This is a genomic window from Vibrio sp. PBL-C16 (genome assembly GCF_034321865.1).
In the GTDB taxonomy this organism is placed as follows: domain Bacteria; phylum Pseudomonadota; class Gammaproteobacteria; order Enterobacterales; family Vibrionaceae; genus Vibrio; species Vibrio alginolyticus.
In genome coordinates this window covers 403,281-460,951 of the sequence record NZ_JAXLNY010000001.1, presented here as the reverse complement: position 1 = coordinate 460,951, position 57,671 = coordinate 403,281, and the positions used below count along the sequence as shown (strand labels likewise).

Annotated in this window: 50 protein-coding genes and 3 pseudogenes (1 of these 53 only partly in view); 17 read left to right on the top strand and 36 right to left on the bottom strand. The window is 44.4% G+C overall.

The features are described from left to right. A protein-coding gene (locus tag UQW94_RS01985) for a DUF11 domain-containing protein (RefSeq protein WP_167416012.1) crosses the window boundary here: on the top strand, positions 1 to 324 show its 3' end. The gene continues 1,272 nt to the left of window position 1, outside the view; only the last 324 of its 1,596 coding nucleotides appear in the window; the start codon falls outside the window, past its left edge; the stop codon is at positions 322 to 324. A 64-nt stretch (positions 325 to 388) separates the two neighbouring features. Here UQW94_RS01985 and UQW94_RS01980 read toward each other — a convergent pair whose 3' ends face one another. The 3 genes from UQW94_RS01980 to rnk all read right to left on the bottom strand — a co-directional run bounded on the left by UQW94_RS01980 (position 389) and on the right by rnk (position 4,253). After that, positions 389 to 2,173 carry an Ig-like domain-containing protein gene (locus UQW94_RS01980; RefSeq protein ID WP_213898300.1) on the bottom strand — a complete coding sequence of 595 codons (1,785 nt, stop codon included), beginning with the start codon at positions 2,171 to 2,173 and terminating at the stop codon, positions 389 to 391. Positions 2,174 to 2,652: 479 nt separating this feature from the next. Then, complete coding sequence (locus tag UQW94_RS01975) at positions 2,653 to 3,606, bottom strand: diguanylate cyclase domain-containing protein (protein WP_322142177.1); 954 nt, start codon at positions 3,604 to 3,606, stop codon at positions 2,653 to 2,655. A 239-nt stretch (positions 3,607 to 3,845) separates the two neighbouring features. Next, the gene (rnk, locus tag UQW94_RS01970) at positions 3,846 to 4,253 is read right to left on the bottom strand and encodes a nucleoside diphosphate kinase regulator (RefSeq protein ID WP_005376048.1); all 408 of its coding nucleotides are present in this window, start codon (positions 4,251 to 4,253) and stop codon (positions 3,846 to 3,848) included. A gap of 527 nt (positions 4,254 to 4,780) precedes the next feature. Between rnk and nirB the strand changes: the two genes are divergently transcribed. The 4 genes from nirB to cobA all read left to right on the top strand — a co-directional run bounded on the left by nirB (position 4,781) and on the right by cobA (position 9,661). Next, positions 4,781 to 7,345 (top strand): nitrite reductase large subunit NirB, encoded by a 2,565-nt coding sequence (nirB, locus tag UQW94_RS01965; protein ID WP_322141949.1) that lies wholly within the window; start codon positions 4,781 to 4,783, stop codon positions 7,343 to 7,345. Between the two features lie 13 nt (positions 7,346 to 7,358). Next, positions 7,359 to 7,682 carry a nitrite reductase small subunit NirD gene (gene nirD / locus UQW94_RS01960; RefSeq protein WP_213866322.1) on the top strand — a complete coding sequence of 108 codons (324 nt, stop codon included), beginning with the start codon at positions 7,359 to 7,361 and terminating at the stop codon, positions 7,680 to 7,682. Between the two features lie 195 nt (positions 7,683 to 7,877). Next, positions 7,878 to 8,729 (top strand): formate/nitrite transporter family protein, encoded by an 852-nt coding sequence (locus tag UQW94_RS01955; protein WP_033907034.1) that lies wholly within the window; start codon positions 7,878 to 7,880, stop codon positions 8,727 to 8,729. A 173-nt stretch (positions 8,730 to 8,902) separates the two neighbouring features. After that, the gene (gene cobA / locus UQW94_RS01950; RefSeq protein ID WP_025767740.1) at positions 8,903 to 9,661 is read left to right on the top strand and encodes a uroporphyrinogen-III C-methyltransferase; all 759 of its coding nucleotides are present in this window, start codon (positions 8,903 to 8,905) and stop codon (positions 9,659 to 9,661) included. Positions 9,662 to 9,677: 16 nt separating this feature from the next. On the opposite strand, the gene UQW94_RS01945 is transcribed toward cobA, so the two are convergent. Further along, positions 9,678 to 10,118 carry a DUF4174 domain-containing protein gene (locus UQW94_RS01945; protein ID WP_005387976.1) on the bottom strand — a complete coding sequence of 147 codons (441 nt, stop codon included), beginning with the start codon at positions 10,116 to 10,118 and terminating at the stop codon, positions 9,678 to 9,680. A 119-nt stretch (positions 10,119 to 10,237) separates the two neighbouring features. Here UQW94_RS01945 and UQW94_RS01940 point away from each other — a divergent pair, with 119 nt between their 5' ends. Next, on the top strand, positions 10,238 to 10,726 hold the full coding sequence (locus UQW94_RS01940) for an NYN domain-containing protein (protein WP_005387978.1): 489 nt from the start codon (positions 10,238 to 10,240) through the stop codon (positions 10,724 to 10,726). An 87-nt stretch (positions 10,727 to 10,813) separates the two neighbouring features. Here UQW94_RS01940 and UQW94_RS01935 read toward each other — a convergent pair whose 3' ends face one another. Then, positions 10,814 to 12,145 (bottom strand): anaerobic C4-dicarboxylate transporter, encoded by a 1,332-nt coding sequence (locus UQW94_RS01935; RefSeq protein WP_104976072.1) that lies wholly within the window; start codon positions 12,143 to 12,145, stop codon positions 10,814 to 10,816. 419 nt (positions 12,146 to 12,564) lie between these two features. Here UQW94_RS01935 and UQW94_RS01930 point away from each other — a divergent pair, with 419 nt between their 5' ends. Continuing rightward, on the top strand, positions 12,565 to 13,302 hold the full coding sequence (locus tag UQW94_RS01930; RefSeq protein WP_042520969.1) for a siderophore ferric iron reductase: 738 nt from the start codon (positions 12,565 to 12,567) through the stop codon (positions 13,300 to 13,302). 89 nt (positions 13,303 to 13,391) lie between these two features. Further along, a complete protein-coding gene (locus tag UQW94_RS01925; RefSeq protein WP_322141948.1) occupies positions 13,392 to 15,563 on the top strand; it encodes a TonB-dependent receptor in 2,172 nt (723 codons plus the stop codon). Positions 15,564 to 15,612: 49 nt separating this feature from the next. Here UQW94_RS01925 and UQW94_RS01920 read toward each other — a convergent pair whose 3' ends face one another. Next, the gene (locus UQW94_RS01920) at positions 15,613 to 15,804 is read right to left on the bottom strand and encodes a DUF2986 domain-containing protein (protein WP_005376066.1); all 192 of its coding nucleotides are present in this window, start codon (positions 15,802 to 15,804) and stop codon (positions 15,613 to 15,615) included. Positions 15,805 to 15,940: 136 nt separating this feature from the next. Between UQW94_RS01920 and UQW94_RS01915 the strand changes: the two genes are divergently transcribed. Together UQW94_RS01915 and UQW94_RS01910 are read left to right on the top strand one after the other, a co-directional pair. Further along, positions 15,941 to 16,450: a GNAT family N-acetyltransferase gene (locus tag UQW94_RS01915; RefSeq protein WP_213877367.1), complete on the top strand. Its 510-nt coding sequence runs from the start codon at positions 15,941 to 15,943 to the stop codon at positions 16,448 to 16,450. 14 nt (positions 16,451 to 16,464) lie between these two features. Continuing rightward, a complete protein-coding gene (locus UQW94_RS01910; RefSeq protein ID WP_005387988.1) occupies positions 16,465 to 16,854 on the top strand; it encodes a nitrous oxide-stimulated promoter family protein in 390 nt (129 codons plus the stop codon). Positions 16,855 to 16,912: 58 nt separating this feature from the next. Here UQW94_RS01910 and UQW94_RS01905 read toward each other — a convergent pair whose 3' ends face one another. Further along, positions 16,913 to 18,073, bottom strand: coding sequence for an MFS transporter (locus UQW94_RS01905; RefSeq protein ID WP_213965186.1), 1,161 nt, complete (start codon positions 18,071 to 18,073; stop codon positions 16,913 to 16,915). Positions 18,074 to 18,249: 176 nt separating this feature from the next. Continuing rightward, positions 18,250 to 18,684, bottom strand: a complete 435-nt coding sequence (gene trxC, locus UQW94_RS01900) for a thioredoxin TrxC (protein ID WP_005376074.1) — start codon at positions 18,682 to 18,684, stop codon at positions 18,250 to 18,252. 162 nt (positions 18,685 to 18,846) lie between these two features. On the opposite strand from trxC, the gene UQW94_RS01895 reads away from it, so the two are divergent. Beyond that, positions 18,847 to 19,941: a ketoacyl-ACP synthase III gene (locus UQW94_RS01895; RefSeq protein WP_104980711.1), complete on the top strand. Its 1,095-nt coding sequence runs from the start codon at positions 18,847 to 18,849 to the stop codon at positions 19,939 to 19,941. A gap of 85 nt (positions 19,942 to 20,026) precedes the next feature. On the opposite strand, the gene UQW94_RS01890 is transcribed toward UQW94_RS01895, so the two are convergent. From UQW94_RS01890 to UQW94_RS01845, 10 genes are all read right to left on the bottom strand, one after another. Continuing rightward, complete coding sequence (locus tag UQW94_RS01890; RefSeq protein ID WP_158173096.1) at positions 20,027 to 21,352, bottom strand: DUF1501 domain-containing protein; 1,326 nt, start codon at positions 21,350 to 21,352, stop codon at positions 20,027 to 20,029. Between the two features lie 9 nt (positions 21,353 to 21,361). Beyond that, on the bottom strand, positions 21,362 to 22,930 hold the full coding sequence (locus UQW94_RS01885; protein WP_005387997.1) for a DUF1800 domain-containing protein: 1,569 nt from the start codon (positions 22,928 to 22,930) through the stop codon (positions 21,362 to 21,364). Between the two features lie 407 nt (positions 22,931 to 23,337). After that, positions 23,338 to 24,600 (bottom strand): hydroxymethylglutaryl-CoA reductase, encoded by a 1,263-nt coding sequence (locus UQW94_RS01880; RefSeq protein ID WP_322141947.1) that lies wholly within the window; start codon positions 24,598 to 24,600, stop codon positions 23,338 to 23,340. A gap of 352 nt (positions 24,601 to 24,952) precedes the next feature. Further along, the gene (gene manA, locus UQW94_RS01875) at positions 24,953 to 26,170 is read right to left on the bottom strand and encodes a mannose-6-phosphate isomerase, class I (RefSeq protein WP_322141946.1); all 1,218 of its coding nucleotides are present in this window, start codon (positions 26,168 to 26,170) and stop codon (positions 24,953 to 24,955) included. 124 nt (positions 26,171 to 26,294) lie between these two features. Continuing rightward, the gene (locus UQW94_RS01870) at positions 26,295 to 27,635 is read right to left on the bottom strand and encodes an MFS transporter (protein WP_005376086.1); all 1,341 of its coding nucleotides are present in this window, start codon (positions 27,633 to 27,635) and stop codon (positions 26,295 to 26,297) included. A 6-nt stretch (positions 27,636 to 27,641) separates the two neighbouring features. Further along, positions 27,642 to 29,144: a signal transduction histidine-protein kinase/phosphatase UhpB gene (uhpB, locus tag UQW94_RS01865; protein WP_322141945.1), complete on the bottom strand. Its 1,503-nt coding sequence runs from the start codon at positions 29,142 to 29,144 to the stop codon at positions 27,642 to 27,644. Further along, positions 29,144 to 29,752 (bottom strand): transcriptional regulator UhpA, encoded by a 609-nt coding sequence (uhpA, locus tag UQW94_RS01860; protein ID WP_005388005.1) that lies wholly within the window; start codon positions 29,750 to 29,752, stop codon positions 29,144 to 29,146. The genes uhpB and uhpA overlap by 1 nt, the downstream gene beginning before the upstream one ends. A 138-nt stretch (positions 29,753 to 29,890) precedes the next feature. Next, complete coding sequence (uhpT, locus tag UQW94_RS01855; protein WP_021707729.1) at positions 29,891 to 31,285, bottom strand: hexose-6-phosphate:phosphate antiporter; 1,395 nt, start codon at positions 31,283 to 31,285, stop codon at positions 29,891 to 29,893. 406 nt (positions 31,286 to 31,691) lie between these two features. After that, positions 31,692 to 32,522, bottom strand: coding sequence for a formate dehydrogenase accessory sulfurtransferase FdhD (gene fdhD, locus UQW94_RS01850; protein ID WP_064369243.1), 831 nt, complete (start codon positions 32,520 to 32,522; stop codon positions 31,692 to 31,694). A gap of 53 nt (positions 32,523 to 32,575) precedes the next feature. Further along, positions 32,576 to 33,460 (bottom strand): LysR family transcriptional regulator, encoded by an 885-nt coding sequence (locus UQW94_RS01845; protein WP_005376096.1) that lies wholly within the window; start codon positions 33,458 to 33,460, stop codon positions 32,576 to 32,578. A 666-nt stretch (positions 33,461 to 34,126) separates the two neighbouring features. On the opposite strand from UQW94_RS01845, the gene UQW94_RS01840 reads away from it, so the two are divergent. Further along, positions 34,127 to 36,451, top strand: coding sequence for an FdhF/YdeP family oxidoreductase (locus UQW94_RS01840; RefSeq protein ID WP_322141944.1), 2,325 nt, complete (start codon positions 34,127 to 34,129; stop codon positions 36,449 to 36,451). A gap of 195 nt (positions 36,452 to 36,646) precedes the next feature. Continuing rightward, entirely contained in the window at positions 36,647 to 37,123 is a 477-nt protein-coding gene (locus UQW94_RS01835; protein ID WP_005376099.1) for a DM13 domain-containing protein, read from the top strand. 198 nt (positions 37,124 to 37,321) lie between these two features. Here UQW94_RS01835 and UQW94_RS01830 read toward each other — a convergent pair whose 3' ends face one another. Next, positions 37,322 to 37,771, bottom strand: coding sequence for a YkgB family protein (locus UQW94_RS01830; RefSeq protein WP_031781163.1), 450 nt, complete (start codon positions 37,769 to 37,771; stop codon positions 37,322 to 37,324). A 148-nt stretch (positions 37,772 to 37,919) separates the two neighbouring features. On the opposite strand from UQW94_RS01830, the gene UQW94_RS01825 reads away from it, so the two are divergent. The 4 genes from UQW94_RS01825 to UQW94_RS23485 all read left to right on the top strand — a co-directional run bounded on the left by UQW94_RS01825 (position 37,920) and on the right by UQW94_RS23485 (position 39,729). After that, a complete protein-coding gene (locus UQW94_RS01825) occupies positions 37,920 to 38,720 on the top strand; it encodes a PhzF family phenazine biosynthesis protein (RefSeq protein ID WP_031781164.1) in 801 nt (266 codons plus the stop codon). 230 nt (positions 38,721 to 38,950) lie between these two features. Next, positions 38,951 to 39,244 carry a transposase gene (locus tag UQW94_RS01820; RefSeq protein ID WP_225473094.1) on the top strand — a complete coding sequence of 98 codons (294 nt, stop codon included), beginning with the start codon at positions 38,951 to 38,953 and terminating at the stop codon, positions 39,242 to 39,244. Between the two features lie 121 nt (positions 39,245 to 39,365). Next, the gene (locus tag UQW94_RS23490; RefSeq protein WP_225473093.1) at positions 39,366 to 39,518 is read left to right on the top strand and encodes an IS3 family transposase; all 153 of its coding nucleotides are present in this window, start codon (positions 39,366 to 39,368) and stop codon (positions 39,516 to 39,518) included. Positions 39,519 to 39,576: 58 nt separating this feature from the next. Further along, positions 39,577 to 39,729, top strand: coding sequence for a DDE-type integrase/transposase/recombinase (locus UQW94_RS23485; protein ID WP_390902713.1), 153 nt, complete (start codon positions 39,577 to 39,579; stop codon positions 39,727 to 39,729). A gap of 91 nt (positions 39,730 to 39,820) precedes the next feature. Here the strand turns inward: UQW94_RS23485 and UQW94_RS01815 are convergent, their stop codons facing one another. From UQW94_RS01815 to UQW94_RS01735, 17 genes and pseudogenes are all read right to left on the bottom strand, one after another. Further along, entirely contained in the window at positions 39,821 to 40,105 is a 285-nt protein-coding gene (locus UQW94_RS01815) for a hypothetical protein (RefSeq protein WP_213899875.1), read from the bottom strand. After that, positions 40,106 to 41,764, bottom strand: coding sequence for a hypothetical protein (locus UQW94_RS01810; RefSeq protein WP_322141943.1), 1,659 nt, complete (start codon positions 41,762 to 41,764; stop codon positions 40,106 to 40,108). Further along, positions 41,764 to 42,864: a VWA domain-containing protein gene (locus UQW94_RS01805; RefSeq protein WP_225473091.1), complete on the bottom strand. Its 1,101-nt coding sequence runs from the start codon at positions 42,862 to 42,864 to the stop codon at positions 41,764 to 41,766. The genes UQW94_RS01810 and UQW94_RS01805 overlap by 1 nt, the downstream gene beginning before the upstream one ends. Then, positions 42,857 to 45,250 carry a DUF5682 family protein gene (locus UQW94_RS01800; RefSeq protein ID WP_225473090.1) on the bottom strand — a complete coding sequence of 798 codons (2,394 nt, stop codon included), beginning with the start codon at positions 45,248 to 45,250 and terminating at the stop codon, positions 42,857 to 42,859. Before UQW94_RS01800 ends, UQW94_RS01805 begins: the two co-directional genes overlap by 8 nt. After that, entirely contained in the window at positions 45,237 to 46,331 is a 1,095-nt protein-coding gene (locus UQW94_RS01795; protein ID WP_322141942.1) for an AAA family ATPase, read from the bottom strand. The genes UQW94_RS01800 and UQW94_RS01795 overlap by 14 nt, the downstream gene beginning before the upstream one ends. Positions 46,332 to 46,404: 73 nt before the next feature. Further along, on the bottom strand, positions 46,405 to 50,181 hold the full coding sequence (locus UQW94_RS01790) for a DUF4132 domain-containing protein (protein WP_315957173.1): 3,777 nt from the start codon (positions 50,179 to 50,181) through the stop codon (positions 46,405 to 46,407). A 189-nt stretch (positions 50,182 to 50,370) separates the two neighbouring features. Next, entirely contained in the window at positions 50,371 to 51,702 is a 1,332-nt protein-coding gene (locus UQW94_RS01785; protein WP_225473087.1) for a glutathionylspermidine synthase family protein, read from the bottom strand. A gap of 49 nt (positions 51,703 to 51,751) precedes the next feature. Continuing rightward, positions 51,752 to 52,459: a hypothetical protein gene (locus UQW94_RS01780; RefSeq protein ID WP_225473086.1), complete on the bottom strand. Its 708-nt coding sequence runs from the start codon at positions 52,457 to 52,459 to the stop codon at positions 51,752 to 51,754. 18 nt (positions 52,460 to 52,477) lie between these two features. Continuing rightward, positions 52,478 to 52,903, bottom strand: coding sequence for a DUF350 domain-containing protein (locus UQW94_RS01775; RefSeq protein WP_225473085.1), 426 nt, complete (start codon positions 52,901 to 52,903; stop codon positions 52,478 to 52,480). Positions 52,904 to 52,909: 6 nt separating this feature from the next. After that, positions 52,910 to 53,596, bottom strand: coding sequence for a DUF2491 family protein (locus UQW94_RS01770; RefSeq protein ID WP_213899866.1), 687 nt, complete (start codon positions 53,594 to 53,596; stop codon positions 52,910 to 52,912). Next, on the bottom strand, positions 53,590 to 54,660 hold the full coding sequence (locus UQW94_RS01765) for a potassium channel protein (RefSeq protein ID WP_322141941.1): 1,071 nt from the start codon (positions 54,658 to 54,660) through the stop codon (positions 53,590 to 53,592). The genes UQW94_RS01770 and UQW94_RS01765 overlap by 7 nt, the downstream gene beginning before the upstream one ends. Before the next feature lie 4 nt (positions 54,661 to 54,664). Further along, on the bottom strand, positions 54,665 to 55,357 hold the full coding sequence (locus UQW94_RS01760; RefSeq protein WP_322141940.1) for a hypothetical protein: 693 nt from the start codon (positions 55,355 to 55,357) through the stop codon (positions 54,665 to 54,667). Between the two features lie 18 nt (positions 55,358 to 55,375). Further along, positions 55,376 to 55,774 carry a DUF2170 family protein gene (locus UQW94_RS01755; protein ID WP_225473081.1) on the bottom strand — a complete coding sequence of 133 codons (399 nt, stop codon included), beginning with the start codon at positions 55,772 to 55,774 and terminating at the stop codon, positions 55,376 to 55,378. 378 nt (positions 55,775 to 56,152) lie between these two features. Beyond that, positions 56,153 to 56,366: pseudogene (locus UQW94_RS01750) on the bottom strand (transposase); the annotation flags it as partial. Positions 56,367 to 56,449: 83 nt separating this feature from the next. Beyond that, entirely contained in the window at positions 56,450 to 56,758 is a 309-nt protein-coding gene (locus tag UQW94_RS01745; protein ID WP_225473080.1) for a hypothetical protein, read from the bottom strand. Positions 56,759 to 56,802: 44 nt separating this feature from the next. Then, positions 56,803 to 57,254 (bottom strand): annotated as a pseudogene (locus UQW94_RS01740) (DNA polymerase V subunit UmuC); the annotation flags it as partial. 12 nt (positions 57,255 to 57,266) lie between these two features. Continuing rightward, a pseudogene (locus UQW94_RS01735) lies at positions 57,267 to 57,642 on the bottom strand (LexA family protein); the annotation flags it as partial. Positions 57,643 to 57,671: the final 29 nt, after the last annotated feature.

The following is a 57,671-nucleotide window of genomic DNA, read 5'->3' as shown; positions in this document are numbered from 1 at the left end:
AACGGTATCATTGCAGAAGTGAGCTTCTCGGGAATGGTATGTAACACAACGCCTGGACTTACTTTAGTGAATGTTTCTGTTGTGGATGACTCAGGTACGCCTGAGGATACTTCTGATGACGTGAAAGTGGTAGATAATATCGAACTCGCTTCGGATCAATGTCAGTCTTATACTGGTAGTTATATCCCAACGGCATTTAGCAATGCAGAAACACAATCTTTCCGTGATACTGTGACAGCGGTTGGTTTCTTGAAAATCGATAATACTCAAGCGACGAATACAGCTTCTGCAGACTGTGACATTTGTCCTGCACCAAGCAACTAATTGACGTCTTGTGAATAAAAAGCCTGGAGTATTCTCCAGGCTTTTTCATATTGAATTGCGTGATTTAGTTCGGTTTCCCTTTACCGTTTCCACCACCATTCCCACCAGAACTCGATTGTAAGGTGATGCTAATCGTCGCGGTTGAAGAAGATTGACCGTCACTGATCGTATAAGTAAATGAATCATTATTCTTAAACTTCTTCGAAGGTATGTATTCAATGGAGCCATCGCTCAGTACACGGGCGCTGCCTTTGTTTGGCTTAGCGACCGTAATTGCAAGAGAAGTCGATTGTTCAAATGAGTCATTATTTAACTGTTGGATGCGAACGACGGATTTATCACTGATCGTTACGCTATCATTCACCGCTTCAAGTGGTGACGTTGACTCAGATAACACTGTGTAAGGTAGCTCGGTTTTGGCTGATTGTTCATTTTCAGCATCTATAACGTCAACGGCTATGCTGTAAGAGTTCGGTTGAGCATCGCTGTTTGACGTAACCATGACCGTCGTTTCTGCACTCATGCCGGAAGGAACCGTCAAGGCACTTGCGTCATAATTCCATCCGTCAGGAACGCTTAAAGCTGTTGTATAGGTCGCGTCTGCACATTCTGTATTGTTCTGGTTCGTCACTTTTAGATTATACGCTAATGTTTCTCCGGCATTAGCATCAGAACCTGAAAGTGGGGTTAGAGAGAGTAGAGGCGATGTCGCAACGCATTGCCCTGATTCACCACCAAATATGACACTGACCTGTGCGTTTTGACCATTAGCACTTTCCAAAGTAATCGACACGCCTGTTTTTGGATCGGTGAATGTTCCACCGATTGGAAGAGCGGGGTCTTCCCAGTCATTACTCCCAAATAATTGTTTGAAAGTGGAGTCAGGCTTCATGTGTAGCAAGCGGCTACTTTTAAGATCACCGTCTGTCGCTAGGCGCACAACCACACCTTCTGTCACATCTTGGCGGTATACGATGTACGAACGGTCACGTAAAAAGCTGTCGTAGCCAAGAGCTTGTCGATATTCAACGTAAAACCATTGGCGCTGGCCTGTAATTGGATCGGTACCTCTTGGGATTTTTAAAACTTTTGATGAAGTACTTTCAAAGTCTTCATAGGCATCAATAGAGTAAACACCATCACTAGAAATGATTTGAGCAGGGGAGGTCTGCCACCCTAAGTTTTCCAGTTGGAAGGCGCTAAAGTAACCCATATCGTAGTTACCCATCGTATCGTAGCTATCACCGTACTCTATGACACGGCAATCACCAGCCAACGTACCGTCTTTACAGTCGAGTGCGGAAGCGTGATGCAATCCAAAATTATGTCCTAATTCATGGGCGATAACTCGAGGCTCGAAAACCGCATTTATTGACGCTCTAGAGGGAGTTACTCCTTGACTACCAGAGCCTTCTGATGCACATCCAGTTTTGGTTGTTAAGTAGATAAAACGGTCATAGTTTGATAGTTGATATCCCGCAGTTTCAGCCATTTTGTTGGCTTCCGCAGCTACAGCATCATCATCGCAAATTTGGTTTGATATCGGCAAGGTGAATGTTCCAGCAACATCACCAGTTAGCCAAAGTTGCCCCTGGGACATTTGCGAATAGAAGTCGCTAACGGTATTAAAAACAACATGATGGGCGTCTTCTTTAGAGATCGGGATCTCTTGAGGGTTTTCTTGGAAATTGACGAGTACAACTAATGTTTTTTGTTCACCACTGGCCACTTGCTCAACATAAGCCTCTGATGAAAAAGAATATGCTGACACGAGGGTTACAAAGCCAAGAGCTAGCAAGCGTAAATTTGACGCAACAAAGCCCAATTGAGGGAGGATGACCTTCTTCAATTTATATACCTACTTAATATTTTGATATTAAATGAAATTACAAATTCATAATGTTTTAAATAAAATAAATAACGAGCTCTACCCAAATAGAACCAGTAATTATCAAGTGTGCATTATGTTTTATAAGGTTTGTTTTATATTTGTGTGTGTTTATTACTTTTAAACACGAGGCGAGATATTAGCAGAAGGGGTGGTTAAAATTCAACCATGCATTTCGGTTTTTATAAGTTCATGAATTATAATGTTTAACTACTTTTTATTGGTGGTTTTTATAAAAATAATAAGAGACAATATTGTATGCAACAAAAGTAGTTACAAAGACAGTAGTAATATTACACCGTGTAGTATGCAACACTCTTAATTGTTTGTTATTTCTTTTGTTTTATATATAAATTACTTATTAAAAATAAGACGCTATCAATTCCATAGAGAAAATTGTCAAATTAAAGAAATATTAATTTCAAAAAACAAGAGACTTATTATATCTGGATATAGGCAACGCCATTTTTGCCATTTTTCTTTATCTCATACATTGCATGATCGGCTTTTTGATAAACTTCATTAAACTGTTGTTTTCCTTTATCAAATAGACAAACACCGATGCTCATTCCAATCGTTACTTTATTTAAGTCCTGATTTATCACAGGAATGATGGAACTTAAGAGTCGATCACAAAGTTGAGATATTTCTTCTTGATTTGAATAAGAGCTTAAAACGACAAACTCATCTCCTCCTATGCGTCCGACTTGAGACTTGCTTGGCGCAAGCTCTGTTAAGCTATTGGCTATATTAATGAGGAGAGTATCACCAGTATGATGGCCTAGCTGGTCGTTAACTGCTTTAAAATTATCTATATCAACAAACACTAAGGCAGACTGCTGAGACGGTTCGGTTTGAGGTTGATGATTAAAGTTTTCCTCAATTGCTTTTCTATTTAATAGTCCGGTCAATGGATCACTCGAAGCTAACTTAGCCAGTTGCTGCTCATATCGCTTTTCTTTTGTAATATCGATATGAGTGCCCATCATGCGTAGTGGTTCGCCATCAGAACCATACTCGACGATGCGCCCTCGATCGTAGACCCAACTATCACTGCCGTCTTTATGAATCATGCGATGAACTACCTCATAAAGGTCGGTTTTGCCAGCTAGGTGATCTTCAAATGCACCCACCGCAAGATCATAATCTTCAGGGTGGAGATTGTTTTTCCACGTTTCAACCGTCGCGGTTAACTCATGGGGCTGATAACCTAGCATTTTGCCCCATTGCATATTGAATATCGTCAAAGTACCTGAAGGAATATGCTGCTCCCACAAACACAGTCCATTACTGTCGAGTGCAGCATTCAACTTTTCTTGTAGTCGCGCATTTTTCCGCTTCAGCTCTTCATTTTCTTTTTCTAAGACGGCAATTCGAGTTAGATATTCTTCCATTTTGCGCATAATTTACGTCGTTTTCGGAGCGACAATATACGAAAAATACTTTGCAATTTCTATGATTGAGCTTGGAGATATAAGTATTGAATATGCGGTAAATAATAAAGAATCGGTGATGTTACTTAAGAGCAGCAAAGTAAATGCTTGGAAAAACAAAGAGGGAAATAGGGGATAAGCGAGGGGCTCTCCTGGTGCAAAGTCTTAAATGGAGGCCTTTGCACCGGGACTACTGAGGGTTAGCGGTTTAGTGCACCACAACGCTCAGGTTGGTATGTGATATCGACAATTTCAATTGTCTTCACTTGATTATTTGGCATTGGCCATTCAAGTTTTTGACCAACAGACAAACCGATCAGTGCGCTGCCTACGGGCGCAAAAATAGAGATATCATCACTGCTTTTCAGTTCAGAAGGGTAAACCAGTGTCTTTGTCATGGTTCTATCTTCACCTGAAAATTTAAACTCTACAGTCGAGTTCATCGTGACCACGTTATCTGGCATTTGTTCTGGCTCAAGAACTGTTGCTCGGTCGAGCTCTGCTTCTAATTCCACAAGCTCCGCTGCGATGTTTGGCATTTTATCCAACAAGGCCGTGATTCGGTTCATATCTAAGCTTGAGATGTAGATAGAATTGTTTTCTGACATTTTATGACTCCCAAATAAAAGGCCGCCTCACAAAAATGGGACGGCACTCTATATGTCAATTACGGTATCAATCATATGGACGCTATTCCATATGAACTAAACCTGATTTTAGTCTTTATAGTGCGACTTAGCTAGTAAAAAATTTTTGTTGTGAAGCTTGATTTTTCTAAATCTTTCAATCACTTCAGATATTGTTCTCTGATCACCTTGAAACGGTGAAGTCAAGTGAGTGCGTCGTTTAGAAGCAAAACAGGATTTATCGTAGGTGTGCTCGGTTTCGATGGTCAGCCTAACTTCATAAAAGCAAAACGGTATAGTCCGTTGCTAGCATGGCTTCGGTTATCTCAGTTTGTTAAAATTACCAATATCCGTTAATAAATTACTTTTTATTTCGCAATAGTCAGATAAATACGTTCATCTACCCCTTTAGGGTAGTTTGAAATTGTAATTGATTTACATCATGTATTAATTTTCTTTCACAACTAACAATGAGCTCAGTGATAAGAACCTAACCCTTAGGAATTATAATGAGCAAGTTGAAGCTAGTAGTCATCGGTAACGGTATGGTAGGGCACCGTTATATTGAAGACTTAGTCGAGAAAGCTGATATGTCTAATATAGACATTACGGTTTTCTGTGAAGAACCTCGTGTCGCATACGACCGTGTGCACCTTTCCTCTTACTTTTCTCACCATACTGCAGATGAACTTTCTTTAGTAAAAGAAGGCTTCTACGAGAAACACGGTATTAACATGCTGATCGGCGAACGCGCGATTAACATCAACCGTGAAAACCGCATTGTTTACTCAAGCACTGGCCGTGAAGTTCAATACGACAAGCTGATTCTTGCTACTGGCTCGTTCCCATTTGTTCCACCTATCAAAGGTCACGAAAGCAAAGACTGTTTTGTTTACCGTACTATCGAAGATCTTAAAGCGATCGAAGCGTGTGCGAAGAAGAGCAAATCAGGCGTTGTTGTCGGTGGTGGTCTGCTAGGTCTTGAAGCAGCAGGCGCATTGAAAGCACTGGGTGTAGAAACGCATGTTGTTGAGTTCGCACCGAAGCTAATGGCTGAGCAACTTGACCTTGCTGGTGGTAACCAACTTCGACAAAAGATCGAGCGTATGGGCGTGAACGTTCACACTAGCAAAAACACGCTTGAGATTGCGCCAGAAGGCACAAACGCACGCAACGTTATGCGTTTTGCTGACGGCTCAGAGCTAGAAACAGACTTCATCGTATTCTCTGCAGGTATTCGTCCACAAGACAAACTAGCACGCCAAATGGAGCTAGAAGTGGCACCTCGTGGCGGTGTTGCTATCAACGATCATTGTCAGACTTCTGATGAGAACATCTACGCGATTGGTGAGTGTGCGTCTTGGAACGAAATGTTCTACGGCCTTGTTGCTCCTGGCTACAAGATGGCGACAGTTGCTGTTGACCACCTACTAGGTAACACAGAAAGCAAATTCGAAGGCGCTGACATGTCTGCGAAGCTGAAACTTCTAGGTGTAAAAGTAGGTTCAATCGGTGACGCGAACGGTCGTACTGAAGGCTGTAAGAGTTACGTTTACCAGAACGAAGAACAAGAAGTTTACAAACGTCTTATCGTTTCTAAAGACAACAAGAAACTACTTGGCGCGGTTATGGTTGGTGACACCTCTGACTACGGCGACCTGCTTCAACTTATGTTGAACGAAATCGACCTGCCAGAACACCCAGATGCGTTGATCCTTCCTGCTCACGCAGGCGCTGAGAAACCAGCATTAGGTGCAGATGCTCTACCAGAAAGCGCAGTCATCTGTTCTTGTTTCGACGTAACCAAAGGCAAGATCGCACAAGCGGTGGCTGATGGTCACCACACATTGGGCGACATCAAAGCCGTGACTGGCGCAGGTACAGGTTGTGGTGGTTGTATTCCTCTAGTGACCTCTGTCCTAAACGCAGAGCTTGCTAAATCTGGTATCGAAGTGAAGAACGACGTGTGTGAGCATTTTGCATACTCGCGCCAAGAGTTGTTCCACCTAATCCGCATAGAAGAGATCAAAACGTTTGATGAGCTTCTAGATAAATACGGTAAAGGTTACGGTTGTGAAGTTTGTAAACCACTGGCTGGTTCTATCTTGGCTTCTTGCTGGGGTGAGCACATTCTTAAGCCACAACTGGTTAAGCTGCACGACACGAACGATAACTTCCTAGGTAACATCCAAAGAGACGGTACTTACTCTGTTATCCCACGTATGGCGGGTGGTGAAGTGACACCTCAAGCACTGGGTGCGCTAGCGAACGTTGCTGCAGAGTACAACCTATACACCAAAGTCACCGGCGCTCAACGTATTGGTCTGTTTGGTGCTCAAAAAGACGATCTTCCAGAGATCTGGCGCAAGCTTATCGACGCTGGGTTCGAAACAGGTCAAGCGTACGCAAAAGCACTTCGTATGGCGAAGACATGTGTTGGCTCAACGTGGTGCCGCTACGGCGTCCAAGATTCTGTTGGTCTAGGTTCTTACATCGAGAACCGTTACAAAGGCATTCGTACACCTCATAAGATGAAGTTCGGTGTTTCTGGTTGTACTCGTGAGTGTGCGGAAGCACAAGGTAAAGACCTTGGCATTATCGCGACTGATGCAGGTTGGAACATGTACGTATGTGGTAACGGTGGTATGAAGCCTCGTCACGCAGACCTACTTGCAAGTGACCTAGATAAAGAAACGCTGATTAAGTACATCGACCGCTTCATGATGTTCTACATCCGTACTGCTGCGCCACTACAACGCACATCAGTTTGGATGGAAAACATGGAAGGTGGCGTTGACTACCTACGCGAAGTGATTGTTGAAGACAAACTTGGCATCAACGCTCAACTAGAAGCAGACGTAGCGAAGCTTGTAGACGAGTACGAGTGTGAGTGGACTGCGACCATCAACGACGAATCACAACTGACTCGTTTCGCGCACTTCATCAACTCTGACAAGCGCGATGAAAACGTCGTGTTTGTACAAGAGCGTGAACAGCACCGCCCAGCAACCTTCACGGAAAAACACCCTGAAGCGAAAGGCGACATCCTACACGTAGCGATCACTGAAGCATAAGGGAAGGTTGATTATGTCATTTGAAAAGATTTGCCAAATCAGCGACATCGTACCGGGCACTGGCGTTTGTGCTTTGGTTAATGGTCTGCAAGTTGCGGTATTTCGTCCAACACAAGCAGAAGAAGTGCTGGCGATCAGCAACACAGACCCGTTCTTCCAATCAAACGTGCTTTCTCGCGGTTTGATCTGTGAGCACCAAGGCGAGCTTTGGGTGGCAAGCCCACTTAAGAAGCAGCGCTTTAACCTGACAACAGGTGCGTGCATGGAAGACGAACGTTTTAGCGTGAAAGCGTACAAAACGCGTGTAACCAACGGCGAAGTAGAAATCTCTGCGTAAGCTTGGTTTTCATTCCCTCCTCTTAGGGGGAGGGAATGAACTGAAACCTAGATTTAATAGACAAAGGCTTTCCAAGCATCATCTCAGGGGAACAGGGAAGCGAGGTGTTGTAGACAGCGTTCAGGTGTCAACGGGAAGCCTTTCTCTATTCAATCTTTAACTTTTTAACTTTCAATTTTGGATAAGGACACATTCATGTCTACTGATTTTAAGCCTGCAGAATTCGTGCAAACCATGATCAATGTTGGTGAAGCGAAAACCAATACAAGCACGCGAGATCTTCTGCTTCGCGGTACGATGGCTGGCGTTATTCTTTCGCTTGCGGTGGTGGTTGCTATTACCGCGATTGTACAAACGGGTATCGGCCTTGTAGGAGCACTTGTTTTCCCCGTTGGTTTCGTAATTCTAAGTGTGATGGGGTATGACCTAGTGACCGGTGTTTTTGGTCTAGCGCCTCTGGCTAAGTTTGCTAACCGTCCGGGCATCACTTGGGGTCGTATCTTCCGTTGTTGGGGTCTTGTAGGCTTGGGTAACCTTATCGGTTCTCTGATCGTTGCTTACCTAGTGGCTATCTCTCTAACAGGTAACTTCTCTCTAGAACTGAACGCAGTAGCGAAGAAATTTGTCGCTGTTTCTACGGCGCGTAGCCTTGGTTTTGAAAACATGGGTATGGACGGATGGATCACATGTTTCGTACGCGGCATCTTCTGTAACCTAATGGTGTGTCTAGGCGTTATCGGCAACATGACGGCACGTTCGGTGTCTGGTCGCGTAGCAATGATGTGGTTCCCAATCTTCATCTTCTTTGCGCTAGTATTTGAACACACCGTAGTAAACATGTTCCTATTCCCACTAGGTATGATTCTAGGTGCGGATTTTGGTATCGCGACTTGGTTGAACTTCAACCTTATTCCAACCATTCTAGGTAATATTGTCGGTGGTCTCGTAATGACTTGTATTCCACTGTACCTAACTCACGCAAAAACAGCGCCTTCTATCAACGTAGTTGAAGAAGAAGTAAAAACAGAGCCTGCAATCGCAAAATAAACCGCTTTTATCTGGCCCTACCTATGGTAGGTAGGGCTGTTCAACTCATTTAACTTTCGATAAGTATTGTATTGATTTAACTATAAAAAGTAATAACTCCTTGGGGTGATTTTAACCTTGAGTTAATGACTTGAGTGTTACTTTTTATGTCCAAATTTTCGATAGGCGTTGATATGACAACTGTTAACTCATCTTTAAACAGCGGCTTTGTTTCTCTTGTTGGTGCAGGTCCTGGTGACCCTGATTTACTCACAGTAAAAGGCTTAAAAGCCATTCAAGCGGCTGAAGTTGTTGTGTACGACCGATTGGTATCAAAAGAGATTCTTGAGTTGGCGCATGCATCAGCAGAGATGATTTATGTTGGGAAAAAGCTCGATTTTCACTGCGTGCCTCAAGATCAAATCAACCAAATCTTGGTGCAAAAAGCGCAAGAAGGTAAACGCGTTGTACGTCTAAAAGGCGGCGATTCATTTATCTTTGGTCGTGGCGGTGAAGAGCTAGAAGAGCTAGCAGAATTCGGCATCAAATACGAAGTGGTTCCGGGTATCACAGCTGCTGCGGGTGCAACGGCTTACGCAGGTATTCCATTAACACACCGCGACCATGCACAAAGCGTTCAATTTATCACTGGTCATGTACAAAAAGATGGTCGTGAGATTGAATGGCATTCACTAGCGCAATCCAACAACACACTTGTGTTCTATATGGGTTTGAAGCAAAGCGGCCATATTATGGATAAGCTGATCACTCATGGGTTAGATCCTGAGATGTCATGCGCCATTATTGAAAACGGTACGCGCCCAGAGCAGCGCGTGTTCCAAGGAAAGTTGAACGAGCTATCGATCATGGCAGAGCAAGCCGTGAGCCCAGCATTGATTGTGGTTGGCAGCGTGACTCAACTTCACAACAAGTTGGATTGGTTCGCAAAGTAATACTGCCCAGAAGTGACTATATTTTACAGGGGCTTTGTTGCCTCTGCATTTCTTGCTTACGCATAGGCATTTGATCAATGAGGTTGTTGATAAACGACCAGTCTGTTTCTGCGCCCCAGCGGTGCTTTTCTAGACCATCTTTACCAAGCAAAATAGCGGTATGAGAACCTTTTTCGACCTCATAAAGACGAGCTAGCATTTTTAGGTCGAACTCTTCTTTAAGCCAAGCAGGAAAAGTATAACCTTGTTCTGTAATGACCAGCGTGACGACATCTCTGTCTTCCAACTCACACTCATTCATAAGTGTTTCTAGCAAGAATTGTTTGACGTATTCATCATTTTCTGGCGCAAAGTAGAGCACACTTCTATGTGGCCAGTATTTGGAGTGCGCTGGATAACCAAATGCTGTCGATGACAAGATACAAGAAAGCAGTATCACTAGTAACTTTCCGCCCATGACAGTTCCCCTAGAAACCCAAATAACTTTTTATACGTTAAGTTTAGTGGAATTGGCTCATTGTGCTTTTTCCAAAACTGGCATAGGGTAGGCAGCAAATAAATTGAGCGTAGAAATAGATGAGTTCGGAAAGCAAACAAAAAATCGCCATTTTGGTTGATGTACAGAATGTGTATTACACCTGTCGCGAAGCGTATCGAAGCAATTTTGATTACAACCAGTTTTGGTATGTTGCCACACAAGGGAAAGAGGTGGTAAGTGCTCGTGCTTATGCTATTGCGAGCAATGATCCCAAGCAACGTCAGTTCCACCATATTCTTCGTGGTGTTGGATTTGAGGTGATGCTTAAACCCTACATCCAGCGTCGTGATGGCAGCTCGAAAGGCGATTGGGATGTGGGTATTACTCTCGATGCAATTGAAATTGCTCCCGAAGTTGAGGAAGTGATTCTAGTTTCGGGAGATGGAGACTTCAGTCTGCTAGTAGAGAGAATTCAGCAGCGCTTCAATAAAACGGTGACCGTTTATGGTGTACCTAAACTTACATCTCAAACTCTGATTGATTGTGCCGACAATTTTGTCGCGATTGATGACGATTTCTTGCTGTAGTTAATAGTGCAATAAAGAAAGGCGAGTCACTCAGGCTATACGAAAACGTACAATGACTCGCCTCTAATTTATCGTTGATTTGGCTAGTTACGAAGGAATGATCATTTGCCCTAGCAAGTAACCCAAGCAACACGCACCAATCACGCCGATTAAGCCCACAGACATGAATGAGTGGTTGAAGTACCACTTACCAATCTTAGTTGTGCCCGAGGTATCGAAGTTCACAGTCGCGATATCTGAAGGGTAGTTTGGAATAAAGAAGTAGCCGTATACCGCTGGCATCAAGCCGATAAGCAGCGCAGGTTCCAAACCTAAGCCGAGACCAACAGGCAGCATCATGCGAGCCGTTGCAGCTTGAGAGTTCACCACAACCGACACAATGAATAACGCAAGCGCGAATGTCCAAGGATAGTTGGTTACCATCTCTACGATGCCAGATTTAAATTGAGGCATAGCGTACTGAAAGTAGGTATCTGACATCCATGCAATACCGAAGATAGCAATCGCCGCCACCATACCAGATTTAAATACCACCCCATTTGGTACGTCACGCGGGTCAGTTTTGGTCGCAAGCAAAATGATACCGCCGAAGCAGAGCATCATCATTTGAATCACAACTGCCATGCTGATTGGCTTCGAGCCATCTACGATGGTACGAATGTCTGGCCACATCGCGATAATGACGATAACCAAGATCGATGCAATGAACAGCAATACAGAGTTACGAGCACTTGTTGGTAGTACTTCATCAAGAGACGTTGCAGTTGTGTTGAGGATTTTTTCTCTCCACACTGGATCTTTCAAACGCTCTTGGTATTCTTCATCGTCGTCTAGCTCTTTACCACGCTTTAGGCTGTAAAGTGACATCAACAACGTACCGAATAGCGTTGCAGGTACAGTAACGAGCAGAATTGAGAGCAGAGTGATCTCGTGTTGAATGTCGGAGAGTTGCGCCAAGTAGTAAACCACTGCTGCTGAAATTGGCGAGGCTGTGATTGCGATTTGAGACGCGACAGAAGCGGCAGCCATAGGACGCTCTGGACGAATGCCATTTTTAAGTGCAACGTCGCCAATGATTGGCATGATAGAGTAAACCGCGTGACCTGTACCAAGTAGGAAGGTCATAAAGTAAGTCACGAACGGAGCAATAAGGGTGACGCGTTTTGGGTTCTTACGAAGCACACGCTCGGCAACTTGCAGCATGTATTTCAAACCGCCAGCGGCTTCAAGAATGGAAGCACATGTTACCACCGCTAAAATGATCAACATAACGGTGACAGGAGGAGAGGTTGGCGGCATCTTAAAGATGAAGACTTCAATCACCAAGCCAATTCCGGATACGACCCCAAGGCCTATACCACCATAACGTGAGCCGATATACAGCATCACGAGCAAAAATAGAAACTCAAGATACAACATGTGGATTTCCTTATTCAAAACAGAGAGCTACATAGCCAAATTACCTCTTTGTATTGTCTCGATATTCAGAAAGAAAATACTTCATGTTGTTCACAATCCGCTGGATAAGAAACAGCAATATTCAATTATTGGCAATAACTCACGCTACACAGGGAAACTGTTAACACAGTTTTATCAGGGTGTTTTTATGCTGTGTATTTTTGCGATCATGTGAGCGTTAAATGCGAAGAGGTTTAAGAGTTTGTTGCTATTCATCGCATACGTAACCAGACCTTACAGCTTCACAGAACTCGGAAATACATTCATAACTAACCCTAAGAGTGCTTCTTTGTTATGAAAACGCAAAGGATAATAGTTTGCATTGCGATTGGTGCTTGGGTATAAAGGTGTCAGAATGACTACACCAACAATAAGCCATCATGTCTGAGCAATTTTTCCCGCAACTGTTTCAAACTTCGAGTGAGATTACACCTTACCTACACGGTGATATCGGCGAGATAGGGCAAGAAGCTATCCATATCGAGAATGATATCAACCCGATCATCCAAGGCCTTTACCAGCAAATCTCGGAGGCTCATCCGGAAGCGGGAAAAGCATATTGGTTGACAAGAACGTGGGATTTACTTTGTTGGCAGCCAGTTTATGTCGCATTCATCTCTATTTACGGTTACCACACGTTGCCAAACATTCGCGAGATAGCGCAGCACCTCAAACCTTGTTTTGTTTCTGGGTACCGATTCGCCGACGAAGCGCATATACATGGCGAGCCAGAGGCGTTGATAAAAGAGGCGGGGCGTCAAATCCGAGAACTGTTCGACTTCTATCAACAAGAGATGAGTCAATGGACACGCATTCGTCCTGGCTTCACCCATCAATTGATGTCGGACGGAATCATGGCTTGTTTAATTCGTCTCCAACAGCGCTTTCCGCAAATGACTAACTCGACACTTCAGGAGCATGCGGTCTTGTGGCTAAGCGCAATGGGTTTGGATGTTGATAATAGCCGCTCACTTCATGAGACGGAATCTGATCAGCCGCTAAAGTTAGTAAGAAAAAGTTGTTGTTTAGTCTATAAGTGTGAAGGCAGAAAGCTTTGTGCAGATTGTCCTCGTTTAGAGGAAAATCGACAGCTTATGAGCAAGAAGGTTCTTAATTAACATTTATTTAACTTGTGTAACAGTGCTCGATTTGAGAGTGAGAATAAGTATCATTGCACGCTCTTGTTGACAACAAAAAGATAAATACAATGATGAAAAGGACGTTTTCTTTCAATCTCATCGTACTTGCGATGAGCAGTGGATACGCAGTTAGCTCAATAGCAGCAGAAGATCTTCAACAAACATCGACTCCGAGCGATGAGCAATTGGTTGTTGTAGGCAGTGTGATGCCGAAATCGATCTCCGATATTCCAGGAACGGTTTGGTTTGTTGGCCAAGAAGAGATTGCTCAGCAATATCGTGCGGGCAAGACACTGGGTGATATTCTTTCTGCAACCATCCCTTCTTTAGACGTCGGCACCGGTGGTCGAACTAACTATGGTCAGAACCTTCGCGGTAGAGCAATGTTGGTAATGATTGATGGTGTCTCGTTACAGTCTTCTCGCCCGATTAGTCGTCAGTTAGACGCAATAGACCCATTCAACATCGAGCGAATTGAAGTACTATCTGGTGCAACCTCCATTTATGGGGCAGGCGCTACTGGTGGTGTTATTAACATTATCACCAAGAAAGCGTACTCGGATGACTTGTCGTTTGAATCCTACGTGAGTGGCACTACAGGTTTTAATAGCAGCGATGACTTTGATTACAAACTCGCTCAGTCTATCTCGGGTGGTAATGAGCGAATTACCGCTAGAGGTTCGGTTGTGTACACCGAGACACAAGGTGCATTTGACGCAAATGGCGACATTGTCACCCCAGACATTTCACAGGGCTCTTTGCAGTATAATTCAACGCTCGATGTTATGGGATCGACCGAGATTCAAATCTCCGATGCCAGCAAGTTAAACCTTGTCGCACAATACTATGACAGCCAGCAAGATTCGCCATACGGTTTGTACATTGTTAACAATAAATTTGTTGATGTACGAGAGGGGTTCGATTCCGACCGTGAACATGGTACAGAGCGAGTTCTCTTAAGTGCGAACTACGCTCACGACAGCGTATTCGGTCATCAACTGATAGGCGAGTTATCTTACCGTAGTGAAGACCAAACCTTTACTCCTTATTACCAAAGTGCCTCTCAACAAAAAACAGAAGTTTTTGCTGGGCGCTTAGCGTTAGCTAAAAGCTGGGAGTCATTCAAACTTGTTTATGGTGTCGATGCGTACTTAGACCGTTTTGAAAGTAACCAGGCTCTGTTCGATCCAACCATTGCGAACAGCTCTGGGAACTTAATTAATCGAACCTATGCCGAAGTGGGCCGTTACCCAGATGTTGATGTGGCGTCTTACGCAATGTTTGTCCAAGGGGATTACCAAATCAATCAAGATTGGTCAGTACAAGCAGGCTACCGCTACCAATACATGGACAATAAGATTGATGATTTTGTTGCCTATAGTATACAAAAGAAGATCGCATCGGGTAATGGTGTATCAGCGGATGCGGTACCAGGTGGCAGCACTGACTACTCTGTGAGCTTATTTAATTTGGGCACCATTTATCAGCTTAACGATGAATCTCAGCTTTGGGCGAACTTCTCTCAAGGTTTCGAACTCGCTGATCCTGCAAAGTACTACGGCCAAGGTAGCTACGATGCCGCGGATGCAAATGGTCACTACGCGTTGAACAATAGCATTAATGTATCTGATTCAAAAATGTCGGGCATCAAAACGGACAGCTATGAAATTGGTTACCGATTAGATACCGATACTGTCGCACTGCAAGCGGCGGGTTACTACTCGGTTTCGGATAACTCAATCAAGTATGACAAGAAGACGCTCCTAATCACCAATGTTGATGACGAGCAACGTGTATACGGTGCCGAAGCAAACATTAACTACTGGGTAAACCGTGATATTTTGTTAGGTGCATCAGGTCACTATGTGGTTTCTGAGCTGAAAACCAACGGTAAGTGGGAAGATCTAAGCGCGGGTAAAGCAAGTACATCAAAAGCGAACGCGTGGGCGGCTTACTATCAGGATGGCTATTCAGTACGTTTACAAAGCCAGACGATGTTTGATTACGAAGATGACTCAAACAATAAACTAGATGGATACACTACGTTTGATCTTCTTGGTAACGTAACACTACCTATCGGGCAGTTAGGTTTTGGTATTCAAAACCTATTTGATGAAGACTACACAACCGCTTGGGGACAACGTGCGCAGATTCTTTATGCAGCACACTACGATGCTGCAGCGTACGACTACAAAGGAAGAGGTCGCACATTCACACTGAACTACAGTGTCGAATACTAAAGCTAACTATCTCCGAATATCAAAAAAGCCGCTGAAAGCGGCTTTTCTTTTAGGCTTGATCTGTCTGCGCTGTGTCTACAACGTTTTCCGTGTGTTCTGAAGCTTGGTTTTGTTCTTCAGCTTCCATTTTCGCGCGTTCAGCTTTGGAGATATAACGCGGCTTATTGCTCTTATGTAGCTTAGCGTTATGCTTCTTCTGCTTCGCTTTCAAGATCTGATTGATTTTCTTCTTGCGGTTCATGGTGGTGGTCCTTTAATTTAGCGAGGCAGGATAGTTACTTTTTTATCAAGTTACAACTAAATAAGCGCCGGTATCGGTCGCAAAATTCAAGTAAGTTCCTATGTCCAATCATCTATCGCGTTTTAATGGAGCCCAAATGAAAACACTGTACACCGAACGTTTGATACTGCGTCTTGTGAGTGTAGATGATGCACCATTTATACTAGAACTTTATAACCACCCAGACTTCTACCGTTTTGTCGGAGACAAACAAATTCGTACCGAATATGAAGCGGCGCGTTACATAAAAGAAAACATGCTACGCATGCAACAAATTAAAGGCGTGAGTTTACTCGTTGTAGAGAAGAAAGAAGATGGGCAACCCATCGGGATTTGTGGGTTGGTTAAACGTGACACATTACAACACTATGATCTCGGATATGGATTTTTACCTTCCGCTTATGGCTACGACTACGGAACGGAGTCTGCAACCGCAGTGCTGGAATACGCTAGAGAGGAAATGAAACTCGATAATTTGGTTGCCATCACCAACAATGACAATATTCGTAGTATAAGTTTGCTCAAAAAACTGGGCTTTGAGTTTGAACGAGTTGAGCAGCAATATGATAATGGCCGCACGTTAGAACTTTACACAATGATGTTGTGATTTTTGGATAGTGCATGAGCGATATTTTACTTGGCAAACTCGCCACTGAATTTAAGACAGTAAAAGCCATGGTAGAGGTTTACTGTCATGACCATCATGGAACAAAACGTGACTTATGCTCAGAATGTCGTGAGCTGCTTGAATACGCAGAAGTGCGCCTCGACCGCTGTCCTTATGGAGAGAATAAACCGACGTGTAATAAATGTCCGATTCACTGCTACAAACCAGAGCCGAAAGAACAAATGCGTTTGGTCATGCGTTACTCTGGCCCCAGAATGTTACTGAAACATCCCATCTTGGCGGTTCGTCATTTGCTTCATGAAAAACGAATGGTACCGGAAAAGCCTGCAGCGAACGCGTCAAACCGTCACAAGCGTTTATCTAAACAAAAATGCGAAGAATAAAAAAACGAGGGCGACATGCCCTCGTTTTCGTTGAGCTCGTTGAGGAGAAGCGGCGTGATTAGAGGCCAGCGGCCATACGCTGCTTGGTTTTGCTCGCAGCAAGTAGCATGTATACGCCAGTCGCAACCAAAGCGGCAAACACGTAGCCTAGTAAGCCGTGTTCTTGGCCCATGAATTTATCAGCGACAACTGGGCCAGCAACAGAGCCGATGCTGTAGCTAAACAGCATGACTTGTGTCGCAGAGACAATAAAGCGTTCATCAAGTCCTTCGCAACCTAAGTTGATTGCTATCGGGTACAAGGCAAAAGTAGCTGCACCTAAAAAGAATAATGCAGCAGCCAATACCACGGCTGACGAGGAAATAAAGGTCATACCGATCGAAAAAATACCCAAAATACAGAAAAACGCCATTAGCACTGTGCGGCTCATGTATTTGTTTAACGCGGTCACCATTGGTTGAACTAGCATGCCACCTAGAATCACTAGCGCCATCAATGTACCAATGTCTTGATGGCTAATTTTACGGTTAGTTAACTCAACTGGCATTAATCCGTAGATCGCGCCTAAGGTCAAACCTGAAACAACACAACCAATAATTGCTGCATGGTTTAGTTTGGCAATTTGCTTAAATGATAAAGCGGTTGATTCATGGCTGTTTGGCTGCTCACACTCAATGAACATTAGCACCAGCATCGCCATTAGGATCAACGTCGTGATCGCAATAAACGGAACGCCGCCACTTACGCCAAGCACGCCAATACCAAACTGGCCTAATGCTGAACCACCATAAAGCGATAGCATGTACAAGCTCAAACGTTTCGCACGCGATGCTTCGTCTCCAGACATTAGCCAAGACTCAACAATGACAAAAACACCAGCAACCGCGATACCCGCAATAAAGCGAGCGGCAAGCCACATCAATCCGTTAGCAAACACGGGTAGTGTGACGATAGTTAGCGAAAATACGGCCAAGCAACCAATAAACGCGTTACGGTGACCAACTTGACGTACGATACGTTCAATAAAAATCGCACCAGTTAATAAGCCGCCATAAAACACACTCGCCAACCAACTCGCGTAATCTGCTGAGATGTTGTATTCACCGAGCATGAGAGGGATCAAGCTCATTAAATAGCCCGAAGCCACCGCATAAAGAGACAGTGCGACGACTGGAACTGTAACTCGTGGTGATGCTGCAGGAACGACTGTGTTTTCCACTGTTTTGCGCCTATAAGTTAAATGAAATCTAAGGGTTATTCGGCGCGAATATGAGGCTAATAGTTAGGCAAGTAAAATGATAAATTTAAGTCGTTTCGACAAATAATATTTATTAACTAGATAGGTTGATAAGTTGCATAAAAACGCCAACCTACATACAAGGTTGGCGTGGAAGATTATTTAGTAAGTGCTTGATTTAACCATTGATCAAATTGAGTTTTAGGTAACGCACCATTGATCATATCAACACGTTGACCATTTTTGAAAACCATAATGGTAGGAATGCTGCGAATACCAAATTGCGCCGCAAGTTGTTGTTGAGCTTCGGTATCAATCTTAACAAAACGAGCCGTTCCGGCTTGCTCATGAGCAACATCAGAGAAAACAGGAGCAAAACCAACGCACGGGTTGCACCATGGGGCCCAAAAATCTACTACAACAGGCATATCACTTTGTAATAGAGCAGAAAAGTTATCTTGTGTACCTTCGATAGGCGAGCCGTCTAAAAGTGCACTTTTACATTTACCGCAAGTTGCAGATTCGGCAACGCGCTCATTAGGGACACGATTTAGACCGCCGCACGAAGGGCAGCGAGTTTTAAACGATGACATGACTTCTTCCTTTATTACGTATTGATGAAAACATGACTTACCAGTCAGCCTCATTATTTGTATACTTATTTTTTAACCTGCCGAAATAACGCAGCGCAGGTTTGTATTTGAGCCTAAGGTTCTAAGAAATTTTATTAAAATACAACAATAAATAGGTCTGCGATGACAAATTACTACGCTGAAATTACAGGTTGGGGGAAATGTGTTCCGCCAGCCGTGCTCTCTAACGATGATCTTAGCACTTTCCTCGATACTTCCGATGAGTGGATTCGTACCCGCACTGGTATCGAAAACCGCCGTATTAGTCATGTAAACACGTCAGACATGGCGACCGTTGCTGCTAAACATGCATTAGCTCGAGCAGGTGTCGATGCAGCAGACGTGGATTTAATCATTGTGGCGACTTGTTCACCAGATTCATTGATTCCAAATATCGCGTCTAAGGTACAGCAGAACCTAGGTATTCGTGCAGCCGCTGCCTTTGACTTAAATGCCGCATGTACGGGATTTGTCTATGGCCTAGAAACGGGCACACGTTTGATTCAATCAGGTAACTATCGTAACGCGATCATTATTGGTGCGGAAAGATTGTCTTTCTACATCGATTGGGCAATGCGAGATACCGCTGTTCTATTTGGTGATGGTGCGGGCGCCGTTGTGTTATCAAGAACGGAAAAAGAAACGGGTTTACTACAGTCTCAAATCGGTTGTGACGCAAAAGGCCGCGATATTCTGTCCGTACCAAAGTTTGGTACTTGTATGGATCGCTTTGCGGAAGACAACGGTTACTGGGATTTCAACTTTGTAGGACAAGAAATTTTCAAACGTGCAGTAAAAGGCATGGGGCTAGCTGCGAAAACCGTACTGAAAGCATCACAGTTAACGACGGAACAAATCGATGTTGTGATTCCGCATCAAGCGAATATTCGTATTATTCAAACCTTGTGTGACCTGTCTGGAATTCCACACGACAAAGCGTTTGTTAACATTCAAAACTATGGCAATACTTCAGCTGCGACGGTGCCAATTGCATTGTGTGAAGCGGTAGAGCAAGGTCGAGTTAACCCAGGTGATAACATGCTTCTCGCTGCGTTTGGTGCTGGTTTGACATGGGGTGCGGCAGTATTGAAATGGGGTGACCGCGTAACGCCAATTGGTGAAAGTGATGCGGTTCTGCCTGAATGTGAGCAATCCGCGCTAGAATTACTTGAGCGTGCCATTAAGCTGTGTAACGAACGCCGTCGCGACGAGGTGTAACGGACACTTTGCAAACATAAGATGAGTAAGGGAGCGCGAGGCTCCCTTATTTGATGATGTGTTCTACAGCTACCTGTAAAATATCTTACGACATAAAACCCAGGTTTGAATGAGTAAAATTACGGATGTTCGGGAACACGTATTCCAGTGCAGCGTTATCACTCACGCCCATCCACTGTGCTAGTGTTGAACCAACTTGATCAGCGGCAATTTTGGGTATGAGTCGGCCTTGAGAGTAATCATCGTTTCCGCCCAGTATTAGTTCCGGCCATGTACCGATAGGTTGTTTCCCATTTACCGCGCCTCCAATTAATAGTTGATGGCCACCCCAGCCATGATCAGTACCATTTCCGTTGCTCATCATCCGTCGACCGAAGTCAGACATAGTGAAAGAGGTGACTTGCTTGTTTAGCCCTAACCGTTCGACCGCACGATACATTGCCAAAAGGTTTGTCGCGAGATCCTCAAGTAACACTGGATGACGTGCCAGTTGCGAATCGTGTAGGTCATACCCAGAGTGTTTAACGAAAAAGACTTGTCGTTGCTGCTTCAGGACATCTTGGCTTGCTATCAATTTGTACACGGTTTGCATCTGCTTGCCGAGCGTCGATGACGTAAACAGCGGCTCGTCAGCAATGTGGTTGAGTTGCTCGCTCAGTACACTGCTCATTACCATCGACTCATCAACCATCAAATTAAAATGACCATTAAATGGATTGTCAGTTTGATGAGAGAGAAGGCGATCATAGATCCCCTTGTATAGCGGGTTATCAATCGCGGTAAGCTGAACTGCGCGATCTTTTTTCAGGACGGTTTGGCGGTGTTCCATTGCCCGTAACCAAAGCGAGTTGCCATGCACACTGTATAGCGGTGTTATTTCTGATTCAGAGTTTAATACATCCAACATTCTGCCAGCCCAACCAAGATTTTTAGACTCGCTCATTCCACCAAGTAACCAAGCGTCTGTTTGAGAATTATGAGAAAACAGTTGCTCGGGAAGTGATGCTTCACCTTGCTCAATAGCTTGTTTGGTGACGGGATGGTTGAGAATGCCACTATTGAGCACGATGCTGGCATCGCCTTGTTCGAAAACGGAAGTTAACGCATTTAACTTTGGGTGTAAGCCGAGCTTCACTGGGTGATTTGAGCTATCGACAGCACTCAAATTGATAGGGAGTATGTCTTCTTTGGCGACAGAGAGTGGCCCTCTGACTTTGGAATATTGATGATAATGCGCCTCCGATAATGGCAGTATGGTGTTGAATGCATCGTTTCCGCCTGCTAAATACACACATATTAATGCTCGAAAGTCATTGGATGGCGCTGCGAGAGAGTAACCTGGCAGACTAAGAGAGGCTAATGCGCCCATCGATAGCGTGCTTTGTATAAAATGTCGTCGTGAAATATCCATAATTCACTCCTAATCCTGAATATAGAATTCGTCGCCAGAAATGGCGGTAAATATCACTAGAGCGAGTTTTGTTGTTGGCACATAATCCCCACGATAATCATTCAGGGCGGTGAGCATGAGCTCTTTCAATTCAGCAGAAGCCGTTCCAGCAAAGAAACGCTCGTTAACCAATTCGACTAAGGCATGGTGATCGTCCAGAAGAAGATAAAACTCGTTAAGATCGAAGTGGTAGGAATCACCACCTCCTCTACGAGTGCTGGTTAACATATAGTTGACCAAATCGGTATAAACAGACCAATTGAGAAGTTCATACTCTGGAGAGTTAATACCAGACTCCGTAAACTCGTTAGACGGCTGATAGTCTGGAGAGTAAAAATTAAACACGGAAGGAGAACGAAGCGGCCCTTGATTAGCGATGTTCATCATCGTTGTTGCGTCTTCGTAACGTGATCCTTTAACCGTAAAACCTGATGCTCGATGAAAATTAGTCAGGACCAGTATCGGTTCTTTCACTTTTATAGGCGGGGTATCCGTCATCCCTAATGCTTCAGGGTCGAGCAATATGGCTCGAACAACGGCGGTTAGATCGCCTTTTTCTCCTTCCCCATTGTTGTTAAATATCGTAGCAACACGCGCGACGTACTCTGGGCTTGGATTTGAACTGACCAAACGTTGGATAAGTAACTTTGAAACAAATGGAGCAACATTTGGGTGAGACATCAACATATCAATCACTTTTGAAAGCTCTTCTTGTGCGGTTAGACCCGATGGGATCACGTTCCCTAGAAATCGCTTCTCGCCGGTGTCGTGTCTTTGACTGATAACTCGCATCGGTTTCACGAATGCGATGTCGGAATTTTTCCATCCAGTTAATGCTCGCGCGAGCTCTTGAATATCAGTTTGATTGTACGTGGGGATAGGTTTGCCTGTTGCGTGGTTTAGCTTTTTACTGCCATCTAAATTGAGTTCATACAAACCGATAGTGAATAACTGCATTAACTCTCGAGCAAAGTTCTCATCGGGAAGCGTTCCTGTCGCACTATTTTCTTTTGCACTACCGAGCATAGACAAATAGCTCCCCATGACTGGATGGATGGAAACGTCATACAACAGGTCTCGGTAGTTGCCAAACGCATGCTCAACCAACAGATCGTAGTAATTCACTAACCCTGTAGGTTTGCTGGAAAGAACGCCGCCATAACGAGAAACGACTACGATCTGACTCAATGCATAAGCCGTTCGCTGTCTGAGCTGATCTTCAGCAGTAACAACAATCTGATACCAAGCATTTTCTCGGTTTGACTGTAGGCCTTTAGAAAAAGGCGTTTGATAAAGTGGTTGATGGTAGGTTGCTGGCAGGTTGATTTGTTTCTGTATCCAGTCCCCTAACCCGTTTTCCCTAACCTCATTAATTAACGCAGGAGTTGGTCCAAAAGAGGTTTGATAGAGAAAACGCGCAACGGTTTGATCGGATGGGGATTGCTGTATTTGTGCTGATACATTAGACACATGGCTCAGCAATAAGATAGCCAATCCTAGTACCCAAGCAGAGATTTTATTTAGCTTCTGACGTCTCATAGTTAACTCGCTTACCCGAAGTAACGATTTAAGTCCATTTAACGGGAGTTATTAAGCTCTTTTGAGCTGTTTAGTAAATTTATGAAAATCAAGCAGCTGCATAGGCGAGTATAGTAGCAATAAGTGGTGAACAAAAAACTCAAACGATGAATTTGGTACTATAGTGCTAGAATTTTTTGATGCTATTTTTTCTAAGATACTGATATTAAATATGGCCAATGAAGAGTAACAAGCAGAGGTATCGCAATGGATATAGAAGGGGGACAGCTAAAGTACTGTTAACAAGAGATTGGTATGTTTGTTAAGGCTTAAGTTAGTTTCAAGAAATTATTGAGCCAATAAATAAAGTCCATTGGTTTGCACAAGAGAAAACCACACGGATGTTCTCTTGTACAAAGCAACAAAGGTTATTTTCGGGCAAGCTTATGGTGAGCACGAGAAAAGTGATCGGCACAAAATGCGCCCACGATCGAGAGTTCGCCAGCCAGACAAAGCGCAGCTGCGACTTCGGCTAACGCTTTCGCATTGCCGTTGCCGTGCAAACCCAAAATATCCAAACATGCTTTTTGCGTTGGAAGGCCAGTACCACCACCAACCGTTCCCACCATGATGTTTGGCAAGGTCACGCACGCGTACAAGTTGCCTTGAGCGTCCACATCCATACGAGTGATTCCAATGGCAGACTCTGCAACGCAAGCGGCATCTTGACCACAAGCAATGTACAGCGCGGCAAGCGCGTTTGCGTAATGCGCGTTGACGCCAATTGTCCCGCTGAGTAAACCGCCCACTGTGGTCATTTTGCCAAATTGAACCATAGACTCCGGCGTCGTATGCAGATATTTTTCCACCAACTCAGCAGGAATGGTCACTTCGGCGGATACTTTCTTACCGCGTACCGAGCGCAGTGTGTGTGCGTTTGGTTTTTTGTCGCCTGATAAGTTGCCATCCAAGAATGCTTGAGTTGGTTTGATTGGGCTGGTCGCCAAAATATGATGGAACACTTCGTTTGTTGCGATGGTCACCATGTTTTGTCCGGAAGCGTCACCAGTCACGTATTCAAAGACCAAATAAACATGGTTTCCTTCGATATTTACATTGATGTCTTTGAGTTTGCCATGTGAGGTGGTGGATTCCGCAATTTGACGAAATACGTCAAACTGGGTCACAACCCAACTGACGAACTGGCCAGCGTCGGCAAGGTTATTAAAGGCGAACACTGGCGTTCGGCTCACCCCTTCACTCAGCAACAATGCGCTCGCGCCACCAGCGGCGGTGATAAGATTTGCGCCACGGTTGTAGGAAGCGACTAACGCGGCTTCTGTCGTTGCGAGCGGAACCAAAAAGTCATCGTTCGCATACAAGCCGTTGACGCGCAAAGGGCCTGCAATGCCGACCGGCACATTAACAGTACCAATGAAGTGCTCGATGTTGTTGGAGTAAGCATCGCAATGTGACTGCGTGAAAGGATCAAGGAGATGATCTTTATTGGTCACGTGTTCCAATACTTGCCAACGGCGCGCCAAATGCTTATCCGATAGGCCAGGGCTTAAGCAGAGACGTTTCTCTGGCTTGTGAAACTTCGGTTCTAATGCCGATTGAATCTTACTGCTGGTTTCGATATCGGAAAGGGCGGAGCTTTGAACAGGGTTATCTTGTTTTAACTTCGGCATACAAACGTTAACTGAAAAATCGAACCAGAGATTGTAGTGATTGAGGCTTTGATTACAACGTTGATTATACGTTTTGCAACAAATACCACTATGCAAGCGCCTTTATTATCCAAGTGATTTGATATTGGAGCGACGAATTTACCGGACATAAATGGGTTTTGACAATGAATGTTGCAGTAAATGGCAGATCCGGGAGGTTATGGCTTTTAGAGAAACTGGCCTGTAGGTGTTTGGATTCGGCAAGGTGTAAGCATGAGTGCCTTAAAAGCGGAATGGTTCAATCTATGAAAGGAATAAATTGTCTAACCCAGTCCCTTGGGCCAGACGTTAGTTTGAATCGGTTGTTCAAAAACTAGTTGAAGGCGCGAGCCACACGTCCCGCACTTTGAATACGGTAATGACCAACGTAAGCAGGAACAAATACAGATTGTCCTTTCGAGGCAGTTAACGTCTCACCGTTATCACTGATGAGTGTCAGGTCGGCATCAATCGCCATCAAAATCTCTGCGCTATTGGCATCAACCACTTCATTGTTCGGCTGGTTAAGAATGCTGAAACTAAAGTCTGCCACTGGGACCGGATAAAGGCTTTGGCAACCATTGGCATTAGGATCTAGAACAAGGCTGTTAAACGGCTTAGGCACAAAGTCTGTGCATTTAGCCAGTTCTTCAACATCCATGTGTTTCGGCGTGAGTCCTGCACGCAAAACGTTATCTGAGTTCGCCATGATCTCTAATCCCGTACCTTTAATGTAAGCGTGTGGCGTTCTTGCGCTCAGGAACATCGCTTCGCCAGGTTGCAGCGTGATGACATTCAACAGCAATGGTGCAAACAAGCCGACATCGCCGGGGTATTGAGTGGATAGATCCAAGATGAGTTGGAAAACGTCGCTGTCAGTGCCATGCTCTGATTGACGTGAGGCGCAGGCAAGAAGCTGTTTCAGTGCTCGCTCTTTTGTTTCGCCTTCCATGGTCAGAATGTGCACAAAGAAATCTCGTAAACCTTGTGAGTTGATTTCGCGTTTGAATGTGTCAAGAGGCGCGCGTAGCTCATCGATATCGCAAAGGCTAAATGCCTCAATAATATCGTCATACGAACGAAAACCGTTCATGGCTTGGTAACTTGTCAGCGCGTACACCAACTCAGGTTTATGGTTTGGATCCTTGTAGTTACGATGGCTTGCGTTTAGTGGGATCCCGGCACTTTGTTCTTTTTCGAAGCCTATTTCGGCATCTTGTTTGCTTGGGTGAACTTGAATCGACAGTGCATGTTCGGCCGCTAAGATCTTAAACAGAAAGGGCAGGTCGCCAAATTTCGCTGCGGTTTCTGCTGATAAGTAAGCGGGTTGGTTTTGTTTGATCAGTTCAGACAAAGGCAGCGTGTTTTGCTCAACCTGAACTTCAGAGCAGCCGTTTGGGTGAGTACCCATCCATACTTCTGCTTGAGGCTCATTCGTTTCGTTAGAAAAGCCAAACAAATCGTGAATAGAAGAGGTGCTTCCCCAAGCGTAGTTTTGGATTTTGTTGTTCATTTGAAAGAAGCTATGCGATGAAATAGTGTTCAAATTCATGAATTTTTCCCATAGTTAACCCTCCGAACTGAATCGGAAGAAAAATTGAGCAGAGATACGTTAAATAAGGAGGGCGAGCGCGGTTAGGTCACTCGCCAATTTGCCCGAAGGGCGATAAGTCGATTTACAACCGAGGTTTTGGTTCGAGTGGTTTTCGTGATGGTTGCGCTTGCAAAAATGGCAGCAACAAAAGGCCAATGACGGCTGCACAAACTGAAATGGTGATGAAGAAACCCGTCCAATGATATTCTTCAAGAATTAACGCCAGTGGATAACCAGACAATGCTGCGCCCATGTAGGCGAATAAGCCCACGAATCCTGTTGCCGCGCCGGCAGAATCTTTGTGAGAGCACTCCGCCGCCGCCATACCGATCAGCATTTGTGGCCCAAAGACAAAGAAGCCGATGGAGAACAATCCCGCGGCTTGGAACGCAAAGTTGGTCAGGGGCATCAGCCAAAGCGCAGAGACAGATAAAAAAATCCCAATCGCGAACAGCAAGTTCATTGGCCCACGGTTACCGCCAAAGAGTTTGTCTGAGCCCCAACCCGCAACCAATGAACCAACAAAACCTCCGATTTCAAACATCGACAGAGCAGCGTTGGCGTTAATCAGGCTATAGTGATGCTGCTCGGTCAAGTACAGGTTTCCCCAGTCATTGATTGCGGTTCGGACGATGTAAACCAACACATAACTGAACGCGAGCAGCCAGATGTATTTGTTGTTAAATACGTACGATTTTAGAATTTCTCGGTAGGTGAGGCCACGTCCGTAATTTTCCTGCGCAAGTTCTAGTGCGTCGTTGCGCCATTGGCCGACACTTGGTAAACCCATTGTTGTGGGTTTGTCGCGCAATCGCCAACAAACGAATAGACCGAGTAATACCCCGATGATGCCGGGTAGAATAAAACCTTCACGCCAGCTGTAGTGCAACGTTAAATAGCCCACTAAAATAGGGATCAGCGCGCCACCAACGTTGTGTGCGGTGTTCCAAATGGCCCATAAGAAGCCACGCTCGGAGCGTGAATACCAAGTGGTTAACAGCTTGGAGCATGAAGGCCAGCCCCAGCCTTGGAACCAGGCGTTTAAGATCCACAGAGTAATGAAAGCCGCGAGTGAGCTAGAAAAACCGAACGCGATATTGACCAGACCTGTCGCAATCAATCCTAATCCCATGAAATAACGAGGATTAGAGCGATCCGAAATCGTGCCAGAAATAAACTTCGAACAGCCGTAAGTAATGTAGAAAAGCGTACCGATAAGACCCAAATCACCTTTATCTAAGCCAAGATCGGTAATCATCGCTGGTGCGGCGTAGTTAAAGGTCTTACGGGTAAAGTAGAAACCTGCGTAGCCGATGTACATCCCCAACATAATGTGCAAACGCCAATGGTGGTAACGCTGGTCGATTTGCTCGTTGCTCAGGCTCGGTTGAGTAAATTTAGGTGAACGTAAAAATCCAAACATCTTGAGTTACACCTTAGGTAAAGTAATGCTGATTTGTGTGCCGATCACTTGATCGCTGGTGGAGTAGATAACCATTTTTCCACCTAACGCGTGCACACGTTCTTGCATGCCGCGAACGCCCATGCCTTTCATGCTGTCCTGAACTTTGAATCCGACACCATCATCGTGAATCATCAGTGACACCGCAGCTTCTCCAATTGTCAGTTCAATATTGATCAACTGCGCTTCTGCGTACTTGGCAGCGTTATTTAATGACTCTTGGCATAAACGGAATAGGGTTACTTTGAGTGTGTCACTCAGGCTGGTGTAATCGCCTTGCCAGTTCAGTTGAACAGTTGTTCCGTGATTGGCGAATTCCATCTCTCGCGTCAGTTGCTCGACGGATTCTTTTAAGTCCAAATCATCCAGCATTTTTGGTCTTAGCTTGCTTAACAGTCGCTTAGTGGTGTCGTACACGTTGAGGGAAAGCCCTTCGATCATGTCCGCGCAACCAACGCGTGTTTCTGCGTTGTTCACTCGTTTAATGATGTTGGCTTGTGTGCGGATTGCCGTGATGTTCTGTCCTATTTCGTCATGCAGTTCGCGCGCAATATCGCGTCTTACGGACTCTTCAGCTTTGATAAGCTGGCGAGACAAATTCTGATTGCGCGCAAGTTCACCGCGCAGTTTGTGATTGAGGTCTTTTTGTTTCTGAACCCCTAAACCGAGCATAATGCCAGTAATGGTTTGCGCCGAGAGAGATAATAACAAATCGGTGATTTCTAGATTCGATACGCCGCTACGAGCCGCAATCAGCGCTATGCTGTTGAGCATGGTGGCGAGCAGAGCACCTTGCCAGCCGTAACGCAGAGCAAGCACGATGATTGGAATCGCCATACAAAATGGCGCAAATCGTTTTAGCTCTTCAGGCAAGCTGGTTTGCACCAAAATACTGCCGATCAAAAGCAGCGCATAAAGCACGATATGACGTACCTGAAATACAACGGCATTACTAAGTAGGAGAGAGCTAAGCGGAGACCAACGACTTTGGAACAAATAGCTCCACAACAGGTAGCACATAGGCACCACGAGCAAGCCTCCAGAAATGCTAGCCAGCCATACCATGTAAACAGAAGGCACGTGAAATCCGACCGCCATTAAGTTGATGAAGGCGGTAATGATGATCACAATGCCCATCACGGCTAAATGGCGGTTTTGGTCTCCGTAGTAGTATTTTTTCGCAATCAGAGTGACCGGGATACTGGCAATGCTCGCAATCAGCACGGTAAGCCACTGCGGTTGACCCAGTAACATCGCAAGTGCGATGGAAAGTCCCCACTCCGAAAGGTAAATCGTCGGCCAATAAGCGGTGCGAGTGTGAAGGGCGACACCTAATCGTAAAGCGAAAGGAAACAATAAGATCGCCAGCTCGGGATCATTGACAAAGTAGTAGGCGATCACCCACAAACAGAACCAGGCGCAGGCCATAACAAAAAGTCCCCAAATGGTGGTAACAGCATAAGCTCGCATTAAAAGGACTCTTGAGAAAATAGTTTGGCGAGCTCAACGTTGTTTTTCACGCCGAGTTTGTCGATGGCATTAGCACGATGAACATGCACAGTCTTGTGGCTCAAGCCAAGCTCAGCCGCGACAGACTTCACATCCAACCCATTGGCAAGTAGTTGACATACCTCGTTTTCACGTTTTGTCAGTTGGCATAGAGAGGTGGTGTTGTCGCTAGGCGTTGCAAGTTTAAGTGCAATATCTGATGTGAGGTAACAGCCGCCAGACGCACTGGTTCTCACGGCTTGAATAAGTTCGTCTGGGCTACAGCGTTTACTAAGATAGCCTTTTGCACCTAGCTTTAGTGATTTTTCCACCATCGCAGGGGAGTCATGCACGCTAAGCATCACGCAGGCAATGCCAGTTGGTATTTCGCTGAGAAAGTTTAAGCCGCTCTCATCTGGCATGGAGATATCTAGGATGACGACATGAGGGTGTACCGCAGGCAACCCTTTGCGCGCTTCTGCGACAGAACCAAATTCACCAACAACGGTAATATCACTTTCTAAATTTAATAATTGTGCGAAACCAGAACGCACGATGACGTGATCATCAACTAGAGCAACATGAATCATTATTACAACCAAATAGAGCAGACGACTAACAACAATAAGCTCCAACAGGAGCCAATAGAAAAATCTTTAATGATACTGAATTGAACCTTGCTTTTTAATGATCTTGCGCGCTTTACCGAAGTAAAGCGCGCAGAGAAGTTAGGCTTGGTTTTGTGCAAGTTGAAGCTTCTTCGCGTGTCGAATCTTCTTCTCTTCCGCGATAGCGACGAAAGCAAGCAAAACAATACAAATCATGGCGGAGGTATCTAGGGCTGCGAAGGTACCTTTCCAACCTGTTAAGCCGAAGATAGGTGTACCGTCTGCAATCATACCGAGACCAAGTTTCGCGAAGCTGTCACCGATTAGGTAAGCGAATGTACCTTTTACGCCGTCAGCCACACTGATTGCTTTTTTAGGGACAAAACCAACCGCGGCAACACCGATAAGAAGTTGCGGACCAAACACCAAGAAGCCCAATACAAATAGAGAGGCTAAGTACATGAACTCGCTAGTGGCGTGTTGGTAGAACTCAAGCGATACGATGATCAAACCAAGAGACACACAAGCAACCAATGCGCGGCGACCGTTTGCTAAGTCAGATAAGTAACCCCACATCAAAGTACCCACAAGCGCACCGACTTCGAATAGAGTAAAACCAGAGATTGCCGTTTCTTTTGACAGACCAAGTTCTTGGTACGCGTATACCGTTGACCATTGGTCGATACCGATACGAACGATGTAAAGGAAGATGTTGGCAAAGCAAAGTAGCCAGATAACTTTGTTTTTAAGAACGTATTCAACAAAGATTTCTTTTTTGGTCATCTGGTTTTCTTCAGCGGCGGTGTCTTCTTCACTCACTGCTTCATCGAAAAGTTCTTCTACTTTACCTAGACCGTAAGCTTCTGGAGAGTCGCTACCAAAGCGCATACCGATAAAACCAACGATGATCGCGATGATAGAAGGGAACACGAACATGCCGATTACGTGGCCGTCGAATAGGTAGTTGGCACCGAAAAGAGCAACACCCGCTGCGCCCGCACCACCAACGTTGTGTGACATGTTCCACAAGCCTAGGTAAGAGCCGCGCTTGTTACGAGGTGTCCATTTTGTAATGGTTGAGTAACTAGAAGGGCCACCAGTACTTTGGAAGAAACCACTTAGAGCGTAGAAAGCCACCATCAAGAACAGGCTTGCACTACCGCCGCCCATGCTGAAGCTGAAACCAAGCATTGCAAGACCAGAAAGGATCAGCATAAAAGGGAGGAATTGCTTGGTGTTCTTACCGTCAGCGTAGTAAGACACAACGGTTTTACCGATGCCGTATGTGATGGAGAAGCCAAGGCCAATAAGACCTAGGTCTGTCATGCTCAAACCGTAAGTAGAGATCATGTCGTTTTGCGCGACATTGAAGTTCTTACGAATCAAGTACATGGTTAGGTAGCCGATGAATACGACCAAGTAAGATTGGATGAACGGTTTAAACCACATCTTTCTTCTAACTTCGACAGGAAGATCGAGTGTCGGCTTCCGCACCTGTTCGAGGAATTTTAACATGATGAACTCTCTTGTAATTGTTTTAGAAACACAACGGAGACCGTTATGCGCTCTTGTTACCTTTGACTGAGCGGAATTCTAGAGAGTGGTTTTGTGAGGCACATGAGATGGTTGCCTAGATCGGCTAGGAAAAATTCCTAGAAATACCTAGGAAGGCGGAAAAGCGTGAAAAGAGTCACACAAAATCCTTACTAATTTATGGGTTTTTGACAGGGTTCTTATCGGATTGGAAAGCGTTCAAATGCAAGCAGGTTAATATACGCAAGCTTAGTGCTGACAAGGGGTGAGCACGTTTGATTGGAGAGAATAGTGGCTTGTCGCTAAGTATCAATTGGGAACGAGAAGCAAACAACAGAGACCCAGAGGTCTCCGTTAGAAATATTAGGAATTCGGCTAGGTTGACGTGTTAAGGCGCAGGGCTGTATAGACGCGGCGAGCCGTGTTTTGGTAAGTGAATTAGGTTCAAATGGTTTCTTCTTGCCCATTCGACAGTTAACGCTGTCGGTGCAGATAAGCAAACCAGAGTGGGGATACGCGCGCGAACGGCTTTGTGGATCAACTCTAAGCTGCAACGGCTTGTCATGATTGCGAAGCCACTTTTAGGTTCGATGTGATTGTTGGCCAATGCGCCAATCAACTTATCTAGCGCGTTGTGACGGCCGATGTCCTCTCGGCACAACTTGATGTTGCCTTGTAAATCTGAAAATAAAGCGGCGTGTAGCGCGCCAGATTCACGTGCGGCTTCTTGATGCAGTGCGACTTTGTCTCGCAGCCCTTCGAATACATCGGAGCGCGGAGGAAGAGACGGTGTTAGCGGTGCTAAATCAGGCAAAGCTTGTTCCAGAGCCTCGACACCACAAATGCCGCATCCAGTTGTGCCGGCAAGATTCCGGCGTTGTGTTTTTAACGCCCAGAAAGCGCGGTTGCTGATTTCCACTTCCGCATAGTGAGATTCGTGATCTCCACCAACTTCAATGTCTTTGATCTCTTTGAAGTCGTGGACGATGCCTGTGCTTAGGCTAAACCCTTTCACAAAGTCTTCCAGATGGCCTGGCGTCACCATCATGACCGCTTGGCTAATGCCGTTATAGCTGATAGCTAAAGCTGACTCACTCGCCAGCGACATTTGTTGCACTGGGCGGCCATCAATCAATTCTCGGTAATTGAACGCACTTGGTTGAGGTGGTGCTTGATTGAAATCGGACAGTTCAAAATAAGATTGAGTAGTACATCTCATGAAATCACCTCATAAGCCGTTATGTATGCCAAACATTGACGTGTGGGTTGTTGTTATCGATTGAATATGTTTTTTGCTTCTGCGAAGCACTGATCGGTTAGTGCGGAGAAGGGTTCTTGTTTTCGCTTTAACAAACCTAGCGGGGCGTGAACGGCGGCTTCTTCGATAGGGATAATGCGAAGCGTATCGTTCAACTCTTCTAATCCACAGTTCAGCGGCATAATGGCGCAACAAAGGCCACTGGTTACTGCTTGGATCAAGTGAAAGGTGGAGTTACTTTCAATGACGGTTTGCGGAACTAGCCCTTTACTCACAAAGCTAAGATCAATTGAGTGGCGATAGTGCATACCCTTCGAAAGCAGCCCTAGCGGAATGTTATTGAGTGACTCCCACAACACTTCAGATTCGGCAAAATCAAAATGACGCTCATCGAATAAAACGCCAAGTTTGGTCGAGTCGAGCTCGATAACATCGAAGTAAGCGGTGTTAACTTGATCGACATAACACATCCCCAAATCTAGTTGATTGCGATTGAGTTGGTCTATGATCTGTTCGGTCGTCATGGAGAGTATTTGAAAGCGTAACTCAGGGAACTGGTGAGCTAATGGTTTGAGCAATTGCATCGGGTTTTGGCTGGCGAGTGGCACCATTCCAAGCCGAAGAGAGCCGACCAACTGACCACGGCAGTTGGCGGCTTCAGCTTGCAATCCATCATGAGCTGCTAAGACGGTTTTTGCCCAAGCTAAAATGCGTTCTCCTGCTTCAGTAAACCCTTCAAATCGTTGACTTCTTTGGATTAATTCGAGATCGAGTTCTTCCTCTAAGCTTCGGATCCTCATGGACAAGGTAGGCTGCGTAATGTGGCACAATGCGGCGGCTTGACCAAAGTGTTTGGTCTGTTCAAGTGCGATGAGATATTTAAGTTGTTTGATATCCATAATGGCTTGTTAACCTTGCGTTGTGAGTCACATGTACGGGGGAACTCCCTAAAAAGGGCACAGCACTACCGTACTTTTTAAGCGCTGGAGCGTTTTAACTAGGGAATGGAAAACCAAAACCAAGTCAAGAATAAAACCACACTCAAAATTGATCTGAATCAAGGCTATTCCTGATATTAATTAGGGTCAAATTTAAAGTATCTATAGTGTGATAGATATTATCTATTATCAAGAGTGCCGATTTTATTGAGTTCGTTAATCGAACTAGGTGGAATCGAATGGGAAAACGATTAACCTCATAAATTGTATTGATTAAAAATGTGATAACCGTCAGTGGAAAAATTCGTCATAGATTTTGTTTATCACTCGGTCAGGATTATCAATTGGACGCATATTGAATATCGACTTAATCTTTGATTTAGATCAAGACGCAACAATGCGAATTGAATCTACCAGTCATAGAAACAGTAGGCGGGTATCCGATATCAAGAATCTAGATAAGTAAACGCTCGGACAAGCGAGAGCATGTTGAGTGGTTACTTATTTGGATTAAAAAATACATGGATTAGAAACTAAGCCCTTCAATACTTCCGCATTATCTCAATAAATAACGCGCTTGTTTTCACGGGCACCCTGCTTGCTGGTATATCTGCGAGGAGTAAAGTCGTGAGCCAAAAAGAACAAATAAAAGCATACAAAGGTCCAGCTGGTGGTTGGGGTGCACTGAAAGCCGTAACCAGAAGTTGGTGGGGCAGTGAAAATGCAGTTAAAAACATTCGCACTATGCTCAAAACCAACCAAAATGGCGGTTTCGACTGCCCGGGATGTGCATGGGGTGAGTCGCCAGATAGTGGTAAAGTCAATTTCTGTGAGAATGGCGCGAAAGCGGTAAACTGGGAGGCGACCAATCGTCTGGTTGATCCTGAGTTTTTTGCCAATCACAGCGCTTCTTCTCTCTCAACTCAAACCGATTACTGGTTGGAATACCAAGGCCGTATCACGCACCCAATGCGATACGATGCTGAATCCGATCACTACGTGCCAGTCTCTTGGGATGAGGCTTTTGCACTTGTCGCGAAACATCTCAATCAATTGGATTCGCCACACCAAGCTGAGTTTTATACCTCTGGTCGTGCAAGCAACGAAGCGGCGTTTTTGTATCAGCTATTTGTGCGCGCATTCGGTACCAACAACTTCCCAGATTGTTCCAACATGTGTCACGAAGCCAGTGCAATAGGGATGAAAGACACCATTGGCGTTGGTAAAGGCACAGTGATCTTTGATGATTTTGAAGAAGCCGACGCGATTTTTGTGATTGGTCAAAACCCGGGCACGAATCACCCACGAATGCTTGAACCTCTGCGCGAAGCGGTAAAACGTGGTGCACAGGTTATCTGTCTAAACCCGCTGAAAGAGCGCGGATTAGAGCGTTTCCAAAACCCACAAATGCCGATTGAGATGTTGAGTAACGGCTCAGAGCCTACCAACACGGCGTACCTGCGTCCTGCTTTAGGTGGAGACATGGCAGTGTTTCGTGGCATCGCGAAATTCTTGTTGCAATGGGAACGCGAGGCATTGCAAAACGGTGGCAAAGCGGTATTTGACCGTGAGTTCATCAAGCAACACACGATAGGTATTGATGAGTATTTGGCTGAAGTGGACGCAACCTCTTGGGAACACATCGCGGAACAATCGGGTCTTGATTTAAGTGAAATCGAGATGGTGGCGAGCATGTATCGACGTGCAGAACGTGTGATCATGTGTTGGGCGATGGGGTTGACTCAGCATCGTCACTCTGTACCAACCATTAAAGAAGTCGCAAACGTGCAAATGTTACGAGGTAACGTTGGTAAGCCGGGCGCGGGTCTTTCACCAGTGCGTGGTCACAGTAACGTTCAGGGCGACCGTACGATGGGCATTGATGAAAAACCTTCAGAGCTGTTGTTGGATCGCATTGAAAGTCGATTTAACTTTGCCGTCCCGCGCGGTGAAGGCCACAACACTGTGCAAGCCATTAAAGCGATGGAAGAAGGGCAAGCGAAAGTATTTATCGGTTTGGGCGGCAACTTTGCACAAGCAACGCCAGACACAGAACGTACGCACAACGCGATGCGAAACTGTAATTTAACCGTACACATTTCGACGAAGTTAAATCGTTCTCACCTTGTCACAGGTAAAGATGCGCTTATTCTTCCGTGCTTAGGCCGTACTGAGATTGATCAGCAAGCGACTGGCCCACAAGGCGTGACGGTTGAAGATACCTTCAGCATGGTACATATCTCATTTGGTCAGCTAAAACCGCGTTCGGAGCATTTGCGTTCAGAACCAGCGATTATTGCCGGTATTGCCAATGCTACACTCGGGGCAAAACCAATTGATTGGTTGTGGGCGATTGAAGATTACGACCGTATTCGCGATTTGATTGCCGACACGATTTCGGGTTTTACCGACTTTAACCATAAGCTTAAACAACCGGGTGGATTCCACTTGGTAAACCCAGCTGCCGAGCGTCGATGGAATACACCAAGCGGCAAAGCACAGTTCAGCTCTAGCGAGTTGCCGAAGCAGTTGATCAGCGAAGCGATACTCGAAAAAGGCCAAAAGCCAGATTTGATCTTGCAAACCATGCGCTCACACGACCAATACAATACGACACTTTACGGCTTGAATGACCGTTATCGTGGAGTATTTGGTATGCGCGAAGTGCTGTTTATCAATGAAGCGGATATTCGTAAACTCGGTTTTGAACCGGGAGACAAAGTGGACATGATGTCATTGTGGGAAGATGGCGTTGAGCGCCGTGTGAGCGGATTTACGCTTGTTGCCTATGATGTACCAGCAGGTCAGGCGGCGGCTTACTATCCAGAAACAAACCCATTAGTTCCTTTGGACAGTTATGGGGATAGAACGTTTACGCCAACCTCTAAGTTTATTGCGATAAAATTGGAAAAATCGATATCCGATAAAATCGCTTTGGTGGAAGCGGAATAGTGACTAAACCGGCACAACGACATTTCCGATAAGCAAACGGCTGATATTAATTATCAGCCGCTTTTAATTGCGTTCAGTCTGCATTTAGTGCGCATAGCTTGTGTATAATGTTGATGACATTATGCTGCTCGATAATAGACAGATAAGGCCGATTTGAATCTAATTTCAAGTAGTAAAACTAATAAGAAGATGCTTATGACCTTGAAAAATATAATTAAATTAACAATCAGTCACTTAGTGGCAGTTTCTATTGGCATTGCGATAGGTATCTATACTTTACCGATCCTTATTGCACCACCTGCGCCGACCGATGAACAAGTTGCTAAGAGCAAGCAAGGCGCAGAATACAGCGCAGTGTTTAAGAGGGAACTCAAAGGTAGCGACGCTTTTCATTGGGGAGAGGGAGAAATTCACTTGAGTTCTGAAGTCATTACGTTGGTAGGAAAACTCGCTCCCGGACCAGACTATAAACTCTATCTATCTCCTAAGTTTGTCGAAACGGAACAAGAGTTTAATGACCTTAAATCTGAAATGAGCTTAATTGGTGATGTAAAAACGTTCGATAACTTCGTTGTTGAGGTTCCTCAAAGCACTTCAATTTCTGAATACAATACGGTTGTTGTATGGTGCGAGACATTCGGTGAGTTCATTACTTCGGCAAAGTATCAATAAACCTTAGCAGTAGAGTAAAAGGCTTTTCTTTTCACTTTACGCTAGGATGTTGTTTCGCATCATTAGAAGGCAAAGACGCTTAAACATTCTAAATTTAAGAGTCTTTGTTTAGAGTTATTGACAGAACCATTCGACTTGTAAGTCGTTTGCACCTTTCAGGCTACGTTCTGGAAAAACAAGATTTCGAACTATTTAGAGTTATTCTCTGTTTGGCTTGTTTCGTTCGATGACGCTAATCGCAATGGCTAAAAATAGAATATCTTTTACTAAAAAGAAGTTTGTCACCAAAACCCCATCAGATACTTTCCATGTATTCGGTGTCGTAATTAGAAAGCTGAGTGTCGCAAGAAAAATAATTGCGGCGGCTATGCCAGAAAAATAAGCGACTCGTGTATTTTTAAGGCCAACGATTAATCCAATAGCGACAATGATTTCTGTTGCGCCAATGATGTTTGATACGGCTTGAACTGACATCACATCATACAACCAACTCATCAGAAAATGATTTTCAACGAGCGGTTGTATAAGCTTGGCCTCTGTAGGTGTGAATTTATAAATACCAATCCATATTAGAACTAAAGAAACGCCGAAAACTCCGATAAAATATCCAATTGAGTCACATTGATGATGGCTTTTTACGTTTTGCATAATTAACTACATTCTCCTGTTTGTTAGCGCTTCCAACAAGACCTATAAGGTTGGTAGAAAATTTCATAGGTTTTTTTTCGCTCAAACAACAGATATTAAAAATCACGTGATACAGAATTACGTGTTTGATAGAACTTAAGGATATTTCGTGGAAGTTAAAATTTTTCAGGTTGACTCGTTTACATCAGAGGTTTTCAAAGGTAATCCCGCGGGTGTTTGTATCACAGAGTCAAGCCTTGATGAGGAAACGATGTTGGCCATCGCGGCCGAGATGTCGTTATCTGAAACGGCATTTCTGTCACTCAGTACAATGCAACTTCGTTGGTTTACACCGAGGACGGAAGTTGCTTTGTGTGGACACGGCACACTTGCAACGGCGCACGTTCTGAAAGAGCAGGGGTTATATAATACTGGAGATACGATTGAGTTCGTTACGCTATCTGGGGTTTTAACTGCACAACTCGATCATGAAGAAATTCATTTGGTGTTTCCTGCTCCAACTTTAGATATGCGAGCTAGTATTAACAAAGACTTACTTCATGGTTTGGGGCTAGATGCCGCCAATGTAGTCGCCTACGGTCAGTTTGATAATAAGCAGTTGGTCGTCATTAATGATGAATTTGTGCTTGAACAGCTCGACCCTGATTTTGGTGCGCTGCTTAAACAAAAAGGCCGTGGCGTCGTCATCACTGCTCAATCAAGCACTGACGCCGATTTTGTCTCTCGATACTTCGCGCCTTGGGTAGGTGTTAATGAGGACCCAGTTACAGGCTCTGCACATTGCGCTTTATGTGTTTACTGGGCTAAAGAGCTCAACAAAAAGCAACTGAAAGGCTTCCAAGCCTCCAAGAGAAGTGGGGTCGTCCATACAGAGTTGTTAAGCACTGAGCACGTTAAGCTTTCTGGAAATGCAGTAACGATATTGCGAGGATATATGAGAATCGCGTAGCGGTCCTTGTGGGAATGATTTTATTTTCGTGTTACCCAATACTCAATAGTGAAGACGCTTGAATGCTGCTTATTTAAGTGGCTGATTTTTTTTAAAAACACCCCTGGCACGGTGGTGTATAACGATTGGAGAGTTATATGAAAACTATCGGCCTTCTAGGTGGTATGTGAATAGCCACCGACTTGATAGACACCTTTTAGTTAGGCAAAATGACTAAAAGAGAGGTGCTTATGAGCAGCAAAAGATATCCAGAAGAATTTAAAATTGAAGCGGTCAACCAAGTGATTCAGCATGGCTATGCCGTTAACGACGTTGCTGCTCGCTTGGTGATATCCAGTAAGACGCTTTATAACTGGGTATCAAAGTTCTCTAAGCCACCGACTCAGTGTAAACAAGATGGCGATCTTCTCACTGAAATTGCGCGCTTGAAGAAGCAACTCAAGCGAGCCGAGCAAGAAAGGTATATTTTAAAGGAAGCCGCAAGGTTGTTTGCCAACGAGTCAAAGAACGATACGCGTTCATAAAATCTCGCAGTCATCACTACCCCATCCGAGCGATGTGTCGCTGCTTAGGGCTACACCCTAGTGGTTATTACACATGGCTGAAAGAGCCACAAAGTAAGCAGTATATTGAAGAAAAAAGCTGTTGCTCAAAATCAAACAGCTTTGGCTTGAGGGTGGTGGTTTACATGGATACCGCAATCTTCACTTGGATTTAAAGGATGAGAAAATAGCCTGTGGGAGAAATCGAGTTCTGAGATTAAAGCAGAACGCTAACCTCAAAGTTTTACGAGGTTAGAAGCGTCCAAAAGTGGATTACTCCGGTCTTTAATAATGGCCTCAATAGAGAGTTTTAAGTGTTAGCGCCAAATCAGTGGTGGGTGAGCGATATCATTTATATCCACACGCACGAAGGATTTTTGTTCTTGGTGGTTGTAATGGATTTTTACGCTCGGCAAGTTGTCGGTTGGTCTATGTCACCAAGAATACGGAGGATCTTGTTTTATTAGCGATCACGATGGCATATTGGAACTGAAAGCATGAGTCGCCAACCCAAAACTGCGACATAGATATATAAAGATAAGATAATTGTGCTCATGCTCAATTATTAGGCATGTATAAACTAATCGCCGTACGATTTATCCCTTCCATGTAATGCAGAAGGTGGCGGAAGGCGTTTGCTGGTGCTCTCTCAGCCTGTGTAGGATGTAATAATTCATAGCAATAATCATTAAGTGGATGAAAACCAAGTAATGCCGCTTGCTGTCGCCACGCTTCAAGTTGCTGTTTGGTTTTTGGGCGTAAGTTATGAGCCCCTTGCTGTAGAATCGCGTGAGATAACTGTTGCCATTTCAGTAAAAAATCAGAGAGTTGATTTCGTTCCATTTAGTTTTTGTCCTTTGTTTTTATTTGCACTAAGCCGAATTTTTCATCAGAGAGTGGGGTTTTGGTAAACATCGCCAATACCTCAAAATAACTCTGTTTTGCATTGCAGTTCCAGCGACCAAAGAGCAGTTGCTGATGCTCATTACTCATAGATAAGTCTATATTTTTTGGGATACGAACATTCACCCTTGTATCGCATGTGGTAACGATCTCCGCTTCTTGATAGTGACAATATGGCATGTGTTGCGTCTGGTATGCTTGTTCGCAGCATAGCCAACCTAATTGATCCGTATTGGATGCAAAACGGTTTGATAAACGACGGGTTTGCATACGCTGCCATTGGGCACGAACCTGAAGTTCTGGGTGATCAAACAAGGTTTCCCATTCAATATCGGTAGGAGACGATGTGATTTTAGTATCTTTTATGGATAACTCATTGTGATGCGTTATTTTTGATTGCGCCGAAAACGACATCAGTGCCAATGAAGGCAGAGCTTTGAGATCGCACTGAGTATGCGCAAACGCCAATTGACTATTCCAGCCTTGATTTCGCTGTGCTTTTCGACCATCGGTGATGGTAGTCCATTGGTGCTGAACATGATCATAAAGATAAAAACGATACCCTTGAGCGCCTTTATCGGTACGCCAAAACTCCACACTTATCCCCATTAGGTTGTGATAACTCACTGGATGATAACGGCGCTTGTGTTCACCCGCTAAGAGATACAGTGGACAAGGCAGTGGCGTTTGTTGTAAAGCATGAAGTTGCAAGCTTAATGCCGTGATCTGCGGTATGACGGTGGCGTAGTCAACATCAATATAGTTAGCGACTAAATACTCAATCGTATTCAATACACTATTGAGTTGGGCTGACAGAGAGGGTAAATCCACTTGGTTTAACTCAAGTACCAAAGTATGCGCTTGTGCCAGTTGTGCAGGAACGATGTTTTGCACGCCCACTGAGAGCGTCTCTTCTAACCATTGTTCTAATTGCTGTAATTGAGCGCGTTGCTTATCGCTGATTTGTTCAATGAAGATCGCCTCATCCATGGCTAAGGTATTGCCTTGTATGGAAAGTGCAATCAGTGCCGCCGCTTGGTGTACGCAAGGGTGTTGTTTGCATGAGCAGGTGGCAAGTTCCCATTGCGACGCTCGTGGGAAATAGAGACGAAAGGATTTGCTGCTTGCGAAATGACATTGAACGATGGCGTGTTCATCATGGATTTCTACATCAAGGGTAATCCCTTTTCGCCAGTGCTGAATGGCCCTGGTGACGGTGCTCTTTCCCATAATAGGGGCGAGGTCATCACAGTGCTGTATAAACCAATCGTTAAGGGAAAAAGGCGCCAAAGAGGAGGCGACCTCTGTGGTGGTTTCAGGAGTAGTTTGACTTTCACATTGACGTAATGCAATAAAAAACGCCACTTTATGAAAGCAGGTATTGATGGCACCACACGAGCAAGTTAAGGCATCAATGCTCTTTTCACTGAGCGTTAATTGGTGTTGATCAATGACGCCATTTAGGTGAGAGGGGGTGATGTCCCACTCACTGATATCCATATCTTGGCTTTGTTTGGTGGCGCGACGTAATAAACCGCGATTTGTCCAGTTAACTAAGAAATCATCGCTTAATTGTTGCGACCAGTGTAGCAATGTCATTATTTGATTACCTCAGCAACCCATTGACTTAAATGTTCGGGCGTCATTGATGCTATCTCCATCCCCTTATGTAACAGTTGGTTGGTGATTTGATTGTCGTACTGTGGAATGCCCGCCGTATCTAATGCCGTTAATCCAAGCAGGGTTACGCCATCGCGGTGCATTTTTTCAGTATAGTGATACAGCGAAGCGGGTGAGCCACCTTCATAGAAATCACTGATCAATACCACCATGCTACGAGCCGGATCCGTGATGCGTTCATGCGTGTATTGCATGGCTAAACCGATGTTTGTCCCACCACCTAATTGAGAATTCAACAAGATGGCCAGAGGATCCCCTGCATGATCGGTGACATCGACAACCCGTGTATCAAATAAATAAAGTTTGACATTGAGCATAGGCAATCGACAAAAAATGGTGGCTACCACAGCGGCATGGATCAAGGAATTTAACATCGAACCACTTTGGTCAACCACCAAATGAATGTCCCACGGCACTTTATTTTGTTGGGTTTGATAAAAGAAAGGGCGTTCTAAAATAAACGTCTCTGTGTCAATTTGGTAGTGCTTTAAATTTCGTTTAATGGTGTGATGCCAATGCGTATAGGATAACGGCATCGGTTGTGCGTGGCTCATCGGTATTCTGTGATGAGAAAAAACACTGCGAATTTGTTGTACGAGTACCTCTTCTAACTCTTTGCATACGGTTTGAATAATGCGTTCTAGCTCAGAATGAAGAGAGGCTGGGATTTGTTCGCGAAACGATAACAGCAGTTGCAATAAATCCAAATCGGCCGTTTGTTGCTTGAGGGTATCTTCATCGAGTAGCAGCGATGTTAAGCCATAGCGCGCTAAACCGTGTTGTTGTAAAATCTCTACGGTGGATTTAGGAAAGGCTTTTTTTACGCTTGAGAGCCATGTTATTGGGCTAGGTAAACCGCTGTTGATGCCACCTTTAGACGACACGGTAAATCGGTCTTTATATTCCTGTGAATACAGTTGATCCAGACACTGATCTTTTAATGCGTCTTCTTGATTAAGGGTGTGTGAATAGCGTTGGCCTAAGATTAACCGCCAACGTCGATTTTGCTCATTAGTCATGAGAGATCCCCCATAATGATAGCCACTCTTCAGCTAGGTGTTGAAGTTGATTCGCTTGAAGTAAAGTATCATGACTTGGTATCGTTAAATTGAGCCATAAAGTATCGCTCTCTTGGTGACATAAGTGCCCAAACTCTTCGATTTGATTAGGGGTCATGAGCATAAAGGCGCGACGCAAAGCGGGAAGCGTGTGCAGAAAATCGTGTTCATCAAACTCAGAAATGATCTGATCTAACGCCGGTTGGATCGCATCATAATATTGGTATATTTGCGTGTCGACTAAGCCCAACCCATAACAGAAATCCCCCAGAGAATCCGGAGTGAGATGGCATTGGCTGGCGGCACTTCTCATCATTAATATCACGTTTTGTTGTTCATCTTCTTCGTTTGAAGAGGGAGCAATCGATAAGGCCAATCCTGCAAATACCCCTTGTATCTCAAAAGGGACGGCAATGTCAGACAGCGAATGAATCGCATCCAATAAAAAATAGGCCGGACATAATTGTGGCATTCGATTAATCAGCTTTCCAAGATCAGAAAGCAAGGTTGCCTCAGCGGTGCTGGAATGCCCATTAATGGCACGAGGCAGCCGAGTGCAAAGACGAACATAACAACGGTAAATCAAGCGTTCTATCTCGTTTTTCGTGTCTTGCACAAACAGCGAACTGTTCCATTGAGAGCGAAATAACAGCGTCAGTGTTTGATTAAGAATATGCAGATCACTTTCTTTATCCACCTGCTCAGAGAGGCGATGTAAGAATGGGGTAAGCCATTTTTCCAGCCCCATCTGCAAAGAACGCAATAGCAACGCCACAAGATTTTCGCTGTTTAGGTATTCATCAGCGAGGTGTTGTTGTATTTTATAGTTGATCGCTTCTACAATGGTGCTGCCTTGGTAGCCAAGCTCAATTAATGTGGTTTCTGTAGTAAGTTCGTATTGAATCAGCCACTTTTCTCGTACGCGATAAAGATCCGTTTGAGTGACAAAATTCGGGCCTGCGATCTGAGTGGCGTAAGGAATCGATAAAAAAGCCAAACGATGTAAACACTGAGAAAGCGCAAGGTGTTTGGGACTTCGATAAATAGCCAGCTCTTTAGTAATAGTGAGATCACTGAGTGTTTTTGGTAATGCAAAAGCATCACATTGACGGTGAAAGTCAATGATGATCGGCGAAGAAGGCAGCGTATTCGGCACCTTTCCGTATTGTGAATCAACAAAAAAAGCATCAAGCCATAATGAAAAACGCGATATGTGATCGCTTAAGCTCGGATCTTTTTCTAAGATTAAGCACGCGGCCTCACAAAACTCACTGCGTCCGACTGGCACTTGGCGCAGTTGAGCTAAATGCTCGGCGGCCACCACCAAATCGACCAATTGCGGCATGGCAACAGGGTGCTCTTTTTGCTGTAAGAATGACATGAGCTCTGTCGCCAGTTCCGTGTGCAGGCGGGTGGCTAGTGTTGCTCGTTCTTTCTTCGTGCTTGATTTTAGTTTTTTCCACCAATGCGCATAATAGCCACTTTGCGATAAATGCGCGCCGTACTGGGGATGACTTAATCGTGATAAAGGATAAGGGATCAGGTATTGATAAGACGTTTCCACTTTTATTTGAGGTAAAAAATCGGAGGTGCCTTGTTGTAAATAGTGCGAGATCCCCATGCAGTGAAACGCACCACAGACCACCAATACGCGTTTTCCCTCTTGGATATGAGGCGCAATGTGGCTTGCCATGTACTGTTCACGGTATTGAGTGTGACGATCCGTCTCGACACGCCCCTCCCGCATTTGCAGTCCAAATAGGTGCATGCGTGTAAAAAACTCAGAAGGTGACAAGGTCACATTGGCTTCAAAATGGCGATCCCACCACTGATCAAAATGTTCGCACCCAGAGCGTTGAAGTAACGCGTCAAGGTAACGGTGTTGAAAATGCTTTTTTTCACTGGAAGCGTAAATTAACGGGTTATTTCCTTCTTCGTTTTCCTCTTCCTCGTTACTCTCATTCCAATAACCGTAAGGCAAATCAATAAATTGGCAAGGAATGTTCTTTTTCTTTGCGACTTTTAGAGCGTTCCATTCAGGTGACATCTCTGCAAATGGGATAAACCCGCGTTGAGCATAAGGGTCACTCTGGGTCTCATTCGTTAAGCGTGCTTGTTTGTGTAGATAAATCGCCACTGGCGCTTGGCATTCATCGGCTTGCATGTAGGGCAGCAAGGATTGTGCATCATGTGGTGTTTCAATGAGAATCACATCAGGTTTGGCTTGTTTGATCAATTGCAACAAGTACCAACTGCATGTTGGACTGTGATGACGAATGGGAGCCCAAATGAGGTTATTATCGTGATGGAATTGAGCCGCAAGAGAAAGAAGATCAGATCCCTGCATGTTTGCATCCATCTAAGAATAGGGCCCATTGTGGGTCATTCGCACGCTGACGAGTGATCACCCGGATGTAATCGCTTAATGATTCATGATCTTTTTGATTGTCTTTAATGACGGTGCCCATTAAAAATTGAGCCAAATGCACAGGAGTAACGTGATTATCCCCAAAGTAGTGGCACTGCATGGCGGCATGAAAGGCTAAGTTGATGCTTTCAGGTATGGAGAGTAACGTCGAAGGCGTTGGGATGCTCACTCCTGCCACTTGGCCTGATTTCAATTCATCAAATACCGTGACTAATACATCAATGGTGTCATTCTCTAAACGTAAATCGACTTTTTCATGTTTGAGTCGATCATTCACTTGCGTCATGACTAATTCAATGCGTTGCTGGCGTTGAGCTAAGGGTTTCAATACTTCAAAATTAAAACGACGCTTGAGAGCAGAAGACATTTGATTAACGCCTCGGTCGTTTAAATTTGTAGATGCAATGATGGTGAATCCAGGCTGAGATAATAGGTAGTTGGTCTCAGATTGAATCTCTGGAATGTGCAAAATGCGATCCGATAAGATAGGGATCAGGTTATCTTGCACTTCTGTTGGGCAGCGCGTTAACTCTTCAAAACGCATGATGGCCCCTTGTTTCATGGCATTAAAGAGTGGGCCGGGTACCATGGCATCCATGGTTGGGCCTGATTTTAGCAGGGTAGCGTAGTTCCAACTGTAGCGAATGTTTTCTTCAAATAACCCAGCACTGCCTTGAACGGTATAGGTACTGTTACCACAGATAGCGGCGCTCAGCAGTTCAGACAGTAACGATTTTGCGGTGCCAGGCTCACCAACAAGCATTAAGCCTTGTTGACCAAGCAGCGTGACGATGGCGCGCTCTACCACCGCATCGTTACCGTAAATTTTACGTGTGATGATTTGCCCTGAAATTGGCGTGTCGCTACCAAGAATGAAGGTGCGTACCGCTTTAGGACTGAGTTGCCAATGAGTGGGCTTTGATGATGTATCCGCATCTTGTAGTGCTGTTAATTGTTCTTTGTACAGTTGCTCTGCGGGTAATCGTTGTACTGCAAACATGGTTAATCCATTTCATGTGAGTCATGCCACCAATAGGGAGTTGATGGCATGTATTAACGTGTTTAATGTAGGGTTATTTTATTGATTCAATATCATTAATTACTTCACTGTAGACCATTGGGGAGACGTTACCCAGCTCCAGTAAGTGATTGTTGCGATCCGAATAATAATGATAATCACCCGTGAAAAACTTAACGTGTGGGATGGTTTGATTCTCGTCATAATCGTACGATCCCATACAAAAGCCTTCTTCCATATAAATCAGGGCGCTGATGTTGGCTTGAACAAAGTATTTTTCGAACCATTGCACCGAGCCGCCATCCAAAGGCTCACCGGTTCGCCATCCACGTTTTTCCAACGAGCTGCGCATACGTGATGTGCCGAATTTTTCTTTTTTATAGCGAGTGATCGTTTTATACGCGTGATCGTCTTCGGCTAACGTAAAGGTTGGGCGTGACAATTGAGCAAAAGGCGGCACAATCTCATAATCATCCAATAGATTATTCCACTCGATGCACGTTGCTTCTTCCAGCGTTAATGGGTGGACGACAGAGAACAGGCTCTCGTTGTCTATCGTAATGTTTTCATCATCAATATCCACAAACTGGTTGCTTTCGTCTAGACGAGCAAGCGTGATCTTATCTTGGTGCTGAATTGACCAAACCACACGACGTGCAATGTAACTGAGTAGTGGGTTGTGACCCCATGTTTGATTAAATAAGCTTGGTGAGAAAAGACGACCGGTGATCATCGCTTGCTCTAAACGATCAACCGCATTACGGTACACTTGTTTGATGTGTTTACGGAATTGAGTCAGCTCTGCGCGGCGTACTTTTAACAGCTCAGCATCATCGTCTTTACGTGTCGCTGGTGCCGATTTTAGCACTTTGCCATCTAAGCTGGTGATCAGTGAACCTTCATCGCAGAGTGTTAACGTTAGCGTACGCTCCCCAAATGGGAAAGCCGCGTTTCCTTGTTGGTCAAAGCCGAGATCCGCAGACACAAGATCTGAAATCTCATCGCGAGAAATGCCTCTTTCTTTTGCCAGTTGATTCAGGGCTTTAATGCAGCGCTCTTTCAATCCTTGGCTACGGGCTTTGCGTGACCAGTGATCCAGCCAAGTGAGTGCCACGGTAGAGCTTTGGTAAGCTAAGACTTCAACTTTATAGAAGGCACTGGCAGACGCCCCGTTGCGTGATTCATCATCGAGATCTTTGCCGTAGGCTTGCATCAAGGTGTCATCACCCAGTAAAGCCGCAGAGAACAATACCCATCCTAAGCGACGCGATTTATCATCCGCTTGTTGATAGAGGGCGTCCCATAACGGTTTGAAGCCTGCGTTATCACAGTGTGCGATCACCTTAACCAATAAACTTGAGTGCTGTTTCGCGCTCTCTTCTGATAATTTAGAGATCACCCATTGCATGACTTTTGGTGGTAACGGGTTACCTGTTGTCCAATGAAGTGATGGTAAATTCTCAAGCTCGATGCCTTTTGGTAGTGCGCCAGCAAATTCACTTAATAGTGCTTCAAGCTGGGTAAGGGTATCCGTTGAAAGTGGTGCATCGGCATCTAATTGCGTTTCAAGCTCGCTCTGAGCTAGCGTGATCGTAATGGCGATGTTGTTCATCAATAGGCTTAATGTATGGTTTTTCTCTTTTACTCGGGCTTTATTTAATGCCGGAAGCGCCTCTGGAATAGGGGCTTGAGATAAGGCTTCAGCCACTTGCTTTCGAGTCGCGAGTTTTTTATGCGCCAATAGGTCAATAATGATAGGGTACGTCTCATTTGGCGACCATTGAAGCGCTAATGCCATTGATCGTGCTGAGGCATTGGGACTGAACGCTTTAAATACGGTTAACGTATTGGCGGATTGCAGTGGTAAATAGAGTGACCATAGCAGATCCATCGCCAGAGAATCCATTGTGGATAAGATAATCTCCGCGGCCTTAATGGCATTCTCTTGGTAATACTCTAGGAAAAACTGAAATGCGTGTTTATTGGTTTCTGTATAACCGCCATCAGCCTCGATATCTTGAACCCAAAAAGTCAGGCAAAGCAGTGCATTTTGCTCATTATTATCATGGTGTTCCATGAGTTTTTTAAATAATGCTAGCTGATAATAGTGTGGACAAACGTGATGAATTATGGCACTCAGTGTCACCACTAAAGCACGCTCACCATGTTGGCTCAGCAAGTTATTGGCGATTTGTTCGACATAAGAATCGAAGTTTTTCACCCAATTTTCAGAGGTGTCACAGCCACACTCAGGATCACGACAGTTTGCATTGGCTTTGATGGATTTAATGGCTTGCTTAACGGTTTTATGATCATCATTAGACACGGCTTGTAATAATTGTTTCACCGTATTCGCTGGATTTGTATCAACACTCACCTCATTTTCTTGTCCGGATAGAGTGGCAAGCAATGATTTTATCTCAGCGACTTTTTCTTTTTTGAACAATGGCGTCGTTGTGCTCACGATGATGTCGGTCAGGCTTGGATCTGACACCAATGAAAGCAATGCTTCACACGCGTGAAAGCGCACATTTTTTTTACGAGAAGATAAGGCATTCAATAATGCATCACTTGCTGTGGAACCTTGTTTAAGCAATCCTTTTGTTGCCGCTTGTCGTACGCTCTCAATGGTATCATCAAGATAGTCAATTAAGGTAGGGATCGCAGCAGGATCCGTCGAGACACTCAAGGCGTTGACAAGGAAAAAGCGCTGCGGGATTTTTTTGGTTTGGAGTGCAGAAATCAACACATGTGGAAAACCTGTACCAATAACAGCCAGCCCTTTTTCCTCTTTCTTATCAATGCGAAGCTCTGAGCGTCCCCAATCGACAATACGTTGAACCATGCGAGTGGCCACATTCTCATTACAGAAAAGGTTAAGAAGCTCTACTTTATGCAGATGCTTAAGTATGAATTTTTCCATGTGTTGGTCTGATAATGCCGACAACACAGCACTGTTTGTTCTTAGGTCGTAAGCACTTAAATGCTCAACAAGGTAATCCGCACGAGCGTCGTCAATCTGTTGATTTTGCTTTTTTAAATGTAATGCAAGCCAAGGAAATAACGCCATTGCTCGTGAATGGCCATCATAATTTTGTGGCACAGGGTAAGCTAAGGCTATTTGACAAATTGCGTCACTGTGTTGGTCGAAGTAAGGTGCAATGTCATCATAATCGACACGATGATTCTCAGCAATTATGCACAGTTGTTCTGGAGTGATGCTGTGACACGTGAATGCTAAGAAATCCAGAGAATATATATATCTTGCTTGCGTTGCAGCGATGTTGATGGCGTCACACACGTCTTGGTGTGGCCAGCATGCAAACATCTCCTCTAGTGTGCTTTGCTCTCTATCATCAACAACGTCCTCGGCAATTTTTGTTAGTAAGCAAGCAGGGGTTTGATCGACATTGATCTGTTTATTTTTTAAAAATTCAAAGTAGAGAGATAAAGAAATGGATTCTAAGAATGAAGGCAGCGCATCAATTAATGGTTGAACATCACCTTGAGCCTTCTTTATCAAAGACACCGAGTAGTCGGTCATTTTACCATATTGATTCCAACGATTGATGTTTTCAGGTTCTTTACTGGCTTGAGTAAATAAATCAATACAATCAGCAATGGTATAGCCATTAGAAGCCCCACTGAGTGTATACCATGAGTTTATCTCAGTCGCGAGATTGAGGATCTGCTTTTTGTGCAGTTCCCACAGTATATTCTTATATTGGTCGCCATCTTCAAAGTGCTCACGCAATTCATCTTTTATTTCATAAAAAGAGTCGTTGTCTTCAACAATTTTTTTAGCAATATTTAGTTCTGATTCAGTTATCATACTACGCTCACTATTTAGTGATTTATTTTTATTAAAAAGGTAAGTCTGCCTTGTCTTGGCGTCGTCGATCTTCTATCTGATTTGATCAACAATGCCATCTCGAATTAATGACCGTTTTCAGGAACCAAGCCCGCACCTTCAGTTGACTCGGTACACAGTGAGCGGCATTAGCTACAATGCCGCTTTTTCTTATTCAACGATATGTGGCATGAAACGTTCTTTATGAAGCTGGAGTACTTCACCTGTGAACTCTCTCACAGCGATACCGGAAGATTCCATATCTAGTGCTTCGCCATCTACCCACGGAGCGAGCCAAGAGCAAACGATGGCTTTTGTTTCGCCCTGATCTGCAGATGTAGTTGGGCAAAGTTCTTGATAAATGAAATCATCTTCAGCGTAAAATCCAGAGGTTTCGTGAACGAGCTTGTCATCATGATAGAACTCAATGTTGTTGCTCATTCGGCCTTGGAGCGGCTTTTTTACGTAATGTGAGAGGTGGGGGGGCTTTTCCATGAATGATGGAATAACGTATTGCCATGCTTCAGCGTTTGCAGTAACAAAAGCCTCTATTACACGATCTTCCTTAGCAAGCACGTCTTTTAAATACGTTAACCATGCCCAGACTCCCTTATTTGAGACGAACCATCGCCAAGCGGGCTCCATGAAACGTGTTTTATTAGACCACTTGTGCCACTCTAAAAGGGGATTAGACGTTTCAGCATATAGGTCCCGAACCATGTCTTCCCAAGGGTAGAGTGCGAAAATGTAATCTAACTCTAAATCGTCAAGTAACCACGTACTTCGATTTAGGGAGAAATCATAAACCAGCCTATTGATGTCGGAGAACTGGACCAAATGTTCGGTTTGCTCGTTAAATGCATGGAAAAGCAGTTCTGTAGTGATACAGTCTTCAGTCAACTTTGTATCACATAAGAAAGCCACACGCTTGGGCGATTTACCTATCACTCGGTCTAAAGTCTTAGTCAAGTTTTCATAATGTAGATTGTATTGGTCGTTTGCCTGATCGAGCTTAGTAACCAAATGATCCTGCATAATCACAGAATCATAATACATCGTTGGAGTGTCTAAGTTACCTTCGTAGAACTTTAAAACCTTACCATTCTCAAAATCATAGGCGATATCAAATCTGCCGTAGATTGCCTCATGATTTTGCTCATAGGTATGGATGGCATACTCAACAAACTCGGGAAACTGTTCGATGAATTCCCTTCCATAAAAGGTTGGAATTAGGGATTTGTAGGCTTCAGAAAAAAGAAAGTCTAGAGAATTGACGAGTAGATTGTAAACCTGCTCGGAAGCAATGTTGATGGCTTTAACCTCCTCTCGTGTAAAGCGATAGAAAGGGGTTTGGGCATCCTTATTCTCAGGAAAAACAAACTCGTCTTCCAATGGCGTTAAAGAAGTATTGCCACCATGAATCAATGCGATCGCAGATGTGCGGGGGCACTCTGCTTCCAGAGCGAAGTAATCTGGTGTCACGGGTAATAGTATTTTACGCATATTTGTGTGCATGAAGGGGGAGCCCCCCCCCTTATTTCCTGAGATGAAACTATCCACCCCACGAGCGAGATGAACTGAAACCCATCGAGCTACTGCGGCTGGAAGAACGTTTTGTTGAGAACGCTTGACGTTGTTGAGATAGTGTCTTGTCGGATGATGCTTTTGCTTTGATTGCAGCGGCACGCTCGGCAGATGTTTTTTTAACAGTTTGCGCACTGTAGATCCGTTTCTCTTTGGACGTTGTCGTGCTGTAGCTATCCATCGTTGAGTAAGACGTACGCGAGTAGCTATTCCAACTCGAATAATTCGAGACGTGGCGATAACACTCGTTGTCGTCGTCATCAAAAAGATAGCCGGGTTCGCAATTTGACTGACTGCTCAACTCTCGAGCGAGTTGTGAGTTGGCTTTTCCGGAATGGGTCTTATCCAGTTGAATAATATATTCAGTCACGCCACTCTTCGTGTCACCTTTGACGTTCAGTACCGCGACGTACAGATACTTCACGTTATTGAGGTAACCGTATCGTGCACCTACAACTTCGGGATGAATCTTTTGAATTTCAGCCAGAAACTCTTTGAGTTCGATATCTTCGTTATTCAGTGTTAAAAGAACGTCATCAACAGCATTTTGAATTTGATCAGGCGAGGGCGTTATGGTGTTGTCGTATTGGTGAGAGGAGCTATGTACTGTGGCCATTACAGTCATGCCGGTAATGAAACCAGCGCCACCCACCAACGCAATCTGAGACTTTTTCATTGTTTGCACCTATGCTGGTTAGTTGCTCATTGAAGCTGCGTTGATGAGACCAGCACTAATTGAAATGCTAGCAAGCAAAATAGCTTTAGCTTTTTCACCTGCGTTGATACGCTCAACAATAGTGGGAAGAGTGAGACGAACCAAAGCAAATACGGAAATTTGAACAACCATTGCAACCACACCCCAGATCGCAAAGTCTATCAAGTTTACTGATACTTTTGAGGCAGCAGTCAACGCTAAAATGAAACCTAAAAGGGCACCGCCAAACGAAATCGCTGCTGCTTCATTGTTTTGTTTTATCAATGCAAACTCGTCGTGAGGTGTAAATTTGGTATATACAAAAGCGAAAACAATAACCATCAGTAACGAAAGGCCAAAATATGCAATGAAAGGAATTAGCCCAGAAAGGGATTGCATTACATTAAATTCATAGGAGTTGAACATCTAGAGTTATCCTTGTTGGTGATTAATAGTTAACTGTGTGAGAGGTATGGAAACGCCAAGTGCGATGGAGCAGATGTAATTTCCTCGGTGAACAATATCGTGGTTGTCGTTAACCACGACTTCTTGCTCGACATTGACAATGACGATCTCTTGCATTTGCGCGGTTATATCTCGAAAGAATACAGCGAAGTTATTGTCAATAGTGTTTAAGTCATCGCCGATGACTTCCACGACTTCTAGGCCACCAAGCACACCCGTTAATCGGTGATATTCAGCGCCTTCAAAAGAAAATATTTCACTTTCTTCAATTATGTTTCGCCAGTAGTTTTCTGTTGCTTTATCACTCTTCGAACAAAACTCGTCTCCGGCATCTAATTGATATTTGAACAGCATAATGTCGATAAGGTTGTCAATTTTGTTTTCGCCAAAAAAGTTAAACTGAAAGAAGTAATCGTCTTCGGTATAGAAACGATGCGTATGTTCACCTCTTTCATTGTGGCTAGATTTACCGGTCACTTTTTTCGTCTCAGAACCAATCTGAAACTTTAGTTCAGGCGTGAAACGAAGCATCGGATAATCAACAGTGATAAGTTTTTGGAGGTCTATACCTAAAGTCGCTGTTTCACATTTCGTGTTTTCAACGAGATCAGGATTAGTTTTTAATTCAAAAAGTGTTTTGAGTTTTCTTAACATAAATAATTCTTCAAATGAGTTTCAATTTTCTGGATCTCTTGGTTTGCGATGTAATGAATAAAATCACCACCGCTGACCATGGCATCATCATCGGGGTTGAGCTGCAAATTTCGCCCTAGCTTGTCACTCTTTTTGGAAAAGCCTATCGAGATGACTTTTAGCTCTCGCTTAAGGATTGCCGACAATTCAGAGAAAGCCATTTCTCGCATTTGAATGGGGAGTTTAAGTGTGAAATGTGTTGCTAAAAAAGCAGGGTTAAGCAGCGCCTCTGTGCAAGAGCTGCTACCAGGGAACATTGCTGAGCGTGAAAGTAGGTGTTCGTCATGAATATTGATAATCTCAGTGCGGCCACTCGCGCCTTCTAACAGAGCTTGAATGTCCTCACACTCTGAATAGACTACGATATGGGCGTTGGATCCAATACGCTCTAGGTAGTGATCGACGGCAACTGCAGTTAAATAGTTAACTGCATCTATACCCGTGTTTACGATAATGCTATCGCACTTTTCCAAACCCAGTCGTTTTAGCTCTTTAACAGAAACATAGTTCTCAACATTTACATAGAGAATATCGGTGTTCATCAGAGGATGCTCTAAACCTTTTTCATCAGAAACGATGACGATTTTTTTCTTATTTGCTTGGAGAAGCTTTGTCAGCTTAGCCGTGCGTTGTGGTATCCAACCAAAGACAATGATATGTCTACTGAGATCGCTCACGTCAATTGTTCCTGCTACAAATCTTTTTTTCAGTGTTAAGTACAATTCGCCTAACTTCGCCAGCGCTGAGCCAAATAGCAAAATACCAGTAGGGGCGATAATCAATGCATAGAACAACCGGCCTCCAGGCGTTACTGGTGAGATATCCCCGAAGCCAACTGTGCTCATTGAGACACTGTACCAATAGGTATAATCAATAAAGTTTTGGGTCAGCGGTTCACTGAATGCGGCGAGCATTGCCCATGTAAAAAGGTAGTGAATGAAATAGGTGGCGAGGAGTACTCGCCACGTTGTATTTCCCACCATCCTTTGCAAGAAACTCACTAGCAATGGACGATGTAAAAACATTGAATCACCAACCTAAACCGTCATCATCGGTTGTCGCTGCGTCGATTTTATCTTGTAGGCTATTTGATGAAGCGTTCTTACGTTCACGTTGCAGTCGAATGAGTTCTCTTTCTTCTTCTTGACGTCGGGCGAGTTTTGACACGGCACCGCCGCCAGCTACAGATACGCCTTTAATCTCTGCTGCAAGCTCTGTTTGTGCTTTGTGAACTTTAATTAGCTCAGCATTCGCACGATAGTTTGCAATCAGTTGCTCTTCTGCTTGGATTTCATTTTCCATCTCTACAATCAAAGTGCGATTTTCTTTAATTGTATCTAGCGTGAACTCATATGCTTCAATCTGTGGCGTATACTTCGCTTTTAGTGACTTGATCTCGTTATGAATTTCTAGGCCTAAAGCTCGGAATTCTGTTGCTTTTTGCTCATCACCAGCTGCTTTAGCGTTGTCATGGCGTTGTTTGATGTCTGCCAAACTCGCTTCATAACCTTCTACTTGAGACTCGTAAGCTTCAAGGTCTCGTTTTTGGACACGGTTTTTTGCCTCGCACTCATCGACTTTCTGTTTTGCGCCAGTTAGACGTTTACGAGCACGAGCAATATTCGCCTCATGAATTTCTACGCCATAGCGGTCATCGATAGCCTCTTCTGCTTTCTTGGCTACGGCTTCGCCAAGTCCAAATAATTTTTTAAACAAACTCACGGTGTATTTCTCCTGAAATTAGTTTTGCTGATTATGCTCAGTAATCAGCTGCGCGACTTCAAACGCGTTGATAGCCAGTTTATTAAGCTCTTTCTCTACGCCTTCGATAGGCGTGTTAGACAATGTCTCACCTAAAATCACATAGCATTCTTCGCCATCGATCTCTTCCAAGGCGAAACTAGATAAAGGCAACAGCTTTGCTGCTTTCAATAAGCAATAATTCAGTTTTGCTGGATCCTTAACCTGATCGACCGAGGCCAGCACTGCCTCAGCGGTCATGTATTCTCCGTTTATGACAACAGCAATTGCTAAGTCTTGATGCTCTTTTAAAACAACAGAAAGAGAAGATTCACCGATCACTGTAGGGATGAACTTAGTTTCATTTAAAGATGATGCCAATTCGTTAGCAGTCCACATATTCACTTCCATCTGTATTTGTTTGCTATAAGTTGTGCTCACTCATGAGGAAAAACGTTCCCACTGAGTTTACTTCAAACCGCACAGGTGGCGGTCAAACGATATCGTCTTGTTCAGGGGAGGAGAGTACGCCTTTAACCATTCGGTTAGCTTAGAAATATCAATGGGCGTATCGGACCTGCTTGAAAAACAAAGCAATTATATCGTGATGGTTAGGGTTATTCACTTGGCAAAATGTCTGTTCGTATAAGCAATCTCACGGTTCTTGCCGACATAAAGAAAGCATGTTCTATTTTGATGTGTCTTTGGTGCTTTTTGATAACTTGGATGTGCAATTCAATTAACGGGTTTGCATGCGACAAAAAGGTATACGTGAGCAGGATCTGCTTGATTCGTACTCTTCTTTCCTAAGGCTAAATACACCAGAGGAAGTTTTTCTATTGGACAGAAAACTGTAGTAACGCACCATTTTAAAATGGTGCCGAGGGATACGACTCACGAACCGTAATATCATATCTTCCTTCGTCAACGTCTTCGTTTTGTTCTGACCATCTCGATGGTCTAGGTACTTAAACATGCCCGTTCCTCCGTTGTTGGCTCATCGCTCGCAGCTTCAATTTGATGGCTGTCCGCCGTGTGTTCAGACATCCACTCCGTTACACGTTGCTGCCCTAATTATGGTGTTGTGTAGCGACTAAGATAGTCGTAGCACCGCAAATCAAAGTTTGGGCCTTCATCAGCGTTTGTTTCTTGCGGAATTTTTTGCGTGAGAGAGTTGTAATCGTCGTAGCTCACTAAACCAGTACGAGTTCGATGGATTTGCTCAAGGTCGAAAATATGTTCTCTGTCTGGCGTACCACCGCCTTGGGAATGATAAATCATTGGTCCTAGGTATTTGTCTTGACAATTTATCGATACCACTTCATTCATTACACGAACATCAACGCTGAAACGAGCTAAAAAGCTTTCTGGTGTTTGTAGCAATCATTTACTGCTATCTTTGATGTCGCCACCGATGTGCCAGGGATGGACACAGTTAGCAAGGCAAGAGTTGGGCAAAAGCCAACACAAACGGGTAAGCGACATTCTCTCCACATCGATCGCCTCAGGTTCATTCCATGCGTTTTCAAGGATGGAATGGCAGGGTAACAACGTTCTAATGATAGGAAAGATTCATCGATACTTTACATGTGTTGTTCTGGAGCGAGTCGACTAATAACTTGCATCATTTGGGACGACAGGTCTGCGTACAATTCGTAATTGGATGATAAGGTAATGATTCCTTTCTGCTCACAAAGTGCTTTAACTTGAAAGAATGATTTGAACTTCTCAATGCCTGCTTCTTTGGCTTGTCGATTTGCAGCCACCACGCCCCCCCGTCGCTATTGGAAAGAACAACGACGGGCTTACCTCGCCAGTCGGGACGGAAAACTTGCTCAGCACTACAATAAAATGAGTTCGAATCGACTAAGGCATACATTATTTTTGCTCTCAGCAGGTTACTTGGTCGATGACAACGTATGGATCTGATGACTACACCTTCTAACGAAAATGAGTCACATTCGGTAATCAGGGTTGGTTGATACTTACTGTGTGCCGATAATAGCCGCTTGCGATGAATATGAATTCACCATTGAGGTTTGTGACAATAACGTCGTTCTGTTTAACATCTATATGTCGAAAACGATCAGCAAATCCTGATCAAATATACCTAGCCCTTGCATGGAATCACCACATGCTCGCCCGATGAAGGTTGCATTGGGATGCTCTACTAGCAGTTCGTCTAGATCTAGAGAGTTGAATGTATTCAGTAGCTGGAGACTAAATCCAGTGATGCCAGCATGTGCGCTAATTGGAATAACTCTCATAAATAATACTGTGTAAGTGAACAGTATTA

Excerpts from the sequence above, each read along its gene's own strand:
- UQW94_RS01975 (WP_322142177.1), bottom strand. The coding sequence starts at position 3,606 with ATGGAAGAATATCTAACTCGAATTGCCGTCTTAGAAAAAGAAAATGAA.
- rnk (WP_005376048.1), bottom strand. The coding sequence starts at position 4,253 with ATGTCAGAAAACAATTCTATCTACATCTCAAGCTTAGATATGAACCGA.
- nirB (WP_322141949.1), top strand. The coding sequence starts at position 4,781 with ATGAGCAAGTTGAAGCTAGTAGTCATCGGTAACGGTATGGTAGGGCAC.
- nirD (WP_213866322.1), top strand. The coding sequence starts at position 7,359 with ATGTCATTTGAAAAGATTTGCCAAATCAGCGACATCGTACCGGGCACT.
- UQW94_RS01955 (WP_033907034.1), top strand. The coding sequence starts at position 7,878 with ATGTCTACTGATTTTAAGCCTGCAGAATTCGTGCAAACCATGATCAAT.
- cobA (WP_025767740.1), top strand. The coding sequence starts at position 8,903 with ATGACAACTGTTAACTCATCTTTAAACAGCGGCTTTGTTTCTCTTGTT.
- UQW94_RS01945 (WP_005387976.1), bottom strand. The coding sequence starts at position 10,118 with ATGGGCGGAAAGTTACTAGTGATACTGCTTTCTTGTATCTTGTCATCG.
- UQW94_RS01940 (WP_005387978.1), top strand. The coding sequence starts at position 10,238 with ATGAGTTCGGAAAGCAAACAAAAAATCGCCATTTTGGTTGATGTACAG.
- UQW94_RS01935 (WP_104976072.1), bottom strand. The coding sequence starts at position 12,145 with ATGTTGTATCTTGAGTTTCTATTTTTGCTCGTGATGCTGTATATCGGC.
- UQW94_RS01930 (WP_042520969.1), top strand. The coding sequence starts at position 12,565 with ATGTCTGAGCAATTTTTCCCGCAACTGTTTCAAACTTCGAGTGAGATT.
- UQW94_RS01925 (WP_322141948.1), top strand. The coding sequence starts at position 13,392 with ATGATGAAAAGGACGTTTTCTTTCAATCTCATCGTACTTGCGATGAGC.
- UQW94_RS01920 (WP_005376066.1), bottom strand. The coding sequence starts at position 15,804 with ATGAACCGCAAGAAGAAAATCAATCAGATCTTGAAAGCGAAGCAGAAG.
- UQW94_RS01915 (WP_213877367.1), top strand. The coding sequence starts at position 15,941 with ATGAAAACACTGTACACCGAACGTTTGATACTGCGTCTTGTGAGTGTA.
- UQW94_RS01910 (WP_005387988.1), top strand. The coding sequence starts at position 16,465 with ATGAGCGATATTTTACTTGGCAAACTCGCCACTGAATTTAAGACAGTA.
- trxC (WP_005376074.1), bottom strand. The coding sequence starts at position 18,684 with ATGTCATCGTTTAAAACTCGCTGCCCTTCGTGCGGCGGTCTAAATCGT.
- UQW94_RS01895 (WP_104980711.1), top strand. The coding sequence starts at position 18,847 with ATGACAAATTACTACGCTGAAATTACAGGTTGGGGGAAATGTGTTCCG.
- UQW94_RS01890 (WP_158173096.1), bottom strand. The coding sequence starts at position 21,352 with ATGGATATTTCACGACGACATTTTATACAAAGCACGCTATCGATGGGC.
- UQW94_RS01885 (WP_005387997.1), bottom strand. The coding sequence starts at position 22,930 with ATGAGACGTCAGAAGCTAAATAAAATCTCTGCTTGGGTACTAGGATTG.
- UQW94_RS01880 (WP_322141947.1), bottom strand. The coding sequence starts at position 24,600 with ATGCCGAAGTTAAAACAAGATAACCCTGTTCAAAGCTCCGCCCTTTCC.
- manA (WP_322141946.1), bottom strand. The coding sequence starts at position 26,170 with ATGAATTTGAACACTATTTCATCGCATAGCTTCTTTCAAATGAACAAC.
- UQW94_RS01870 (WP_005376086.1), bottom strand. The coding sequence starts at position 27,635 with ATGTTTGGATTTTTACGTTCACCTAAATTTACTCAACCGAGCCTGAGC.
- uhpB (WP_322141945.1), bottom strand. The coding sequence starts at position 29,144 with ATGCGAGCTTATGCTGTTACCACCATTTGGGGACTTTTTGTTATGGCC.
- uhpA (WP_005388005.1), bottom strand. The coding sequence starts at position 29,752 with ATGATTCATGTTGCTCTAGTTGATGATCACGTCATCGTGCGTTCTGGT.
- uhpT (WP_021707729.1), bottom strand. The coding sequence starts at position 31,285 with ATGTTAAAATTCCTCGAACAGGTGCGGAAGCCGACACTCGATCTTCCT.
- fdhD (WP_064369243.1), bottom strand. The coding sequence starts at position 32,522 with ATGAGATGTACTACTCAATCTTATTTTGAACTGTCCGATTTCAATCAA.
- UQW94_RS01845 (WP_005376096.1), bottom strand. The coding sequence starts at position 33,460 with ATGGATATCAAACAACTTAAATATCTCATCGCACTTGAACAGACCAAA.
- UQW94_RS01835 (WP_005376099.1), top strand. The coding sequence starts at position 36,647 with ATGACCTTGAAAAATATAATTAAATTAACAATCAGTCACTTAGTGGCA.
- UQW94_RS01830 (WP_031781163.1), bottom strand. The coding sequence starts at position 37,771 with ATGCAAAACGTAAAAAGCCATCATCAATGTGACTCAATTGGATATTTT.
- UQW94_RS01820 (WP_225473094.1), top strand. The coding sequence starts at position 38,951 with ATGAGCAGCAAAAGATATCCAGAAGAATTTAAAATTGAAGCGGTCAAC.
- UQW94_RS01815 (WP_213899875.1), bottom strand. The coding sequence starts at position 40,105 with ATGGAACGAAATCAACTCTCTGATTTTTTACTGAAATGGCAACAGTTA.
- UQW94_RS01810 (WP_322141943.1), bottom strand. The coding sequence starts at position 41,764 with ATGACATTGCTACACTGGTCGCAACAATTAAGCGATGATTTCTTAGTT.
- UQW94_RS01805 (WP_225473091.1), bottom strand. The coding sequence starts at position 42,864 with ATGACTAATGAGCAAAATCGACGTTGGCGGTTAATCTTAGGCCAACGC.
- UQW94_RS01800 (WP_225473090.1), bottom strand. The coding sequence starts at position 45,250 with ATGCAGGGATCTGATCTTCTTTCTCTTGCGGCTCAATTCCATCACGAT.
- UQW94_RS01795 (WP_322141942.1), bottom strand. The coding sequence starts at position 46,331 with ATGTTTGCAGTACAACGATTACCCGCAGAGCAACTGTACAAAGAACAA.
- UQW94_RS01790 (WP_315957173.1), bottom strand. The coding sequence starts at position 50,181 with ATGATAACTGAATCAGAACTAAATATTGCTAAAAAAATTGTTGAAGAC.
- UQW94_RS01785 (WP_225473087.1), bottom strand. The coding sequence starts at position 51,702 with ATGCGTAAAATACTATTACCCGTGACACCAGATTACTTCGCTCTGGAA.
- UQW94_RS01780 (WP_225473086.1), bottom strand. The coding sequence starts at position 52,459 with ATGAAAAAGTCTCAGATTGCGTTGGTGGGTGGCGCTGGTTTCATTACC.
- UQW94_RS01775 (WP_225473085.1), bottom strand. The coding sequence starts at position 52,903 with ATGTTCAACTCCTATGAATTTAATGTAATGCAATCCCTTTCTGGGCTA.
- UQW94_RS01770 (WP_213899866.1), bottom strand. The coding sequence starts at position 53,596 with ATGTTAAGAAAACTCAAAACACTTTTTGAATTAAAAACTAATCCTGAT.
- UQW94_RS01765 (WP_322141941.1), bottom strand. The coding sequence starts at position 54,660 with ATGTTTTTACATCGTCCATTGCTAGTGAGTTTCTTGCAAAGGATGGTG.
- UQW94_RS01755 (WP_225473081.1), bottom strand. The coding sequence starts at position 55,774 with ATGTGGACTGCTAACGAATTGGCATCATCTTTAAATGAAACTAAGTTC.